The sequence below is a fragment of the Moritella sp. PE36 genome (assembly GCF_000170855.1).
Taxonomy (GTDB): domain Bacteria; phylum Pseudomonadota; class Gammaproteobacteria; order Enterobacterales; family Moritellaceae; genus Moritella.
In genome coordinates this window covers 1-40868 of record NZ_ABCQ01000041.1, presented here as the reverse complement: position 1 = coordinate 40868, position 40868 = coordinate 1, and the positions used below count along the sequence as shown (strand labels likewise).

Below are 40868 nucleotides of genomic sequence, written 5' to 3'. Positions count from 1 at the left end.
GTGTAGTACGTAACACTCTTATGAAGCGCGCTATTGTAGGTACTGATTTTGAGTGCCTTAGCGAAGTATTTACCGGTCCAACTCTGATCGCATTCTCTAATGAGCACCCAGGTGCTGCAGCTCGTCTTTTAAAAGACTTCGCTGCACAAGAAGAATCTTTCGAAGTTAAAGCGTTAGCATTTGAAGGCGAATTTATCGGTGCAGAAAACATTGATAAACTAGCTAAACTACCAACATACGACGAAGCAATTGCTCAGTTAATGATGACTATGAAAGAAGCATCAGCTGGCAAACTTGTACGTACATTGGCTGCTTTACGCGATCAAAAAGAGCAAGAAGCTGCTTAATTTAGCCGCTTTGTCTAAAATAAATTTTAATATATTAGGAATGACCCATGTCAATCACTAAAGACCAAATCATCGACGCAATTGCTGAACTTTCTGTTATGGAAGTTGTTGAATTAATCGAAGCAATGGAAGAAAAATTCGGCGTATCAGCTGCAGCTGCAGTTGTTGCTGGCGGCGCTGCTGCTGCTGCTGAAGAAGAGCAAACAGAATTCGACGTAATTCTTGCTTCTTTCGGCGAAAACAAAGTTAAAGCTATTAAAGCTGTTCGTGCTGCTACAGGCCTAGGTCTTAAAGAAGCTAAAGGTGTTGTTGAATCTGCACCTGTAGCTGTTAAAGAAGGCGTAGAAAAAGCTGAAGCTGAAGAACTTAAGAAAGTTCTAGAAGAAGCTGGTTGTACTGTTGAGATCAAATAGTCTATTCTTAAATAGATTATTGCCCTCATAAGGCATTGGCTGGTGATTCTTTAATCGCCGGCCTTTTTGCGCTATAGGATGTTTGGAAATTTCACATCATTTCAACCAAAATTCTGCGCACTGTTTAGCCCAATTCATTTGGTCGAGACAGGATAAAAAACATATAATGATGTTGTTAGAGCTGTCCTTATTCAGGGCAGAGTGGGTCACTTATCAGCGAGCTGAGGAACCAAATGGTTTACTCTAATACCGAAAAAAAACGTATCCGTAAAGACTTTGGTAAAAGTGCACCAGTTGTGGCTAAGCCGCAAATGTTGGCTATCCAAACGAGCTCTTTTAAAAAGTTTTTAGAAATGGATCACACAGGTGAACACGGCCTGGAAGCAGCATTCCGTAGCGTGTTCCCTATTAAAAGTTACTCTGGAACTTCTGAACTTCAATATGTATCGTACCGTTTAGGTGAATCCGTATTTGAAGTTAAAGAATGTCAAACCCGAGGAATTACTTATTCTGCACCGCTGCGTGTTAAATTACGTCTTGTATTATACGATCGTGATGCACCAGCAGGTACTATTAAAGATATCAAAGAACAAGAAGTCTACATGGGCGAAATCCCATTAATGACTCATACTGGTACTTTTGTTATCAATGGTACAGAGCGTGTTATCGTATCTCAGTTACACCGTAGTCCTGGTGTATTCTTCGATCACGACAAAGGTAAAACTCATTCATCAGGTAAAGTACTATATAACGCACGCGTTATTCCTTACCGTGGTTCATGGTTAGACTTTGAATTCGATCCGAAAGATTGCTTATTCGTTCGTATTGACCGTCGTCGTAAATTACCATCATCAATTATTCTTCGTGCACTTGAGTTCACGACGGAAGAAATCTTAGCAATCTTCTTCGATACTACACGTTTTGAAGTTAAAGATGGCAAGATATTGATGGAACTACTGCCGGAACGTCTACGTGGCGAAACAGCTGTATTTGACATCGTTGCTAACGGTGAAGTATACGTTGAAAATGGTCGTCGTATTACTGCTCGTCATATCAAGAAATTTGAAAAAGCCGGCATAACCGAAATCGAAGTACCATTAGAGTATCTCGCTGGTAAAGTAGCTTCTAAAGATTATATCAATGAAGAAACAGGCGAAGTGATTGTTGCAGCGAATGCTGAACTAACACTCGAATCTGTGGCTGAATTGTCTCAAGCTGGTATCAAGGTAATTGATGTTCTTTATACGAACGACCTTGATGTAGGTAGTTACATGTCTGACACATTACGTGTTGACTCAACTACTAACAAACTTGAAGCGTTAGTTGAAATCTACCGCATGATGCGTCCTGGTGAACCACCAACGCGTGAAGCGGCAGAAGGTTTATTTAATAACCTATTCTTCGCAGAAGAACGTTATGACCTATCTACTGTTGGTCGTATGAAGTTCAACCGCCGTATTGGCCGCGAAGAAGATACTGGCTCTGGCATCCTGAATAAAGAAGATATTGTTGAAGTGATGAAAACTTTGATTAATATCCGTAACGGTAAAGGCGAGGTTGATGATATCGATCACCTTGGTAACCGTCGTATTCGTTCAGTTGGCGAAATGGCAGAAAACCAATTCCGTGTTGGTTTAGTTCGTGTAGAACGTGCTGTTCGTGAACGCCTAAGTCTTGGTGATCTTGATGCAGTAATGCCACAAGATTTAATCAATGCTAAGCCGATTTCAGCTGCGATTAAAGAGTTCTTTGGTTCATCACAACTGTCTCAGTTTATGGATCAAAATAACCCATTGTCAGAAGTGACGCACAAACGTCGTATTTCTGCTTTAGGGCCTGGTGGTCTAACACGTGAACGTGCTGGTTTTGAGGTACGTGACGTACATCCAACTCACTACGGTCGTTTATGTCCGATTGAGACTCCAGAGGGACCAAACATTGGTCTAATTAACTCACTAGCTGTATTTGCCCGTACTAACGATTATGGTTTCTTAGAAACGCCATTCCGTAAAGTAATCAACGGTAAAGTCACTAATGACGTTCAATACCTTTCGGCTATCGAAGAAGGTCTGTATGCAGTAGCACAGGCTAACGCGACTATCGATACAAACGGTATGTTACAAGATGAATTTATCCCATGTCGTCATAAAGGTGAAACTACCTTTATGTCAGCGGATAACATCCAGTATATGGACGTATCTCCACAGCAAATTATTTCTGTGGCGGCATCGCTAATTCCGTTCCTAGAACACGATGATGCTAACCGTGCATTGATGGGTGCGAACATGCAACGTCAAGCCGTACCAACACTAAACGCTGATAAGCCATTAGTAGGTACTGGTATTGAACGCGCGGTAGCAATCGATTCTGGTGTAACTGTTGTTGCGCTACGTGGCGGTTCAATCGACTATGCTGATGCAAGTCGTATCATCGTTAAAGTTAACGAAGAAGAACTGGTACCAGGTGAAGCGGGTATTGATATCTACACGCTAACTAAGTACACACGTTCGAACCAAAACACATGTATTAACCAACGCCCAACAGTATTAACTGGTGAAGCTGTGGTTAAAGGTGATGTGCTTGCTGACGGTCCTTCAACAGACCTAGGTGAATTAGCACTTGGCCAAAACATGCGTATCGCATTCATGCCTTGGAATGGTTACAACTTCGAAGATTCAATCCTTGTATCTGAACGTGTTGTAAAAGAAGATCGTCTAACGACTATCCACATTCAAGAATTATCATCGATTGCTCGTGATACTAAGCTTGGTAGCGAAGAGATCACTGCGGATATCCCTAACGTGGGTGAAAGCGCATTATCTAAGCTAGATGAGTCTGGTATCGTTTATGTTGGTGCTGAAGTTAAGCCGGGTGATATCCTGGTAGGTAAAGTAACCCCTAAAGGTGAAACACAATTAACGCCTGAAGAAAAGCTTCTACGAGCTATCTTCGGTGAAAAAGCGTCTGATGTAAAAGACAGTTCATTACGTGTACCTAACTCTGTTTACGGTACTGTAATTGACGTGCAAGTATTTACCCGTGATGGCGTAGATAAAGATAAACGTGCACAAGACATCGAGCAGATGCAATTACGTGAAGCGAAAAAAGACTTAACTGAAGAATTATCTATCTTCGAAGAGAGCTTATTCGGTCGCGTTAAAAACTTACTATTAGCTGCTGGCAAAACAGAAGAGCAACTTACTGCTATTTCTCGTGGTCAATGGTTAGAGATGGTTCTTGTTGATGAAGAACAACAGACTCAATTAGAAAGCTTAGCGAAGCAACATGATGAGCTACGCGCTGACTTTGATTCTAAGTTTGATATCAAACGCCGTAAAATTACCCAAGGTGATGACCTAGCACCAGGTGTACTTAAGATCGTTAAAGTATACCTAGCTGTTAAACGTCGTATCCAACCGGGTGATAAAATGGCCGGTCGTCATGGTAACAAAGGTGTGATTTCAACAATCGTTCCTATTGAAGATATGCCGCACGATAAGTTTGGTGAGCCAGTTGATATCGTACTGAACCCGCTGGGTGTACCATCGCGTATGAACATCGGTCAGGTACTTGAAGTTCACTTGGGTCTTGCTGCTCGTGGTATCGGTACTAAAATCGATAACATGATCAAAGAGCAACAAGATCTTGCTAAGATCCGTGAGTTTATGCAAAAAGCATACGACATCGGTGATTCGCATCAGAAAGTTGATTTATCAACTTACTCTGACGAGGAAGTTCGTGTTCTTGCGCACAACTTACGTAAAGGTCTGCCAATGGCAACACCTGCGTTTGATGGTGCTGCAGAAGCTGAAATCAAAGAAATGCTGAGACTAGCTGATTTACCAGAATCTGGTCAATTAGAGTTATACGATGGCCGTACTGGTGATCTATTCGAACGTCCAGTTACCGTTGGTTACATGTACATGCTGAAACTGAATCACTTGGTTGATGACAAGATGCATGCACGTTCTACCGGTTCTTACAGCCTAGTTACTCAGCAGCCGCTGGGTGGTAAAGCTCAGTTCGGTGGTCAGCGTTTCGGTGAGATGGAAGTATGGGCTCTGGAAGCATACGGTGCAGCATATACTCTACAAGAGATGCTAACTGTTAAGTCTGATGACGTGAACGGTCGTACTAAGATGTATAAGAGCATCGTAGACGGCGATCATCGTATGGACCCAGGTATGCCTGAATCATTCAACGTATTGTTGAAAGAGATCCGCTCATTGGGTATCAACATCGAACTAGATGAAAACAAAGGTAAGAAATAAGCTCTTATTAAGAGATTATTCAGACTTTTGAATTAGCATTGCGCCTCGACTCATTCTGTGAGTTGAGGCTGCGTAGTTTTCACTCCCAGTGGAGAAAAACGTGAAAGACTTATTAAAGTTTCTAAAACAGCAAGGTAAGACCGAAGAGTTCGATGGTATCAAGATTGGTCTAGCATCACCTGAGCAGATCCGTTCTTGGTCTTTTGGTGAAGTTAAAAAGCCAGAAACCATCAACTACCGTACCTTCAAACCAGAACGTGACGGTTTATTCTGCGCGCGTATTTTCGGCCCAGTAAAAGATTACGAATGTCTTTGCGGAAAGTATAAGCGTCTGAAGCACCGTGGTGTTATCTGTGAAAAATGTGGCGTAGAAGTAACGCAAACTAAAGTTCGTCGTGACCGTATGGGCCACATCGAATTAGCGTCTCCTGTAGCACACATTTGGTTCTTGAAATCATTACCGTCTCGCATCGGTCTATTATTAGACATGACACTGCGTGATATCGAACGTATTCTTTACTTCGAATCATATGTTGTTATCGAACCTGGTATGACTTCGCTAGAGCGTGGCATGATGCTGACTGAAGAGCAGTATCTTGACAACCTAGAAGAATGGGGTGATGAATTTGATGCGAAGATGGGTGCAGAAGCTGTACTTTCTTTGTTACAAGATCTAAACCTAACCCAAGACATTGAAGAAATGCGTGAAGAATTAGAGACTACAAACTCTGAAACTAAACGTAAGAAGATCACTAAACGTCTTAAATTAATGGAAGCATTCTCTATCTCTGGTAACAAACCAGAGTGGATGATCATGAACGTACTGCCGGTATTACCGCCAGATCTTCGTCCATTAGTACCACTAGATGGTGGTCGTTTTGCGACTTCTGATCTGAATGACCTTTACCGTCGTGTGATCAACCGTAACAACCGTCTAAAACGTCTATTAGACTTAGCTGCTCCAGATATTATCGTACGTAACGAAAAACGTATGTTACAAGAATCTGTTGATGCGCTATTAGATAATGGTCGTCGTGGTCGTGCGATTACAGGTTCTAACAAACGTCCTCTTAAATCTCTTGCTGATATGATCAAGGGTAAACAAGGTCGTTTCCGTCAGAATCTACTAGGTAAACGTGTAGATTACTCTGGTCGTTCTGTAATTACAGTAGGTCCAACGTTACGCTTACACCAATGTGGTCTACCTAAGAAAATGGCACTTGAGTTATTCAAACCATTCATCTACGGTAAATTAGAATCACTTGGTTTTGCAACAACGATTAAAGCCGCTAAGAAAATGGTTGAACGTGAAGGCCCTGAAGTTTGGGATATCCTAGACGGCGTGATCCGCGAACATCCAGTAATGCTTAACCGTGCACCAACACTGCACAGACTTGGTATTCAAGCATTCGAACCTGTTCTAATTGAAGGTAAAGCGATTCAGTTACACCCATTAGTATGTTCTGCATACAACGCCGATTTCGATGGCGATCAGATGGCTGTACACGTACCGTTAACAATTGAAGCTCAATTGGAAGCGCGTACACTGATGATGTCTACGAATAACATTCTTTCACCTGCGAATGGTGAACCGGTTATCGTACCTTCTCAAGACGTTGTATTAGGTCTTTACTACATGACTCGTTCTGGCGTTGGCGCTAAGGGTGAAGGCATGGTACTAGGTAGCCCTGAAGAAGCTGAAAAGCTTTATCGTAGCCACCTGGTTGAACTACATGCACGTGTTAAAGTACGTATTACTGAACATCTTAAAGATGAAGACACTGGTGAAGTTACAGTTCGCACTGAACTGAAAAACACAACCGTTGGTCGTGCAATTCTTTCTTTAGTAGCACCTAAGGGTCTACCATATGCATTAATTGATCCGATTAAAACTTTATCTGCTGAAGAAGAAGCTAAACTTGCAGAGAATCCAGCTAACTGGTTCCTGAAAGTATCTAACGAAGCGTTAGGTAAAAAGCAGATTGGTAAGCTACTGAATGACTGTTACCGTCTATTAGGTCCGAAAGACACGGTTGTTTTCGCTGACCAAATAATGTACACCGGTTTCCATTATGCTGCGCTTTCTGGTGCATCAGTTGGTATCGATGACATGGTTATTCCGGATGCGAAGAAAACGCTAATTGAAGCAGCTGAAGTTGAAGTAACTCAAATCCAAGAACAATTCCAGTCTGGTCTTGTTACTGCGGGTGAGCGTTACAATAAAGTGATTGATATTTGGGCGCGTGCCAATGAGCACATCTCAAAAGCAATGATGGATAACTTGTCGACAGAAACTAGAGTGAACTCTTTAGGTGATACTGAGACACAGAAATCTTTCAACAGCATTTACATGATGGCCGATTCTGGTGCTCGTGGTAGTGCGGCACAGATTCGTCAGTTAGCGGGTATGCGTGGTCTGATGGCGAAACCGGATGGTTCAATTATTGAAACACCGATTACCGCTAACTTCCGTGAAGGTCTAAACGTACTTCAGTACTTCATCTCAACGCATGGTGCACGTAAAGGTCTAGCCGATACAGCACTTAAAACAGCAAACTCGGGTTACCTAACTCGTCGTCTTGTTGACGTTGCACAAGATCTTGTAATTAACGAGATTGATTGTGGTACTGAAAATGGTCTAATCATTACTCCTCATATTGAAGGTGGTGATGTTGTTGAACCACTACGCGATCGTGTTCTTGGTCGTGTTGTTGCTGAAGATGTTGTGAATCCAAGTACTGGTGAAGTAATTCTTCCACGTAACACATTACTAGACGAAAAACTTTGTGACTTCTTAGAAGAACACTCAGTGGACCAAATGAAAGTTCGTTCTGTAATTACTTGTGACAATGACTTCGGTGTTTGTGCAGCTTGTTACGGTCGTGACTTAGCACGTGGTGTTATGGTTGGCCAAGGTGAAGCAGTTGGTGTTGTTGCAGCACAATCAATTGGTGAACCTGGTACACAGTTAACGATGCGTACATTCCACATTGGTGGTGCGGCATCGAGAGCCTCTGCAGAAAATAATATCCAAGTTAAAAACACGGGTACGATTAAATTCCACAACGAGAAATACGTTGAGAATGTAGAAGGCAAGCTGGTAATTACGTCACGTTCATCAGAAATTACGATTATTGATGAAAACGGTCGTACTAAAGAAAGCCATAAATTACCTTACGGTTCTGTTGTTGAATATAAAGACGGCGCAGCTGTTGAGTCTGGTAACATTATTGCTAACTGGGACCCGCATACTCACCCAATCATCACCGAGGTGGCTGGTCAAATTAAGTTTGTTGACTTAATTGAGAGTATTACGGTTACTAAGCAAACTGATGATCTAACGGGTCTATCTAGCACGGTAATTCTGGATCCTGCAGCACGTGTTGCCGCTGGTAAAGATTTACGTCCTATGGTTAAGCTTGTTGATGCAGCAGGTAATGATTTATTCATTCCTGGTACTGAAGTTGTTGCACAATACTTCTTACCTTCAAATGCAATCGTTAACTTAGAAGATGGCGCATTAGTGACTATTGGTGAAGCGTTAGCGCGTATTCCTCAAGAAAGCTCGAAAACACGTGATATTACGGGTGGTTTACCACGCGTAGCGGATCTGTTTGAAGCGCGTCAGCCTAAAGATGCAGCTATCTTAGCGGAAATCTCAGGTACTATTAGTTTCGGTAAAGAAACTAAAGGTAAACGTCGTCTAGTTATCACACCGACTGATGGTGCTGAAGCTTACGAAGAGATGATCCATAAATGGCGTCACTTGAACGTGTTCGAAGGTGAGAAGGTTGCTAAAGGTGAAGTTATCGCCGATGGTCCTGAATCAGCACACGATATCTTACGTCTACGTGGTATTAGCCATGTTGCGAACTATATCGCGAACGAAGTTCAAGAAGTATACCGTTTACAAGGTGTAAAGATTAACGATAAGCACATTGAAACTATCGTTCGTCAAATGCTACGTAAAGCTAACGTAATCTCTGCTGGTGATAGTCACTTCCTAGCAGGTGAGCAAGCTGAAGTTTCACGTCTGAAAATTGCTAACCGTCAGCTAGTAGCTGAAGGCAAGCAACCAGCCGTGTATCAGCACATACTCATGGGTATTACTAAAGCGTCTCTTGCAACTGAATCATTTATTTCAGCTGCATCGTTCCAAGAAACAACACGTGTTCTAACCGACGCTGCTGTTCATGGTAAGATTGATGACCTTCGTGGTCTGAAAGAGAACGTTATCGTTGGTCGTCTAATTCCTGCAGGTACAGGCTTCTCTTATCACCAAGATCGTGCTAAAAAACGTGCTGGTAAAGTAGAAGAAGTAATGCAAGAAATTACGACTGATGAAGCTGAACAGAACTTAGCGAACCTACTAAATAACCTTTAATTGATTTGCTGAATGCAATTAAAGTAAAAAGGAAGAGTCACAGACCCACTGATACTTTTCCTTTTATATTGAGTAGATAAAGTTGTAGTCTTTTACAGCTAACATAAATCCCCAATACTATTTCGATAGTCTTGGGGATTTTTTTATGCCTGCTGAAAATGCTTATTAGTTACTTTTCTGACTATCATCAACAATGTGCTGTCAGTATTTATGGCTCTGCTGATCGACCTTTATTATCAGACATGATGTGTACAGAACCTGTTGAAAGAGAGGATTAATCACGGTTACTCTTGTTTCCACTTCACATTCTAGTCTATACTCTTGAATCTTGTCGGAGTGCTTTAGGGCTGAGACCATTTAAATATGGGATCCGTGGAACCTGATCAGGCTAATACCTGCGTAAGGAAACAAGAGTGATTAATACAATAATGTGAGTGCGATTCGAGGTTTGCCAGAGGGATTTTAAGGCTGCTTTGATAACATAAACAATCACCATATCTGTATCACTACTCTCCACACATACTCAACGACAAGCAATCATCTTATTAGAAAGGAATGAATGCTATGTCTACTACCAATGTTAACCAAACCAGCAAAACCAAAAAACCTACACGTCGTGAAAACCGTGAAAACGCCCAAGAATTTATTAACAATCTCAGTTGCGAACCATTTCCTAATTCAGAAAAATTTCATCTGACCGGTAGCCGTGACGATATTCGAGTGGCGATGCGGAAAATCAATCTTGATGAGACGTTAGTCGCAGGCAGTAAAGACGATCCGATTTATGAGCAAAATGAATCGATTCCAATCTACGATACATCAGGTGCCTATACTGATCCTGCGATTGAAATAAACGTACACCAAGGTTTACCAAAATTAAGACAGCAATGGATCGCAGAGCGTAACGATATTGAAGAACTAGAAATCGTGACGTCGCACTTTGCCCAGCAGCGTCTTGCTGATGATGGTATTGACCATATCCGCTTTGAACATTTACCAAAACCAATCAAAGCCATTGACGGTCAAAACGTTACCCAGATGCATTATGCCCGTAAAGGCATCATCACGCCGGAAATGGAATACATCGCGATCCGTGAAAACATGGGCCGAGAGTTGATCCATAATGAGCTGTTATTAAAACAACATGCAGGTAATGATTTTGGCGCCAGTATTCCGGAAAAGATCACACCTGAATTTGTCCGTGATGAAGTCGCGCGAGGTCGTGCGATCATTCCTGCCAACATTAATCATCCAGAATCTGAGCCGATGATCATCGGTCGTAACTTCTTAGTTAAAGTAAACGCAAATATTGGTAATTCGTCGGTGACATCGTCGATTGAAGAAGAAGTCGAGAAGCTAGTGTGGGCGACACGCTGGGGTGCTGATACGGTAATGGACTTATCCACAGGCCGTAATATTCATGAGACTCGAGAGTGGATCCTGCGTAATTCACCGGTGCCAATCGGTACTGTGCCGATCTATCAGGCGTTAGAGAAGGTAAATGGGATCGCTGAAGATCTTACTTGGGAAGTATTCCGCGATACCTTGATCGAACAAGCAGAACAGGGCGTTGATTACTTCACTATTCATGCGGGTGTATTGTTGCGTTATGTACCAATGACGGCAAAACGCCTTACCGGGATCGTGTCTCGTGGTGGCTCGATCATGGCGAAATGGTGTTTGACCCACCATAAAGAAAACTTTGCTTATGACCATTTCGAAGAGATTTGCGCGATCTGTAAAGCCTATGATGTATCTCTGTCGTTAGGTGATGGCATGCGCCCAGGTTGTGCGGCTGATGCTAATGATGAAGCCCAATTTGCTGAATTAGAAACTTTAGGTGAGTTAACGAAAGTGGCATGGGAGCAAGACGTACAAGTTATTATCGAAGGCCCAGGTCATATCCCAATGCACATGATTAAAGTGAATGTTGAAAAGCAACTCGATATTTGTCATGAAGCGCCTTTCTATACCTTAGGTCCATTGACGACTGATATTGCTCCTGGTTACGACCATTTTACTTCGGGTATTGGTGCCGCACAAATCGGCTGGTACGGTTGTGCCATGTTGTGTTATGTGACACCCAAAGAACATTTAGGTTTGCCGAATAAAGAAGACGTTAAGCAAGGCATGATCACCTATAAGATCTCTGCGCATGCGGCTGATTTAGCGAAAGGTTTCCCGGGTGCTCAAATCCGTGACAATGCCATGTCGAAAGCGCGTTTTGAATTCCGCTGGAATGATCAATTTAATCTGGCATTAGACCCTGATACTGCACGCGCTTATCACGATGAAAATATCCCCCAAGAATCCGGTAAAGTTGCGCATTTCTGTTCTATGTGTGGACCGAAATTCTGCTCAATGAAGATCTCACAAGATGTCCGCGATTACACTGCTGAGCAAGAAAAAATCAGTATTCAATTACTCGATGAAGTGGTTGTAATTGATGCTAAAGCGGGAATGCAGATGATGTCGGAAGAATTTAAAAAGCACGGTGCTGAATTATACCTGCCACCAACACATGATGCGGTAAATGGTCGAGTGCCTGAATCTACAACTGAGAAAGTGGAATAATAACTTAATGACTCAAGCCATTATTTGGACTATCGCGAGCCTTGATGCTCGCGATAATGCTGCGACTCAAGCCGATATTAATACCATTAATGCGTTGGGTGGACGTGGTTATCATGTATCGACGAAACTGTTATCCGATGGGGATTTTGCTGCTGAGTTAGCGGTATTGACTGCCGCTCCTGTGGCATCAGCCATTAAAATAGGGGTGATAGCGACAACCTCGCATGTGGAGATCTTAGCTGATTTTTTACAAGCTTATAAACAACAACATCCAGACCTCAGTGTTATCTATGAGCCGTTATCTATTTCATTATCGGATATGGCAAAGGCTGAATCGGCAGACTCAGTGCTCATTAATACGATTAAAATACGCTTATTACCGATCGTGGATGTATTGATCTTACTGCAAGAGCAAGGCGGAACAGGTGCAGCTGTGTTATTCAGTGCGACGAAACAAGCGATCAACACACTGCTGAGTTTCGGTGTCAAAGGTGTTTGTGCGAAAGCGATTACTGTTAATGGTCATCATGATGATAAGCAGCAATCTATCGCCCTCGATGTTTATATTGACGGACAACGTGAAATCTTATTATCGTCACCAAGCGCGACATTAACGCCACGAAGCAAAGATGAACACCGTGGTGCTTTCTCTTCGGCATTGGCAACCGTGATCGCCCAAGATTATCCTATTGATGATGCATTGGTGGTAGCCAGAGCTTACTTAAATCAAACTGCAGACGCATGGCCTACCGATCGCAGTGATTTCCCACAGGTTGTATTACCGAACACGGTATTGGGCGATCAACTTGACTTAGCACAGCAAATGCAATTGGCTTATGATTTTGCGCCTTGTGATACGAACAGACTCGGACTGTATCCGGTGGTAGATACAGTGGCATGGTTAGAAAAAGTATTGCAGCAAGGGGTGAAAACCCTGCAATTACGCATTAAAGATAAAACCCCAGCCGAGGTGGTTGATGATATTAAAGCGGCTGTGGCATTAGGCCGTCAATATCAAGCGCGTCTATTTATCAATGATTATTGGAAATTAGCCATTGAGCACGGGGCCTATGGCGTGCATTTAGGTCAAGAAGATATGCTGATTGCCGATTTTGTGGCGATAAAAACAGCTGGTTTAAAACTGGGTTTAAGCACCCACGGTTATTATGAAATATTACGTGCTCACCAAATAAAACCGAGTTACATCGCCCTTGGCCATATCTTTCCAACGGTGACCAAAGACATGCCATCAAAACCACAGGGATTACAGCGTTTACAGCGTTATGCTGCTTTAATGCAGGACTATCCGTTAGTGGCTATCGGCGGTATTAGCATCGCACGTGCCCCGCTAGTGGCAGCGACAGGAGTTGGTAGTGTGGCGGTGGTAACGGCAATTACTCGCGCTGACGATTATAAACAAGCTATTGCTGATTTACTGGCGATTGCTGAACCGCATTCAGTCTTAGCATGTGCGAACGATTAATATAACAGGATGAATATGACCGGATTAAGTGATCAGGAATATATGCGTTATAGCGCGCACTTACTGCTTGAAGATATCGGCGAGCAGGGGCAATTAGCACTGCGCAATGCCAAGGTATTGATTGTTGGTGTCGGTGGTCTTGGCGCGCCTGTGGCACTGTATTTGGCTGCTGCGGGTGTTGGCCATTTAGTGTTAGCGGATGATGACCACGTTGAGTTAAGTAATCTGCAACGACAAATCATTTTCACGCAGCAGCAGTTAAAGCAAACTAAAGTTAGCGCGGCAAAAGCCTCGTTAGCACAGCTTAATCCCCATATAAATGTCACTGTGATCGAAGAAAGAGTAACCCTCGATAGTGCGAAAAATCAAATGGCAGACATGCTAGCCCAAGTTGATTTGGTGATTGATTGCAGCGATAACATGCCGACCAGGCAAGCGATAAACAAGATCTGTGTGATCCAGAAAATACCGTTAATTGTCGGCGCGGGTATTCGTATGGAAGGACAGTTGATCTCGTTTAACGCACAATTAGCTGATTCGGCGTGTTATCACTGCTTATATCCTTTTGATGATACTGGAGCAGTAAATAATTGCAGTACGTCGGGGGTACTCGGTCCCTTGGTTGGCATTGTTGGATCATTACAAGCATTGGAAGCGATTAAATATTTAACCGGTATGCCGTTGTCGTCACTTAATCGGTTAATGCGCTTTGATGGTAAAACCTTGCAATGGCAGCACCTCTCGGTCGCGAAAGATCCCGATTGCACGGTGTGCGCCAGTCGCTAATACCAATACGAAATATAAATACTGAATATAAAGACTAAGCAGTTAATTAAATAACCTCGTGGCTGAATATTTGGATGTGAGGGATAGGAATATAAGATGAAATTAATCATTAACGATGAAATTAAAAACCTAGCAGTGACCAGTATTACGTCATTGTTAACGGTATTAGCACAACCGGAAAAAGGCATTGCGGTAGCGGTGAATCAAGCCATTATTACCCGTCAAAACTGGGATGACTTTCAGTTGTCAGAAAATGATCAAGTGACTTTATTTCAAGCTATTGCAGGAGGCTAAATGTCAGTAACAACGTTAAACCCAGCATTCATATTACCAAGCGATGAGCTTATCATTGCCGATAAAACCTTTTCATCACGGTTATTTACTGGCACGGGTAAATTTAGCGATCAAAAAATAATGGCAGCTGCCTTGATTGCATCTCAATCCCAATTAGTGACCATGGCATTAAAACGCATTGATTTAGCTAATCAAGATGATGATATTCTGAAGCCTTTGATTGCAGCAGGCATGCACTTATTACCCAATACGTCTGGTGCGCGTAATGCCAAAGAAGCGGTATATGCTGCGCAATTAGCACGTGAAGCATTGCAAACCAATTGGATTAAATTAGAAATTCATCCGGATCCAAAATATTTACTACCCGATCCCATTGAAACCTTAAAGGCCACAGAACAACTAGCGCGTGATGGTTTCCATGTGTTGCCATATATTCATGCCGACCCGGTATTGTGTAAACGTCTGGAAGCTGTAGGTACTGCTGCAGTCATGCCGCTAGGTGCGCCAATTGGTTCAAACAAAGGTATTCTCACTGCAGAGTTCTTAGAGATTATTATTGAGCAATCGACTGTCCCTGTAATTGTTGATGCCGGTATTGGCGCGCCATCACATGCGGCGTTAGCCATGGAAATGGGCGCGGATGCGGTACTGGTTAATACTGCGATTGCGGTGGCGAAAGACCCGGTAGCAATGAGTCAAGCGTTTGCATTGGCGGTACAAGCAGGTCGCCAAGCTTATTTAGCTGGGTTGGGTAGCCAAGCACAAACAGCGGTTGCTTCCAGTCCATTAACGGCTTTTTTAGATCTGTAATAACGCCAACTTAAGGGTTAAATATGAGCTTTTACGAGCAATTACAAAAATTAGATTGGGATGATATTCGCTTATCCATTTATGCCAAAACGGCGGCGGATGTTGAACGGGCATTATCGAAGTCTCGGCTCGATCTGGATGACTTTCAAGCCTTGATTTCACCGGCGGCAGAACCTTATTTAGAGCAGATGGCACAGCGTAGTGTACAGTTAACACGCCAACGTTTTGGTAATACTATCCAATTCTATGTGCCGTTATACCTTTCTAATATGTGCTCGAATATTTGTACCTATTGTGGTTTTTCGATGCATAACAAAATTCGTCGTACCACGCTTGATATGAAGCAGTTAAACAGTGAAGCGCGAGCGATTAAAAAAATGGGTTTTGATCATTTGTTATTAGTGGCGGGTGAGTCGGAACGTAAAGTGGGGATGCCGTATTTTCGTCAGGTATTTAATGAATTGAAATCGCAGTTCTCGCATCTATCGTTAGAAGTGCAGCCATTAGAACAAGCCGATTATGAAGAGCTAAAAGAATTGGGGTTAGATTCAGTATTGGTATATCAAGAAACCTATCATCCCCGGACGTACGCCGAGCACCATATCAAAGGTAAGAAGTCGGATTTTAAATATCGAATTGAAACTCCAGACCGGTTAGGCAAAGCTGGTATTCATAAAATGGGGCTAGGTGCATTAATTGGCTTGGATGAATGGCGTACCGACTGTTTCCATGTTGCTGCGCATTTAGATTATTTGCAAAAACGTTATTGGAAAACCAAGTATTCAATTTCGTTCCCACGTTTAAGACCGTGTGAAGGTGCATTTCAGCCGAAGTCGATTATGAATGATCGCCAATTAGTACAGTTGATTTGTGCTTATCGATTGTTTAATCCGGATGTGGAATTATCGTTATCGACTCGAGAGTCCGAGCATTTTCGTGACAATGTTATTCCCTTGGGCATAACGACTATCAGTGCGGGTTCGAAAACCCAACCCGGTGGTTATTCTGACGATACAGAGAAAGCCTTAGAGCAGTTTGAAATTGATGATGACCGTTCACCAAGTGAAATGGCCGAGCTAGTCAAAAGCATGGGCTTAGAAGTGGTTTGGAAAGATTGGGACCGGTCGTTAACGGCACTGAAATAACGGTAACTAGGCTGCTATCACATAGCGTGAACGCAGCCTATTTTTGGTATTTTAACGTGGTACTATTTTACATTTGCTCACTGGCGAGTGAAGACTTTAAAAATTATATTTAACACCGATTTGCGTGGATATTTCATTGGTGTTGATTGTGCCTATATCACGGTAACTGATATTGGCGACCGCAGACCAATTGTCAGCAAACGCATAATCATTACCAAAATAAAATTCATTTATTTTAATTTTAACGCCACTCTCTTCTAATGCAGCATAGTTGTATGAGAATTTCATTTTATAATTTTTCGTTACTTGTATATAGGTACCAACTTCACCGGCTGCGCCACCAATGGTGTCACTGTACTTCTCAATGGTACCTGGACCTGATAGCATTGAGAATTCATACACTGATCCAGCTAGTTTGTAATCAGCATAACCCAACGATACGTAAGGGGTAAATTTATTCATTGGTATGAAATAGCCGACTGAATAATATTGTTTTGTGGTCGAAAAATAATCTTGTCCAGATTCAGAACCTGAATTCGTGCCATTCGTCCAAGCTGTTGCCCATCCTTCCCCATCAAAAGAGCTGTAACTTATATTGTAGCTCGCAAACACATTATCATAGAAGTTCCAAGATACGTCGAGGAAGCCACCTAATGCGCTTTCAACTTGCTCATCATCAAAGAGAGCATCATCTGCCTTACCAAACTGTAAACCAGCTGAAACATAAGTAAAATCATTGTTGGCACTGGCTAGTGGGGAAGCCATGATTGTAGAAACCGTGATGATTGATAATAGTATTTTTTTCATGTTATTTCTCTCTTTACGCTGATTCAAGCTGAGTTCATACAAGGTGCGATTAACTGCTATGATTTATGACGATTTCTCTACTTTAGAGGCCGTTCTTGTGAAACGTTTACTGATTAATTCAATCGGTAATTTACACAGTAAAACACCTGCCGTTAGTATTACCATCATGATCAATGATTCGTGGCTAATTGTTCTGCCGTTAACCACACTGTCTAGACCAAGCGCAATCACTGGGAATACTAAGAAACAAATTGATGCTTGAAATGGACTTGCTACTTTATTTAACTGGAAGTAAGCCATGATGCCGCCAATACCCGCAACAACGCCAAGATAAATAACCGATAACCAAGATGTTGATGTGAAGGTACTAAAGTCAGGTCGCTCTACAAATGCACCAACAATAAGTAACAGTACCGCAGCCACAAGACACGGTAGCGCGTTATACGTCAGTACGTGAATACCTTGGCAACGTGTCTGTACGCTGGTATAGATTGTGGCGTGCATGAATACTGCGAGTACTAATGCACCGACACCGATGAGGCTACCATTGGCACTTACGCCCATTTCATTGCTAATAATGGTGATCAAGCTGAACAATGCAATAGCAAGGCCGGCTATCTGGTGGATGTGTACTTTTTGGCGATGGACTAAGACCGCGAACACTAATACCACCACTGGCATAGTGGCAAAAATAATAGACGCTAATCCAGATGAAATATATTGCTCACCAAAAATCATTAAGGTAAAAGGTGCGGCAAAATAAAACACACTGATTAAGGCGAATTCAAGCTTTTTACCTTTCGGAAACATCAGCGGGATGTTTAATTTACGAGCCGCTAAAATTAATAGTGGTGCAGCCAGTACAAAGCGCAGACCCGTTGCTGTGATGGGGGGAATAGAATGTACTGCTATTTCCATAGCCATCCAGGTTGTACCCCAGATCAAACATACAGAGGCAAATAATAATGTGGCGACGAGTTTTGGATTCATAAGGCTATCTCTATATAAGTGCTGGGATATTTAATACGATAATTCTATGCCTTTTACTGAGAAAGATGGTTTCCTATTTTATTTAAAAACAATGTTAATCAGGCAATAAATACTCCAAATGCCATCATTTGTGAAAACTATCAACTGCCTACCTATTTTGTTCACTATATTTACTTTGTAATACCGCCTTTTTTGAAATAAAACGTTCGTAGACTGGTCAAGCTTCTCCACTGTTAAGATCCAAGGTTAGATTGGCGGTATTTACCCCAACTCCATGTTTATGATGGGTGGTAATACACCCGTTTTAGCGTGTTTTTAGCATTACACTTAAATTAAGTTGTTGTTATTAATGGTTTATATTTAAAATGAAAATGTGGCTTAATGGTTGCTATATGGTTACCACACTGTTAATTGAATTGATCTTGATTAACAACGTTATAATTATATGGAGATTATTATGTTTAAATACGCAACCGCAATATCGATAGTACTGGCGAGTATGACCACTTTTACGGCTCAAGCGTCTTCAGGTGCATGTGATCCTGGCGAGATCGTGATTAAATTTAGTCATGTGACGAATACCAGTAAACACCCGAAAGGTATTGCGGCGTCATTACTTGAAGAGCGAGTAAATAAAGAGATGAATGGTAAAGCTTGTATGCAAGTTTTCCCTAACTCAACACTTTACGATGATAATAAAGTGCTTGAAGCATTATTAAGTGGTGATGTGCAATTAGCGGCACCGTCACTGTCTAAATTTGAGAAAGTCACCAAAAAATTCCGCATTTTTGATTTACCTTTCCTGTTTGATGACATTGCTGCTGTTGATCGTTTTCAACACTCTGAATCGGGTGAAAAATTGAAAAACTCGATGCGTCGCCGTGGATTGCAGGGCTTGGCATTTTGGCATAATGGTATGAAGCAAATGTCTGCTAACCGTCCCCTCATTTATCCTGAAGATGCGCAAGGTTTGAAATTCCGTGTGCAAGCATCAGATGTACTGGTTGCTCAGTTTGAACAGCTTGGGGCTAACCCACAAAAAATGTCATTCAAAGAAGTATACGGCGGTCTACAAACCAACGTTATTGATGGTCAGGAGAATACTTGGTCGAATACCTATGGCAAAAAATTCTTCGAAGTACAAGACGGCGTAACGGAAACCAATCACGGTATTCTTGATTACCTATTGGTTACGTCAAACCGCTGGTGGGCTAAATTACCGAACGATGTCAGAGTGCAACTACGTCAAATTATTGTCGAGGTAACTGCAACACGTAATGCCGAATCAGCGCGTATTAATAATGAAAATAAAAATAATATTATCGCCGCTGGTGGCGTTGTACGTACGTTAACACCAGAACAACGTCAAGCTTGGGTGACTAAGCTACAACCTGTTTGGTCTAAGTTCGAGAAAGATATTGGTAGTGACTTGATCCAGAAAGCATTAGCGTCGAATAAATCATAATACCAAGCGGCATAAGTGATTTATGCCGCGTTAAGCTAGTTTAGGGAACCAGTATGAATAACGGATTATGGGCGCGCTTAGGGCGTTTCACCGATAACATCGAAGAGCTGAATATTGCCCTGTCATTAGGGGTGATGACCTTGCTCACTTTTGCCAATGTGGTGTTTCGGTATGTATTTAATGGCAATATTTTATGGGCGTTAGAATTAACGGTATTTTTATTTGCTTGGTTAGTGTTAGTAGGGGCTTCGTACGGGGTAAAAAAACATTCTCATATCGGTGTTGATATTCTCATTAATATAGCGTCAGTGAAATTACGTAAAATTTATGCGGTTATAGCAGTAAGTGCGTGTTTACTTTTCTCGGTGTTGTTATTGATCGGGTCGTGGAATTATTGGTATCCGTTTGTTACTGATCAAGCGTGGTATGAAACCGACGATATTCCGATGCCTGAATTCTTACAGTTCCTTGCTGATTGGCTTAATGAGGGGGAACGTTATGAAAAATTACCCCGTTTTATCCCTTATTTTTCCTTACCTCTAGGTACTGCATTGCTGACATTTAGGTTTACACAGCTGTTATGGCAAGTGCTTACTAACAAAATTGACCGTGTGATCGCAAGTCACGAAGCTGAAGACGCGTTGGCGGTATTAGAACAAAAAGATAACAAGGATTAAGTTATGGTTTTAGTTGTATTGTTATTGATGATCATCGGGTTCATGATGTTCGGCGTGCCGATTGCGGTGTCACTTGGTTTATCGAGTATTCTGTTTTTGCTGGTTAATTCCGATGCTAGCTTAGCATCTGTGGCGCAAACTTTATTTAATGCGTTTGCTGGGCATTACACTTTATTGGCGATCCCATTTTTCATTTTGGCATCGACCTTTATGTCCACTGGTGGTGTTGCTCAGCGCATCATTCGTTTTGCCATTGCTATCGTGGGTTGGTTCCCTGGCGGTTTAGCGATTGCTTCTGTGGTTGCGTGTATGATGTTCGCCGCGCTGTCTGGTTCATCACCGGCAACGGTTGTTGCTATCGGTAGTTTAGTTATCGCTGGTATGGTTAAAAATGGCTACAGCAAAGAGTTTGCTGCCGGGGTTATTTGTAATGCCGGTACCTTAGGCATCTTAATTCCGCCTTCCATTGTGATGGTGGTATATGCTGCCGCTACGGATGTATCTGTTGGCCGCATGTTTTTAGCGGGTGTTGTACCGGGAATGCTAGCGGGACTGATGCTTATTATCGCGATTTTTATTACCGCTAAAGTTAAAAAATTACCCGCGCAACCATTTGTTGGCTGGGGTGAAGTTTTTCGTTCTGCGAAGGATGCCTCGTGGGGGTTGATGTTAATTGTCATTATCCTTGGGGGTATTTACGGCGGTATCTTTACGCCGACAGAGGCGGCTGCCGTGGCTGCTGTATATGCATTTGTTATTGCTAACTTTGTGTATAAAGACATGGGGCCTTTTGCAGATAAGAAAAGCAGTCAATCGGTGATCGTTAAATCACTGCACGTATTATGTCATCCGGATACCAAGAAAAGTCTATTTGATGCCGGTAAAATGACCATCATGTTGTTGTTCATTGTTGCTAATGCATTAATTTTGAAGCATGTATTAACCGAAGAACGTATTCCACAAATGATCACTGAAACAATGTTAAGTGCTGGTCTTGGACCGATTACATTTTTGATCGTGGTGAATGTTTTACTCTTGATTGGTGGCCAGTTTATGGAACCATCAGGTTTGTTGATTATTGTCGCGCCTTTGGTATTTCCGATTGCGTTAGAACTCGGTATTGACCCGATCCATCTTGGTATCATTATGGTGGTGAATATGGAAATTGGCATGATCACACCGCCCGTGGGCTTGAATCTGTTTGTTACCTCGGGTGTCGCCAATATGTCGATGTTGCAAGTGGTGAAAGCGGTGATGCCGTGGGTGGCATTGATGCTGGTATTCTTAATCATGGTGACGTATGTACCTTGGATATCAACTTGGTTACCAACCTTGATGATGGGACCTGAATTGATAATTCGTTAAGGTGTAAGTCAGTACTAATGTAATAACAAAATGGCCAGCCTATGCTGGCCATTTTTAGTTGTGCTTTTTTTACAGGTTATTGCTGCATAGATCGTTATTTAACAGCCTGTTCTTTAAAAGCTTGTTTATCGATTTGATGCTTTTGCATTTTGTCATACAAGGTTTTACGTGCCAGATTAAGTTGATGCATAGTGTCTTTAATACTGCCATTGCAACTTGTTAGTGCTTGTTCAATCAGAATTTTTTCGAAGGCTTCAACTTGCTCGGATAAGTTTTGCGTCAATGTTGCCTGTGCTTCGTTAACCGAGCTTAGACCGGTGAGTTTACCCAGCAATATATAGCGCTCTGCCGCGTTTCTTAACTCACGGACATTACCCGGCCAGTCATGCGCGAGCAGAGTCTGTACATCTTGAGGGGGTAAGGCGGGAGCTGCTTTACTGTACCGGGCAGCAGCAACCAATAAAAAATGATGGAACAGGCTTTGAATATCGTCGAAACGTTGGCGTAGGGGCGGTAAGTTTAATGTCACTATATTGAGGCGATAATACAGATCTTGGCGAAATACCCCTGTGTTGGCTGCTTGTTTTAGATCGACTTTAGTGGCGGCAATAATACGAATATCCAGCAGTATTTCTTTATTCGAGCCAAGGCGTTCGAGGGTACGTTCTTGCAAGATACGTAATAGTTTTATTTGCGCCTGCATGGGCATTGACTCTATTTCATCGAGAAATAAAGTGCCGCCTTGGGCATATTCAAATTTACCAATACGCCTGCCTGATGCACCCGAAAAAGCACCTTTTTCATGGCCAAATAATTCACTTTCAATGAGGTTTTCTGGTACTGCGCCACAATTGATGGCGACAAAATTATGGGTTCGACGGCTACTTTGTTCATGCAGCGAACGGGCAACGAGTTCTTTACCGGTACCGGTCTCACCAAATAATAGAATATCGGCTGGTGTATCAGCAATTTGAGCAATCATTTCACGTAATTCTACAATCGCTTTAGTGGTACCTATGATCCGAGGGCCCAGTGTTTCTTTGGCTTGCAGGGCTTTTTTTAAGGTTTTGTTTTCTTCGGTTAACATGCGTTTTTCGATAGCGCGTTTTACCGATTCTGTGAGTCGTACTGAGGCAAATGGCTTCTCAATAAAATCATAAGCCCCATCCTGCATCGCTTGTACCGCAAGTGAAATATCACCGTGCCCCGTAATTAGAATAACCGGTAGGCTAGGGTCTTGTTGCATCAGTTTTAGCAATAATTTATGACCAGATAAACCGGGTAAACGGATATCAGTGATCACCACTAAAGGTGTTTCTACAGCCAGCTGAGTGAGTGCGGATTCAGCATCGGCAAAACAGGTCACGCTAATTCCAGCAAGTTCTAGGGTTTGCTGATTAGCGAACCGTAGATCTTCTTCGTCATCAATAAAAAAAACCTGACTCATTATTTATCCTATGCTTGTCTTGTAATAGCGCTGTGATGGCACTGTCATTGTTTTATGCTAACTCGGTGATTGCAGCTATGGGCAAGCTAAGGCTAAATCTGGCCCCAGAATTAGGGCGGTTTTCTGCTTTAATGTTGCCGTGCATATTACGCATTATTTTGTGGGATATGGATAAACCCAGACCGAGACCTGTGTCCTTGGTAGTAAAAAATGGATCAAACAGTTGCGGTAAATTTACTGGGTTTATTCCTGAGCCTGAATCATCAACTTGGACAATGACTTGCTCTTGATGTCGGCACAAAATAATATGAATATGTTTTTCACTGGTGTCTTCAACCGCTTGCATGGCATTGGATAATAAATTCACCAGCACTTGCTCTAGTTGTACCTGGTCGACATTAACCTGAACATCAATGTTGGCGTCATCCACAGTAATACTGACCTGGTTATTTTTTAATTGCGGTTTGACTAACTCGACGGCCATGTTAATCACATTCCGCAGTGGCACTGTGTGCAATTCACCGCTGGATTTACGGGCGAAAAATTTTAACTGTGAACTTATTTTTGCCATGCGCTCAGTTAAATGAATGATCCGTTGGAGATTATCTTGTGTTGACTGATGTTGTTCGCGTTGCAAAAATACCAAGGCATTATCGGCATAACTACGAATGGCTGCGAGTGGGTTATTTAATTCATGGCTGATGCTCGCTGACAGCTGACCCAATACCGCTAACTTAGCGGTCTGGATCAGTTCTTTTTGGGTATCTCGCAGGGTTTGTTCCATTTTCTGCCGTTCAATGATCTCGTTATTTAGATCTGCGGTGCGGCGTTTAACTTCTTGTTCTAATTTGTGCTTGGTTTTGATGCGCTGTACTTCTTTGTCCTGGTCGCGCTGACGTTTATGCATGGATAATCTTAAGCGTAAATTGAGCAACCAAAAAACGAGTGACAGTAATACCATGCCAATAGCAATATCAATGAAGATCGCGGTTAAGGGGGCGAAGACCCTTACCGTCCAACCCGCTGCGGGCATATATTTACTGATGGAAAGATAATTAGTCGCAAACGGTTTACTTGTCGTTAGCTGTAATAGGGTGGGGTTGTCCTCGAGCGGGCCTGAGAAGTTTAGTGCGGCAATTCTCTTGTCACCATAACGGCGGCTACGGTCTATTTGTTGTAATTTTTCGGTACTCAGCGGCGTTAAACTATGCAGCAGCCATGACTGGGTATTGGAAATAAAAATAACATTGTCATCATCCGTCACCATAAAGTGAGATTGTTTGCCGGTCCACTCTTTTTCAATTTTCGATAGATCCATTTTCACCACGACAACACCAATGATTTTATCTGCGTTGATAACCGGAGAGGAAAAGTAATACCCGCGTTGTCCCGATGTCGTGCCTAACGCAAAGTAGCGGCCTTGTTGTCCGCTAACGGCTTGCTGAAAGTAAGGACGGAAAGCAAAATTTTTGCCAATGAAGGTTTGTTCATCGCGCCAGTTATTGGCGGCGATGGTGGTGCCATTAAGATCGATAAGATAAGTATCTGACGCGCCAATGGTATTGTTAACATGTTTTAAATAACGACTGGTTTTTTCTTGCAGTTGCGCATTGTCGATATCTTGTAAACTCGCGACCACTAACTTTTGATCGAACAGTAATCTGGGAATAGCGTCAAAGCGTTGTAATTGGCTTTGTAAGTGAGCCGCAAAAATATCTAATTGTTGATTGCTTTGGCTGACTAATTTAGCGTAACCGGATCGCCAAACCCAGCTTGATAAAATAATTACACTGATGAGATAAAAACCAATTAAAAATTTTCGTGTCGTTAACATTATTACACCTCTATGCATACAATAACGTAACATGGTTAAATTTCCAATCAATGGCGGTCAGAGTGCGAGCCAGGTACTTATCCTAGTGTTATTTTATCTATTTATTAAGCGGTTTATCTTACGAGCACCGCAACTATCCCCTAAACTATTTACCAAACACGATGGTTGAGATTAGAATGTCATTAATTGGATTTTTAAAGAAAGGAATTACTTCACTATGTTAGATTCGAAGGATAAATTGATTTTAGATTTGTTGCAGCGTGATGCGTCGCTGTCAATTGCTGATCTTGCCGACAAAGTGAGTTTAACTGTCTCACCTTGCTGGAAACGATTAAAACGTTTAGAAGATAATGGTTATATTTTACGTCGTGTGGCTTTACTTAATGAGCAAAAACTCGGCCTAGCACTGACCGCCTTTGTTAATATAAAAACACAAAATCACAGCGATAGCTGGTTTAAGAAATTTGTTGTTAGTGTCAATGACTTTGCCGAAGTGATCGAGTTTTACCGTATGGCCGGAGAATACGATTACATGATGAAGGTATTAGTAAAAGACATGGCGGCATTTGATGTGTTTTATAAACGATTGGTTAATTGCGTCGATGGACTAACAGATGTCACCTCTTCCTTTGCGATGGAAAGGTTAAAAAATACGACGCAATTACCGATCTCTTAATAACGAACCCTGCATTATTATAATTTAAGCAGGTCTGCCGCTATTTTTTTCGCGCTATGGGGCGGTGCAAATGCCGCTACATATTGTCCTTCTGGATTAACTAAATACAATCGAGATGAATGATTAATTAAATAACTCTCACGCTGGTCTTCTGGAATTGGACTACTGTAAGGCACAGAGACATACTGACCATTATTAGCTAAAAACGTTTTTTGATAAATAACCCCAAAGCTAGCCACTAATTTATCGATCTCGCTGGTTTCACCGGTGATCCCGATGAATTCATCGTTATAAAATTGCGCGTAGCTGGTCAGCATCTCATTACTATCTCGTTGTGGGTCGACAGAGATAAAGACCACTTGTGGCATGGTTTTACCGGCCGTAGTCATGATGCTTGCAACATTGTTGAGATTGTATAGCTCGGTCGGACAAACGTCTGGGCAGCTAGCATAACCGAAGAATACTAATGACCATTTATCTTTAAACAAGGCACTGGTGTGTGCTTGATTATTGCCGAGAACGACATCTGGCAGGGTTACTTGCTGAGGTTGTGCGTAAGCTGTCGTGAATGTCGGTAAACTTGGCTGTTGCATATTATTGGCAACCATAGCGCCAAGCGCGCTAAGGCCAATAATACCCGCAGCGATGATAGCCTTAGATTTTTTCATTCGTGTCCCTTTGTCGAAACTAATTATGTTTCATATTCGAGTGGTCCATTTTGCTATGGTCCATCTTGCTGTGATCCATTTTAGCTTTACTGTTATCACGCTTAACAGGCATTTTCGCACTGATCTTGTCACCATTTAATAACGTAAACGATACATTAACCACTTCACCCGGCGCTGCGATCTTGTTTGGTTCTAATAACATCACATGGTAGCCACCAGGCTTAAACTGAAAAATAGTGTTTGCAGGGATCGTCACTTGCAACTGTTTTTGCATTGTCATCATGCCGTCTTTTTTACCTGATAAATGCAGTTCGCTACGGCCAAAACCTTGTGCTTCAACATTCGTGATCACGATTGGTTTATTACTGTGATTCATCACGTTGAAAAAAGCGGCTTGCACTTTTGCTGATGGTGGCGCTGCACGAACCCAAGCATCCATGATCATGATGTTAGTTTTTTCAGCCGCAAATGTTGGTGCTACAGAAAAAATAGCAGTCGCGATAAGCGTGGTGATTATTGATTTTTGCATTGTTTCGTCCTGAGTTAATTAGTTGTCGTGGTAAATTGAAACGGTATCAAATAAGGTTGGCCAGCAACTGTGATGGTTAAGTCTGCTTGCCATAACATCTCACCCTGTATGCAGATCGCCAGTGCTGTCTCGGCGTGGTATTTATCCTTGTCAATCGCATTCAGCGCAGTAGGGAAGCCGGGCATGGTCATATTCATCCCATTAATCGCAATGCTGGCATTATCAATTCGAGTGCCGTTTAAATTTATCGATAATGGCGTCATCGGCTTGGCATTGAATGGTGTGATCGACAGCGAAATTGTTTGTTCTGGCGTTAACTGAACCTGACATTTTTGTTGATTAACACGACAGTCTTGCTGCAGTGGTAATTGAATGCGGTTGAGATCCTGCTGCGGCTGATAGAAGACGTTGAAATAACCGACTACGGCGATTGAGATAATACTCACACCAGCTGTTAACCATTTAGACATGGATAAGGACTCTTATACTTAGGATTAAATTCAAAAAAGGATATTCGTTTTATAATAAAACAATGAATAACATAATATTACTTTAATTTTCAATGTAGATAAACCGCGAATAGAGTAAAACGCAAGTTAACACTTGTTTTGAGGCTATTTTAATGTGGGTCGATTACTGAGCAGAGGTAAGGCGATGCCGCTCATGTATATTAGCGGCATCGACCATATTAATGTGGATTCGTATGTATCATGCACTTTTGTTGTTTTTTATTATCTTATAATGTGTTTGGATAAGCCCAGATGGATAAGATTGAGAGGATAATAGGATCACTCCAAGCTCTGGCAAGGGCGCATTAAATAATCGGATGCCGTTACCGAGTAAAATAGGAATGGTGGACAAAATTAATTCATCTACAAGATCAAGACGTAATAAGGAATCGGCCAAGTTTGCGCCCCCAAGTAACCAAATATTTCCCTTCGAGCTGGCTTTTAATTGTTTGATCGTTGCAGCAGGATCGGTAATAAAAGTAACGTTATCATTCGGGGTAATATCGGGTGAGTGAGAAGCGACAAAACATTGCTTGTCGGCGTATGGCCAGTCATCAAAATCTTTGATGACCTGAAAGGATGTGTTACCCATAATGACGGCACTGATACCATCGAAAAAATCTCGATAGCCATAATCCTCCCCTTTTACTTCGACATTTGAGAGCCATGAAATGTCATGGTCTACTTTGGCAATGTAGCCATCAAGGCTAGTGGCTATATACAAAATAACGTTCGACATAATCATCGCTCCCAGTTGAATGCAAATTAACTCATCAATGTATCTAGTTCTGTTTGAGAAGGGGCAAACCAGTATGATCCTGTTACCGCATCTGAATAATCAATTAATCTATCTGTGACGCCGTCTGGAATTCCGTACATACGTTGTAATTGAGTGGTAAAGCGTAATTGTTCACATGCGAATGCTAAAAAGTATAGTCCGTGTTCGGATGCGTTACCATAAGGTGAACTACGACGGTATATTTTCATGCCCGATACGTCGGTACGGCTAACGTGTGAATTCGCTGGCATCGCATCGCCGGATAACTCGATATCGTCTTCTTTGGTACGGCCTACAACCGCTTCTTGTTCCGGTACCGGCATCGCATTGAAGCTGGCCAAATCATGTACCCATTTTTGTGATAACACGAAGCTACCACCTGCGCCTGGCTGGCCTTCTGGGATCAGTGAGGCTAATTGACGTGCATCTTCTTTGGGATTGGCAGTACCATCAACAAAACCAATTAAATCGCGATTCTTATGGTATTGGAAACCGGAAATATCCAACTGATTATCGGCAATTTTACTTAGTGCTGATTGGATATGGAATGCTTGCTCTAACGTATGGCTAGCATTGTCGCTGTGGATCCAAAACATGACATCACCTTGACTGGCGATGGCTTTTTTTCCGTGTGGACTGGCGATCTCGGTAAAGTCGTCAAATGCGGTTAATTGCAAATCAGGTAATAGGGTATTGGTGGCGCTACGACCAAAAGCAACAACAATGTTAATGTCGTCAGTTTGTTTGCATAGTGCCGTTTGCAGTGCACTTTGAATGTTTGCTAAATAAACATCGTCTTTAAATTTGTACTCTAAATGATGGTAGCTTTGACTTTGTTCGTTAAAAATAGCGTTCTGTGGTTGGGTCATGCCAACTCCTTTTAATGCATAACCAATCTAATCGCTTAGATTGGTTAGAGAATAATTAAATAGCGTGTGTAGCTTGAGATAACCACTGTAAATCAGCACCGGTTAACAATGGTGATAATGCGTCACGTACTTGGGTGTGATAAGCATTGATCCAGTTTACTTCGTCTTGTGAGAGTAGTTGTTGATCTATCAGATGCAAATCAAAAGGAACCAGTGTTAATGTTTCAAATTCGTAGAATGTCTTGCCATCATGGCCACTATCTTTAGCCACCACATAAATTAGATTCTCACAACGGATACCGTATTCATCTTGCTTGTAGTAACCCGGCTCATTGGATACCACCATGCCCGGTATTAATGCTACGCCGTTCGAGTTTTTACCAATACGGTGTGGACCTTCGTGTACATTCAAGAAACAACCGACACCGTGTCCAGTACCGTGGTCATAATCATAACCTTGCTGCCATAAAAATTGACGCGCCAGTGAATCCAGTTGTCCACCGTTAGTGCCTGCTGGGAACTTCATTTTAGCCAGTGCGATATGACCTTTTAATACTAGCGTGAACATCTTTTTGTGTTCAGCACTTGGTGACCCAATCGCCACGGTACGGGTAATATCGGTGGTGCCATCAAGATATTGGGCACCAGAGTCCACTAAGTAAATGCTGTCCATTGGTAATTGCGCAGGTACACCATTGTTATGATTGTAGTGGCACATTGCAGCGTTAGCACCGGCTGCAGAAATAGTATCAAAACTTAATTCAACGAAGTTCTCGTTTGATGCTCGGAAACCGGTGAGTTTGTCAGACAGATAGGCTTCATCATGCAAACGGCCCGCGGCTACTTCTGTTTCTAGCCAATGTAGGAAGCGAACTTCTGACGCGCCGTCTCGAATATGTGAGGCACGCATACCCGCAAGTTCAACGGCATTTTTACACGCTTTTGGTAATGCCACCGGATCATTGCCAGCAATTAGGGTGGCGCCAGCTTGTTGTGCGGTTAACTGGCTAAATGCATTAGATGCTTCCGGATCGGCCAATACCTGTAGTTGTTGCTCACCTAGGGCTTGGTAAGTTGCTGTTGCTTGTGCTTCATCAACAATCTTGACACCTGCGCCTACGTGCTCGTGGAATCCTGCTGGGATCTTCGCAGGATTGGTGAAGAACGTCATGGAGCCATCTTTACGTAATACCGCACTGCCTAAGATCACGCAGAAGCAATGAATGTCTTTACCACGGATATTCAATAACCAAGCGATAGAGTCTAATGCACTGATAATCACGGCGTCAGCACCTTGCTTGGCGATATCAACGCCGATCTGTTGGCGTTTCTCTAAACTTGATTGACCTGTGTATTTCTCGTCGAGTAACAGGCCTACATTTTCTGTTGGTATTGGTCTATCTGACCAGCTTAAATCAATTGGGTTGGCATCGACTGCCACTAAGTCGATTTGTTTATCTGCTAAGATTTTTTTACTGGCGTTATGCCAATTTAAATTATGTACTTTGGCGTCATAACCGACATTGGCATTCGCGGACAGTTGTTCACTTAACCAAGCAACATGTGGTGTGTCGATAAGATGATAAAACTCAAAAAACTCGCCATTAACTTGCTGCTTAACCTGAATAGTATAACGACCATCGGTAAAAATGGCGGCACGGTCTTTTAAAATTATGACTGTGCCTGCAGAGCCGGTAAAGTCACTGCACCATAATAAACGTTCGTTATGTGCTGGTACATACTCGCCAAGGTATTCATCTGCGCGGGGAACGATAAATGCGTCTAAGTTTGCTGCATCCATATGTGCACGTATTGCTGCTAATTTCTGTTCTATTGCTTGAGGCATCTTGCTGTCCGGTTTGTCATGTTACCTGACGCGATATTCTGCGTTTTATAGGGTCATGTTCTGGTTATAGAAAGAGATAATACTGAAACATTAACCTGTTAGGCTTTAGATATGCAAGAGGAGGTAATGGGGATTGTGATATTTTCAGTAATTAAATTGCGATTAAGTCACTATTTACTGCTTCATTTAACGTTGCTGGTGGCTGAACTTGGTTATCAGCCACCGATTTAGAAGGTTAAGTGCGTCGCTATTATTTCGCTGTTACGGTACGACGTTTTTTACGCCAGTTAATTTGCTGGATCACGAGCCCCACGATAATGGTCACTAAGCCGATAAAGGTTGATGGGTGGATCTCTTCACCCACAATTCTACTGAGTAAGAAGAGTGATATAAACGGCGAGATAAAGATAAGATTACTGACTTGCGCGGTATTCGTCGCTAATTTAATGGCCATTAACCACAATATAAATGAAATACCCATTTCAAATAAACCGATATAAATCGCACCAAGGATCCCCTCTACGGAGTCAAAATTAAAATCAGCGAGTAATGCGGTGGCGATGAAGGTAAACGGGAGACTTAATAAAAATCCAAGTAATAAACTAACGATAGGATCATTGTTATTCCTCGCATTAATGATCCAATAACTGGCCCAAATCAAGGTGCTTAATAATGCCAATGCCACCCCCAGTGGACTTTCAAAATTCAGCCCTAACAGATCACCTTTAGTGGCAATGATTAATGCCCCGGTATAGCTGAATAAGATAGCAACCCAGTCTTTTTTCCGGATCTTCTGTCCCAAGAAAGGTACAGACAATAATGTGAGCGTGATTGCCCAAGTGTAATTTAATGCTTGCGCTTGTGATGCGGGCAATAAGTCATAAGCCTTAAACAACACTAAATAATAGAGAAATGGATTAATCACCCCGAGTGTTAAATAGAATAGCGGTTGTTTGATAAAGTATTGCTTGAGTAGGTGCAGCTTTTTTTGTTGGTAGGCAATTCCCAGTAATAAAACGATACTGGTCAATGAGGCAATTAAAACCATTTGAATTGGCGCAAAATGGCTAAGGGTAATTTTAAATGCAGAGGCCACAGTGGACCAGAGTAATACCGTTATCAAACCGAACAGCATGGCTTTTTTTTGATTTTTCATGAGTACCAATTTAGAGGGGGAGTAAAATGCGTGTTAGCAGTGTAATCGGCAAATTTATTCAGATCTAGTGTTTCATGCTGGAAAATTATATTCAAATAAATAAGTGGTGGCTTAAAGCAATAAAAATACGCTCAAGCCACCACTTTACTTAATCCAAGAGTGTTAATACGGAGATTTTAAAAAACGTATTCCTCGGCTACTTCCGATAATTTATCTGCCACGGTTAACAAGTTGTGTGCTGACTGGGTCGCTCCTGTCGCGACAGCACGAGCAGAGTCTGCTCCCGCTGATACATTACTGACATTACGCTCTATTTCTTCTGCGGCGAGACTTTGTTCTTCTATCGCACTGGCTATTTGATTATTGAGTGACACAATCTTATCGACGGATAAGGTAATGGCTTCAAAAGTATTTGAGGCTTCTTTGGCTTGCATTACGCCCATGTTGGCTTGCTCTCTACCTATTGCCATCACTTTTACGGATTCTTTCGCGCCAGCTTGTACACGCTCAATCATCACTTGGATCTCATTAGTCGATTGTTGTGTACGGCTTGCTAGCGTTCTCACTTCATCGGCTACCACAGCAAAACCTCGACCTTGTTCTCCGGCTCTGGCGGCTTCAATCGCAGCATTGAGTGCTAACAAATTAGTCTGGTCGGCAATACTCCTGATCACTTCAACCACACCACCAATATCGGTACAATGATTTTCCAGTTTCTGAATGGTATCACTTGATGTTTTTACCTCTGAAGCAATGGCATTAATCGCGATGATAGTTTGGTCAACAACTTGCTTACCTTCTAAAACCGCCCGCTCAGCATCACGCGTTGCACAGGTTGCATCATTGGCATTAATGGCCATCTCCGTTGATGTGGCAGCCATCAGTTTTATTGCCGCCGCTATTTGATGGGTTTCCGTTTGTTGTGCCGTGATAGTGGTTTCTGCTGAGTTGGTTTTATCTTTAATGTCTTGCACTGAACTATGCACATCGATTGCGCTGCTATTGAGCTGTTTTACCAACGTGCGCATGCCATCAATGGTGCTGTTGAAGTGTTGGGCAATAATAGCCAGTTCGTCATTGCTGACAATCTTCACATTTTGCGACAGGTCGCCATTAGATACATTTTGGGCTACTTGACTGATACTGCGAATAGTCTCTGTTAGTGAGATATAAATACTTAATAAGATCACCACACAAACCACGAATAAGACGATCAGTATGGTGTAAAAAACATTGAGTTCGCTGTTTTTTTCACTGAGTCTAACGGTTATTTCATTACCGAGCGTGTGAAAGGCAACTTGATACAAATTATTGATTTTTATTCGTAATTCTTCACCCAAACGATAAAGGGTATTTGGATCAATTTTGATCTCGGCGGATACGGTATTGATTAACTGGCGGTCGAGTAGGTCGTCGAGTGTTGCCATGGTGGTTTTTATCTGGTCGAGAGGTGTGATTAAGGTGTTGCGATAATCAGGATTAATGGCCACTAATGCTTGCACATCATTGTCGGCTGCGGAAAATATAATACTAAGTTGATCAATTCGGCGACTTAAATCATCGAAGCTGTTGGCTGTAAATGCGGCAAACGCGGCTGTTTCAGCTGCTTTGTCTGTTACTTGATAAGAGAAATCCGTTAATCTTGGCAACTGACTTTGGGTTAAATTAATCAGGTAGTAACTACTGAGGTGTGAATCAAACAATAATTTACTTTCGCTGTTGATCTCACGGGTACCGATACGCAGGTTTTCTAACATCAAATCGATAGCGTAGAAAATTTCTTCTGGTAATAAAAAATCACTGTCTGCTTTGAGCTGTTGCCAATCGGTTGTGATCTTATCAAACGCCGATAATTGCAATCCAGTTGCCGCCGTATAGCTGCGGTAATATTGATTAAAGGTGTTTTCTGCGAGCACTTGTGCTTGTTGTATTTTGTCATCACCAGGTTCGAGCTCTGCGACTTCTAAGCTGAGTAAATGGCGATAATCAATCAGCTTGTTGGCAACCTCAGGTAAGGCTTGCAGTAGTTGGTAGCCTTGCAGCTCTGATTCTGCAAAGGCAATATCTTTTTGTGTTTGCGAGATAATTGTAGAGGAAAAAAATACAATCGGTGTTGCAAGTAGCAAGATAACTAATCCAAACTTTTTCTGAAATGATAATCGACTAATCAGGTAGGTGATTGGTTGCAATAATGTGCCCATAAAAATATCCTTATCAATATGGTGAGATAATAGTTAGCCTGCGAAGTATGGTTAAGTGGCTAATGCCAACGCATGAGTAATATATCTAGTTGTTGAATGAATGTTAAGTATTTTGTGTGCGCATTTAACAAGGAAACAGTTGTTTCGTGATCTCGATGACGAGATTGGAGGATATTATTGAATTGAAAGTGGGAAAAGTGGTGCGCATAGCAATTATATGCACACCAGAATGCGAGTTAGATCTAGCGCATTGTCACAAATTCTTCTGAGCCAGTCGGATGGATAGCAACTACGCTATCGAAATCTGCTTTGGTTGCGCCCATCTTCATCGCTACACCAAAACCTTGGATCATTTCGTCAGCAGCAAAACCAATGCCGTGTAGACCCACAACCGTTTCTTCTTCACCCGCACACACCAATTTCATTTTGCAAGGTTGGCGGTTTGAAGTAATGGCCGTATACATAGCAGTAAAGCCAGATTGGTATACTTTTACGTTTTCTTCGCCGTACTGGGCAATTGCTTCGGCTTCTGTTAGACCGATTGTCCCAATTGGTGGGTGGCTAAATACCACGGTAGGGATCAGGTTATAATCCATTTTCGCCGTTGTTTTACCGTTGAATAGACGTTCAGATAATTGACGACCCGCTTTCACAGCTACCGGCGTTAGTTCAACACCACCTGCCATGATGTCACCCACACAGTAGATACCATCAATATTGGTGTTTTGGTATTCATCTACTTTGATGTAACCACGGTCATTGGTTTCAACGCCCGTTGCAGCAAGGTTGATCTTGTCTGTTGATGGATGGCGACCGATAGCCCAGATTAGGGTATCAACATTTTGTGACTCACCATTTTCAAGATGTAAGGTGATCGAACCATCGGCTTCTTTCACGACTTCTTTTGGTACTGAATTGGTATGTAATTTTGGACCAGAGGTGTTCATTACATCAACCAGCGTATCAATCAAAATTGGATCGAAACTACGCAATGGCGATTCTTTACGAACAAATAAATGTGTTTTGCTGCCGAGTCCGTGTAATACACCTGCTAGTTCAACCGCAATATAACCGGCACCGATAACCGCAACGCGTTTTGGCTGTTCTGTTAACTCAAAGAAACCATTTGAATCAATACCATGCTCAGCGCCAGGTACATTCGGGATAGTTGGTGCGCCACCAGTTGCGATCAGGATATGGTCAGCGGTATAAGTTTCGCCATTCACGCTTACTGTGTTTTTGTTTACGAAGGTCGCAAAACCTTTGATCACCGTTACTTTGTTATTGCCCAGTACGTTGTCATAAGAGGTGTGAATACGGCCAATATAAGCTTCACGAGCCGCAACTAATTTACCCCAATCAAGGCCTTTATTTTCAACATCAAAGCCATAATCTTTTGCATATAGGTGCATCGCTTCTGCGATTTGTGCGCCATGCCACATCACTTTTTTCGGTACGCAACCAACATTAACACAAGTACCACCCAGCGCCTTGGCTTCGATGATGGCAACTTTTTTACCGTGCATTGCAGCTCTGTTTGCAGATGCAATACCGCCGCTACCACCACCAATGGCAATATAATCAAAATGCTGTGACATATTCTTATAGTCCTTAATTGAGAAGATGAACTTATTATATGACTAAGTTCATCACCTTGTTTTGTAATAAAGTTAATTACACAGTTTAAACTGAATTGACAGATATTATTAGTAGGTAAAGCCATTCACGGCCATTACTTTTACCTATCAATGCAAAATGTTACGGGTAAAGCGTTTCTCGATATTTACTCGCTATACTTGAAATTATCATTTTATAGCCGCATTAACTAATTAATATCATTATAAATAGGATGACTCTATGACTAACCCACTTTTGACTATGACAGGTTTACCCCCATTTGCGAGTATTAAACCCGAGCATATTGTGCCTGCAGTCACGCAGGCAATTGCCGATTGTGACGCGGTTATTGCTAACGTATTGGCCAATGACGATGCTGTCACTTGGGCGAGCTTGGTTGCGCCGTTAGAAGAAAGTGATGATCGGTTAGGACGTGTTTGGTCGCCTATTGGTCATTTGAATGCCGTAGTGAGCAGTGATGAGTTACGTGAAGCGCATGATGCTTGCTTACCATTGTTATCTGAGTACCAAACTAAAGTCGGGCAGAACCAGCAATTATTCTTAGCCTATCAGCGTTTACATGACAGTAGTGAATTTGCCACTTTATCAACCGCACAGCAAAAAGTGATCACCAATGCACTACGTGATTTTAGATTATCTGGTATCGATTTAGTTGATAATGACAAACAGCGTTATGGTGAGATCACTAAACGTCTATCTCTGTTAACATCAACATTTAGTAATAATGTTATGGATGCAACGTTAGGTTGGCAGAAAGAGATCACTGACGAAGCACTGCTTATCGGTTTACCTGAGTCTGCAAAAGCTGCAGCGAAAGCAACGGCAGAAAGTAAGTCATTAACAGGTTACTTATTTACCTTAGATTTCCCAAGCTACTTACCGGTGATGATGTATTCTGAAAATCGAGAATTGCGCCGTGAAGTATATGAAGCATTCTGTACTCGTGCCTCGGATGTTGGTCCAAATGCAGGTAAATGGGATAACTCGGCGATAATGGACGAGATTATTGCCTTGCGTCATGAACTTGCCGCATTACTTGGCTTTGCTCATTTTGCCGAAAAATCATTAGCCACTAAGATGGCCGAAACACCAGCACAAGTGATTGAATTTTTATCTGACCTTGCCGATAAATCGTTTTCTCAAGCAGAAGTTGAATTAGCCGAAATCCAAGCTTTTGCTAAAGATAACTTTATGGCGAAAGCATTAGAAGCATGGGATCTGACATTTTATGCTGAAAAGTTAAAACAAGCTAAATATACAATATCGGATGAAGAATTACGCCCGTATTTTCCTGAAGATCGTGTTGTCAAAGGCATGTTCGAAGTGGTTAAACGTTTATTTGGCCTAAATATTATCGAAGAGCTTGGTGTCGAGTCTTGGCATAAAGATGTGCGTTTCTTCGAGATCTTTGATGACGAGGGCGAGTTACGCGGTAGTTTTTATCTGGATCTGTACGCGCGTGAACATAAGCGTGGCGGTGCCTGGATGAATGATTGCCTAACGCATCGTATTAAAGCCGATGGCGAATTACAAAAACCGGTGGCTTATTTAACCTGTAACTTTAATAAACCGGTTGGCGATAAACCTGCGCTATTTACCCATAATGAAGTGACCACGTTATTCCATGAATTTGGCCATGGCTTGCATCACATGTTAACTAAAGTGATCCCGGCTGCGGTATCGGGTATTAACGGTGTGCCTTGGGATGCGGTTGAACTACCAAGTCAATTTATGGAAAACTGGTGCTGGCAAGAAGAGGCGCTAGCGTTTATTTCGGGTCATTACGAAACCGATGAACCACTACCACAAGCGATGTTAGATAAACTATTAGCGGCGAAGAACTTTAACTCGGCAATGGGCATGTTACGTCAAATTGAATTGGGCTTATTTGATTTCCGTATGCACATGGAATATAACCCCGCGCAAGGTTCAAATATTCAATCGGTATTAAATTCGGTAAGAGAAAAGGTATCGGTATTATCGGCACCAGAATTTAATCGTTTCCAAAATGGTTTTTCACATATTTTTGCTGGTGGTTATGCCGCCGGTTATTACAGCTATAAATGGGCTGAAGTGTTATCTGCGGACGCATTCTCTCGTTTTGAAGACGAAGGTATTTTTAATGCCGAGACAGGTCGCGACTTTATGAGTTGCGTACTTGAACGTGGCGGCAGCGATACGCCAATGTCATTATTTGTGCAGTTCCGCGGACGTAAACCAAGCACGTATGCATTATTAAATCATTCTGGAATTAGCTAACGCAATGGATAACTTGCTATAACTGATAGGTTGTAGTGATTATCGCTCGGTTTTGATTTTAAAATAGTGGTAAATTGTGTATTATCTTGGCGTGATATTTACCACTTTATTTTTAGTGCTAAAGTATTACCATAGTTTTAGATAAGCTATGGTGATAATTGAAAGGATATCAATCTACTGCAGCTAAACTAATCGAATTCGTGGACAAGGATGTATGGTTGAAACTCTCACACTTAGTGATATAAACATTGATACGACACAATTGTTGGAAACTAATCATCTTGATTTTTTTCTGACTAATTTAGCGTCATTACTGCGTATTGATACTATTTATGTCGCGACTGTTTGTCCTCAAACTTTTGACTTATCTATTTTGTCTTGTCTACAACAAGGTGTTCTTGATGCTGATGTTGTTATCGACTTTAAATCCATGCCTTGTTTTGCCGCTTATCATCATGGCTATGCTGAATATGAGCAAGATTTAGTCTCTCGGTTTCCAGAACAAACGCAATTACAAGAATGGCACGCTGAAGCTTATTTAGGCATCCGCCTTAATGATCCATGCGGAAGGCCTATTGGTATTTTATCTGCATTTTTCCCTCGTAAATTGTCTAAACATAAACTCGAATTAAATTTAATCCGATTAGTTTCTGGTTTTTTAGAAAGAGAACTCCAACCTAAACAAATTAACATGTTACCGATAACGGCTATTACACCCGATATGCCTGTGGAGTTGAGTGCGTATACCTTGTGGTTGGAAGACAATATAGCTAAAGGTCTATTAAGCAGTTGGAGCTATTTTATAGAGCAAGATCGATTAGAATACTCTGATTCTGCGGCGAATATTATTGAAACGGATAACGTCAAAGCGATTAATCAATTTGATGCGTTATTAGCCTTGGTTGATAAGTTTGATAAACCTGGTGTATTACGTGACTTTCAATCGGCGATGACATCAAACTCAACAACCTCGATACGTAGTATTTTTAATATCACCACATTAAAGGGAAATTCTAAGCGTATCCAAAGTGATATCTATCCTATTGCCGATGAAAGGGGAAAAGTGTATCGCCTTGATTGCATCAGTAAGGATATTACAGCTGAAGAATTAACTAAGAAAAGAGCATCAGCGCAAGAGCGTATTCTTGAAACTGTTTTAGCCACAACACCGGTCGGGTTAATTAAACTTAATGCTAATCGTGAAATTAAATGGGTAAATAAACAAGCATGTAAAATGTTTGGTTATGAATTGGACGATTTTCATCGTTTACGTGAGCAAGGTACGTTGAATACCAGTAGCTTACACTTATATTTTGATGAAGATAAAGAGCAGTTTGAAGAGTACTATCAAGAAATATATGCCAATAAGCGTAATAACTTTACCCTTAATACACGCTATCGTCATCGTGACGGCAGTATATTATGGACGAAGTTAACGGTGACAGCGGTAAGGGATGATGCTCATAACATTCAGTATTTTATGAATACCATTCAAGATCTCACTGAAGAGCAAGATAATCGGCAACGTCTGTCTATTATAGAAAGTGTATACAGACACAGTGCTGAAGGCATTATGTTGTGTGATGCCAATGAAAAAATTATTGATGTTAATCCGGCATTTGAAACTATCACAGGTTATAGCGCCGAAGATGCGATAGGGCGTACCCATGATTTATTACGATCAGGTGTCCATGATGAACAGTTCTATCATGATATAGCCGAAGCATTACTTAAGCACAATGAATGGAAAGGTGTTATCTGGAGTCGTAACCGTGCAGGCGAGATATTTGCACAACAAGTGACGCTGTCGAGTATTAAAGAAGGCGATAAACTTAAATATTTCTTTGCCGTTTTTAGTGATGTGACCGAAGACAAGAAAACAGAACAGCAGATTATTACCCAGTCTAACTTTGATGCGCTGACCGGTTTACCTAATCGCCAATATTTTAGTGCTGAGATGCGTCATATTATCGATAAATCAGCTAAACATGACCAAAAATTTGCCATCATTTACATTGATCTTGATGACTTCAAATCAATAAATAATTCAGAAGATTTCATGGCCGGTGATCGCTTATTGAAAGAGACGACTGAACGACTAAAATACCGCAGTAGAGATAGTGATTTTCTTGCCCGTATTGATGGTGATGAATTCGCCTTCATCATTCCTGATGTGGTCAATAAGCGCCAAGCAGAAGTTTATGCGAAACAGTTACAAGGTGTATTTGCACAAGCCTATCAATTGTCAAATCAACAGCGTTATATAACCGCATCGGTCGGTATTACTATGTACCCAGAAGATGGGGTATCGGTAGAAGCATTAATGCAAAGTGCAGAACAAGCAATATTTGAAGCCAAGCGTAAAGGCCGTAATCAATGTGTCACTTTCACACAGGAGTTAAGTGATGCTGCGATCCTTAAACATCAAACCGTTGTCGAATTAGCTGAAGCAATAAAACGCGGTAATCTTGACGTTTACTATCAACCTATTGTTGATAACGTTACGGGTGAAATTGATAAACTAGAAGCTTTAGTACGTTGGCAGCATCCGGATAGAGGTTTTATTTCACCCGCTGAGTTTATTCCGCTTGCTGAAGAGGGCGGACTTATCCAGAGCTTGGGCGAATATGTACTCGATCAGGCATGT

The 40868-nt window shown here is 41.9% G+C and carries 29 protein-coding genes and 1 riboswitch; of the genes, 16 read left to right on the top strand and 13 right to left on the bottom strand.

The features are described 5' to 3' along the window. From rplJ to thiH, 10 genes are all read left to right on the top strand, one after another. Positions 1 to 347, top strand: a 347-nt coding sequence (gene rplJ / locus PE36_RS17835; protein ID WP_006033457.1) for a 50S ribosomal protein L10, incomplete at its 5' end; no start/stop codon positions are given. A gap of 47 nt (positions 348 to 394) precedes the next feature. Further along, entirely contained in the window at positions 395 to 760 is a 366-nt protein-coding gene (gene rplL / locus PE36_RS17830) for a 50S ribosomal protein L7/L12 (protein ID WP_006033456.1), read from the top strand. 233 nt (positions 761 to 993) lie between these two features. Beyond that, positions 994 to 5031, top strand: a complete 4038-nt coding sequence (gene rpoB, locus PE36_RS17825; protein ID WP_006033455.1) for a DNA-directed RNA polymerase subunit beta — start codon at positions 994 to 996, stop codon at positions 5029 to 5031. 100 nt (positions 5032 to 5131) lie between these two features. Further along, positions 5132 to 9415 carry a DNA-directed RNA polymerase subunit beta' gene (rpoC, locus tag PE36_RS17820; protein WP_043994732.1) on the top strand — a complete coding sequence of 1428 codons (4284 nt, stop codon included), beginning with the start codon at positions 5132 to 5134 and terminating at the stop codon, positions 9413 to 9415. A 322-nt stretch (positions 9416 to 9737) separates the two neighbouring features. Further along, a riboswitch (TPP riboswitch) is annotated at positions 9738 to 9839 on the top strand. 131 nt (positions 9840 to 9970) lie between these two features. Further along, positions 9971 to 11989 carry a phosphomethylpyrimidine synthase ThiC gene (thiC, locus tag PE36_RS17815; protein WP_006033453.1) on the top strand — a complete coding sequence of 673 codons (2019 nt, stop codon included), beginning with the start codon at positions 9971 to 9973 and terminating at the stop codon, positions 11987 to 11989. Between the two features lie 7 nt (positions 11990 to 11996). Further along, complete coding sequence (gene thiE, locus PE36_RS17810; RefSeq protein ID WP_006033452.1) at positions 11997 to 13472, top strand: thiamine phosphate synthase; 1476 nt, start codon at positions 11997 to 11999, stop codon at positions 13470 to 13472. Between the two features lie 15 nt (positions 13473 to 13487). Then, positions 13488 to 14258 carry a HesA/MoeB/ThiF family protein gene (locus PE36_RS17805; protein ID WP_043994728.1) on the top strand — a complete coding sequence of 257 codons (771 nt, stop codon included), beginning with the start codon at positions 13488 to 13490 and terminating at the stop codon, positions 14256 to 14258. 96 nt (positions 14259 to 14354) lie between these two features. Beyond that, positions 14355 to 14552: a sulfur carrier protein ThiS gene (gene thiS, locus PE36_RS17800; RefSeq protein ID WP_006033450.1), complete on the top strand. Its 198-nt coding sequence runs from the start codon at positions 14355 to 14357 to the stop codon at positions 14550 to 14552. Next, positions 14553 to 15362, top strand: coding sequence for a thiazole synthase (locus tag PE36_RS17795; RefSeq protein WP_006033449.1), 810 nt, complete (start codon positions 14553 to 14555; stop codon positions 15360 to 15362). It abuts the gene before it with no gap. A gap of 23 nt (positions 15363 to 15385) precedes the next feature. After that, entirely contained in the window at positions 15386 to 16507 is a 1122-nt protein-coding gene (thiH, locus tag PE36_RS17790) for a 2-iminoacetate synthase ThiH (RefSeq protein ID WP_006033448.1), read from the top strand. Positions 16508 to 16603: 96 nt separating this feature from the next. Here the strand turns inward: thiH and PE36_RS17785 are convergent, their stop codons facing one another. Together PE36_RS17785 and PE36_RS17780 are read right to left on the bottom strand one after the other, a co-directional pair. After that, entirely contained in the window at positions 16604 to 17314 is a 711-nt protein-coding gene (locus PE36_RS17785; protein WP_006033447.1) for an outer membrane beta-barrel protein, read from the bottom strand. 63 nt (positions 17315 to 17377) lie between these two features. Beyond that, positions 17378 to 18304, bottom strand: a complete 927-nt coding sequence (locus PE36_RS17780) for a DMT family transporter (RefSeq protein WP_006033446.1) — start codon at positions 18302 to 18304, stop codon at positions 17378 to 17380. A gap of 457 nt (positions 18305 to 18761) precedes the next feature. On the opposite strand from PE36_RS17780, the gene PE36_RS17775 reads away from it, so the two are divergent. Genes PE36_RS17775 through PE36_RS17765 form a run of 3 tightly spaced genes read left to right on the top strand, consistent with a single transcriptional unit; the run spans position 18762 to position 21811 of the window. After that, positions 18762 to 19769 carry a DctP family TRAP transporter solute-binding subunit gene (locus PE36_RS17775; protein ID WP_043994726.1) on the top strand — a complete coding sequence of 336 codons (1008 nt, stop codon included), beginning with the start codon at positions 18762 to 18764 and terminating at the stop codon, positions 19767 to 19769. 53 nt (positions 19770 to 19822) lie between these two features. After that, on the top strand, positions 19823 to 20446 hold the full coding sequence (locus PE36_RS17770; RefSeq protein ID WP_006033444.1) for a TRAP transporter small permease: 624 nt from the start codon (positions 19823 to 19825) through the stop codon (positions 20444 to 20446). 3 nt (positions 20447 to 20449) lie between these two features. Next, positions 20450 to 21811 carry a TRAP transporter large permease gene (locus PE36_RS17765; protein ID WP_006033443.1) on the top strand — a complete coding sequence of 454 codons (1362 nt, stop codon included), beginning with the start codon at positions 20450 to 20452 and terminating at the stop codon, positions 21809 to 21811. A gap of 94 nt (positions 21812 to 21905) precedes the next feature. Here PE36_RS17765 and PE36_RS17760 read toward each other — a convergent pair whose 3' ends face one another. After that, complete coding sequence (locus PE36_RS17760) at positions 21906 to 23258, bottom strand: sigma-54 dependent transcriptional regulator (protein WP_006033442.1); 1353 nt, start codon at positions 23256 to 23258, stop codon at positions 21906 to 21908. A gap of 52 nt (positions 23259 to 23310) precedes the next feature. Next, complete coding sequence (locus PE36_RS17755) at positions 23311 to 25092, bottom strand: ATP-binding protein (RefSeq protein ID WP_043994723.1); 1782 nt, start codon at positions 25090 to 25092, stop codon at positions 23311 to 23313. Between the two features lie 217 nt (positions 25093 to 25309). Here PE36_RS17755 and PE36_RS17750 point away from each other — a divergent pair, with 217 nt between their 5' ends. Continuing rightward, on the top strand, positions 25310 to 25768 hold the full coding sequence (locus PE36_RS17750; RefSeq protein WP_006033439.1) for an Lrp/AsnC family transcriptional regulator: 459 nt from the start codon (positions 25310 to 25312) through the stop codon (positions 25766 to 25768). Between the two features lie 17 nt (positions 25769 to 25785). On the opposite strand, the gene PE36_RS17745 is transcribed toward PE36_RS17750, so the two are convergent. The 9 genes from PE36_RS17745 to gorA form a co-directional block, all read right to left on the bottom strand. Next, positions 25786 to 26436: an SCO family protein gene (locus PE36_RS17745; protein ID WP_006033438.1), complete on the bottom strand. Its 651-nt coding sequence runs from the start codon at positions 26434 to 26436 to the stop codon at positions 25786 to 25788. 19 nt (positions 26437 to 26455) lie between these two features. Continuing rightward, complete coding sequence (locus PE36_RS17740) at positions 26456 to 26965, bottom strand: copper chaperone PCu(A)C (protein ID WP_006033437.1); 510 nt, start codon at positions 26963 to 26965, stop codon at positions 26456 to 26458. Positions 26966 to 26979: 14 nt separating this feature from the next. Then, on the bottom strand, positions 26980 to 27435 hold the full coding sequence (locus PE36_RS17735; protein WP_006033436.1) for a hypothetical protein: 456 nt from the start codon (positions 27433 to 27435) through the stop codon (positions 26980 to 26982). Positions 27436 to 27673: 238 nt separating this feature from the next. Further along, the gene (locus tag PE36_RS17730) at positions 27674 to 28213 is read right to left on the bottom strand and encodes a dihydrofolate reductase family protein (RefSeq protein WP_043994721.1); all 540 of its coding nucleotides are present in this window, start codon (positions 28211 to 28213) and stop codon (positions 27674 to 27676) included. Positions 28214 to 28239: 26 nt separating this feature from the next. Continuing rightward, positions 28240 to 29121, bottom strand: coding sequence for a Dyp-type peroxidase (locus PE36_RS17725; RefSeq protein WP_006033434.1), 882 nt, complete (start codon positions 29119 to 29121; stop codon positions 28240 to 28242). A gap of 55 nt (positions 29122 to 29176) precedes the next feature. Beyond that, positions 29177 to 30967, bottom strand: a complete 1791-nt coding sequence (locus PE36_RS17720) for an aminopeptidase P family protein (protein WP_006033433.1) — start codon at positions 30965 to 30967, stop codon at positions 29177 to 29179. A gap of 250 nt (positions 30968 to 31217) precedes the next feature. Then, entirely contained in the window at positions 31218 to 32123 is a 906-nt protein-coding gene (locus PE36_RS17715) for a DMT family transporter (RefSeq protein WP_006033432.1), read from the bottom strand. Between the two features lie 176 nt (positions 32124 to 32299). Next, a complete protein-coding gene (locus tag PE36_RS17710) occupies positions 32300 to 34324 on the bottom strand; it encodes a methyl-accepting chemotaxis protein (protein WP_006033431.1) in 2025 nt (674 codons plus the stop codon). 242 nt (positions 34325 to 34566) lie between these two features. Beyond that, positions 34567 to 35922, bottom strand: a complete 1356-nt coding sequence (gene gorA / locus PE36_RS17705; protein ID WP_006033430.1) for a glutathione-disulfide reductase — start codon at positions 35920 to 35922, stop codon at positions 34567 to 34569. Positions 35923 to 36181: 259 nt separating this feature from the next. On the opposite strand from gorA, the gene prlC reads away from it, so the two are divergent. Further along, positions 36182 to 38221 carry an oligopeptidase A gene (gene prlC, locus PE36_RS17700; protein WP_043994718.1) on the top strand — a complete coding sequence of 680 codons (2040 nt, stop codon included), beginning with the start codon at positions 36182 to 36184 and terminating at the stop codon, positions 38219 to 38221. A gap of 214 nt (positions 38222 to 38435) precedes the next feature. Continuing rightward, positions 38436 to 40868, top strand: a 2433-nt coding sequence (locus PE36_RS17695; RefSeq protein ID WP_006033428.1) for a diguanylate cyclase domain-containing protein, incomplete at its 3' end; no start/stop codon positions are given.

Excerpts from the sequence above, each read along its gene's own strand:
- rplL (WP_006033456.1), top strand. The coding sequence starts at position 395 with ATGTCAATCACTAAAGACCAAATCATCGACGCAATTGCTGAACTTTCT.
- rpoB (WP_006033455.1), top strand. The coding sequence starts at position 994 with ATGGTTTACTCTAATACCGAAAAAAAACGTATCCGTAAAGACTTTGGT.
- thiC (WP_006033453.1), top strand. The coding sequence starts at position 9,971 with ATGAATGCTATGTCTACTACCAATGTTAACCAAACCAGCAAAACCAAA.
- thiE (WP_006033452.1), top strand. The coding sequence starts at position 11,997 with ATGACTCAAGCCATTATTTGGACTATCGCGAGCCTTGATGCTCGCGAT.
- PE36_RS17805 (WP_043994728.1), top strand. The coding sequence starts at position 13,488 with ATGACCGGATTAAGTGATCAGGAATATATGCGTTATAGCGCGCACTTA.
- thiS (WP_006033450.1), top strand. The coding sequence starts at position 14,355 with ATGAAATTAATCATTAACGATGAAATTAAAAACCTAGCAGTGACCAGT.
- PE36_RS17795 (WP_006033449.1), top strand. The coding sequence starts at position 14,553 with ATGTCAGTAACAACGTTAAACCCAGCATTCATATTACCAAGCGATGAG.
- thiH (WP_006033448.1), top strand. The coding sequence starts at position 15,386 with ATGAGCTTTTACGAGCAATTACAAAAATTAGATTGGGATGATATTCGC.
- PE36_RS17785 (WP_006033447.1), bottom strand. The coding sequence starts at position 17,314 with ATGAAAAAAATACTATTATCAATCATCACGGTTTCTACAATCATGGCT.
- PE36_RS17780 (WP_006033446.1), bottom strand. The coding sequence starts at position 18,304 with ATGAATCCAAAACTCGTCGCCACATTATTATTTGCCTCTGTATGTTTG.
- PE36_RS17775 (WP_043994726.1), top strand. The coding sequence starts at position 18,762 with ATGTTTAAATACGCAACCGCAATATCGATAGTACTGGCGAGTATGACC.
- PE36_RS17770 (WP_006033444.1), top strand. The coding sequence starts at position 19,823 with ATGAATAACGGATTATGGGCGCGCTTAGGGCGTTTCACCGATAACATC.
- PE36_RS17765 (WP_006033443.1), top strand. The coding sequence starts at position 20,450 with ATGGTTTTAGTTGTATTGTTATTGATGATCATCGGGTTCATGATGTTC.
- PE36_RS17760 (WP_006033442.1), bottom strand. The coding sequence starts at position 23,258 with ATGAGTCAGGTTTTTTTTATTGATGACGAAGAAGATCTACGGTTCGCT.
- PE36_RS17755 (WP_043994723.1), bottom strand. The coding sequence starts at position 25,092 with ATGTTAACGACACGAAAATTTTTAATTGGTTTTTATCTCATCAGTGTA.
- PE36_RS17750 (WP_006033439.1), top strand. The coding sequence starts at position 25,310 with ATGTTAGATTCGAAGGATAAATTGATTTTAGATTTGTTGCAGCGTGAT.
- PE36_RS17745 (WP_006033438.1), bottom strand. The coding sequence starts at position 26,436 with ATGAAAAAATCTAAGGCTATCATCGCTGCGGGTATTATTGGCCTTAGC.
- PE36_RS17740 (WP_006033437.1), bottom strand. The coding sequence starts at position 26,965 with ATGCAAAAATCAATAATCACCACGCTTATCGCGACTGCTATTTTTTCT.
- PE36_RS17735 (WP_006033436.1), bottom strand. The coding sequence starts at position 27,435 with ATGTCTAAATGGTTAACAGCTGGTGTGAGTATTATCTCAATCGCCGTA.
- PE36_RS17730 (WP_043994721.1), bottom strand. The coding sequence starts at position 28,213 with ATGTCGAACGTTATTTTGTATATAGCCACTAGCCTTGATGGCTACATT.
- PE36_RS17725 (WP_006033434.1), bottom strand. The coding sequence starts at position 29,121 with ATGACCCAACCACAGAACGCTATTTTTAACGAACAAAGTCAAAGCTAC.
- PE36_RS17720 (WP_006033433.1), bottom strand. The coding sequence starts at position 30,967 with ATGCCTCAAGCAATAGAACAGAAATTAGCAGCAATACGTGCACATATG.
- PE36_RS17715 (WP_006033432.1), bottom strand. The coding sequence starts at position 32,123 with ATGAAAAATCAAAAAAAAGCCATGCTGTTCGGTTTGATAACGGTATTA.
- PE36_RS17710 (WP_006033431.1), bottom strand. The coding sequence starts at position 34,324 with ATGGGCACATTATTGCAACCAATCACCTACCTGATTAGTCGATTATCA.
- gorA (WP_006033430.1), bottom strand. The coding sequence starts at position 35,922 with ATGTCACAGCATTTTGATTATATTGCCATTGGTGGTGGTAGCGGCGGT.
- prlC (WP_043994718.1), top strand. The coding sequence starts at position 36,182 with ATGACTAACCCACTTTTGACTATGACAGGTTTACCCCCATTTGCGAGT.